Source organism: Haladaptatus sp. CMAA 1909, from assembly GCF_043952005.1.
Classification (GTDB): Archaea; Halobacteriota; Halobacteria; order Halobacteriales; family Haladaptataceae; genus Haladaptatus.
Genome location: NZ_JBIOAV010000001.1, coordinates 1,253,711 through 1,308,367, shown reverse-complemented (window position 1 = coordinate 1,308,367; position 54,657 = coordinate 1,253,711). Strand labels below are relative to the sequence as shown.

The following is a 54,657-nucleotide window of genomic DNA, read 5'->3' as shown; positions in this document are numbered from 1 at the left end:
CGTCCGGTTTCTCCTTGTCGGCGTTTTTGATCGTCCAGTCCGTGAAGACGCTCGGTTTGACTTCGAACGTCACCGGGTCCTGTTCGATACCGTAATCGTAGACCGGGGAGAGAGCAACCGCGGAGTACACGCTGCCGGACAGCATGATGTTCGGGCTGTCGGGCGCTTCCGCCATCCCGTATCGAAGCGTTCCACCGGGTTCGATGTCGTCGGGGTTCAGACTGTTCTTGCTTGGAGCTTGAGTTGTTTCAGTAGTGTCACCACCGTCGTCAGTACTCCCGTCATCGGTGGTCTCTTTGTCTCCATTGCTGGAACACCCTGCGAGGGAGAGGGCGACAGCACCGGCCCCGCTCGCTTTTAGAAAGTTCCTTCGGGTATCGTCAGCACCACTCGGGTTGCGTCGCCGTGGCATACCAAACACTTGTAGAAGATGTATTTAAAACTACTGGTTAGATGAAGCTTTTAGTTTTTCGGACGTTATAGAAGCCCGCTTCGGCGGAAAAGTAGTCCTCGTTATCGATACAAAGAGCCCTCAAGTCGCTCGACTCGGACCGGTTATTCGCCCGCCGCTTCTCGGGCCAACATCCCGTAATAGATCGTCCCGGCGAGTGCCGTCGAACCGAGGAGGATGTGTGAATCGAAGGACAGCATTCCCGAATTGTTCCGTGTCCAAGCGATACTCAGCCCGGACCAGATGGTGGCGATGAAAAACCCTGCGGTCAGCAACCAGAGTCCCGTCGACTTTCGGCCGGAGTGCAAGGCAACGATAGCGGTTATCATGACGCCACCGGCCATCACTGCCAGAACGCTACGCGTGCCTATCATCTACGTGTCAACTGGGAACGAATCGGGTATAAATCACGCGCTTTTTGTTCACCCGTTATTCGATACCGAGCGCGGAGAGGAGAGTCTTCGCTGCCGCGTGAGATGATCCCGGACCGCGAGCGGTCAACAGGTCACCGTCGGTTCGTACGCTCGTCTCGGCGTCGAGTTCCGCATCCCAAACGCCGCCCGCCGCTTTCACCTCGTCCTCGACCCAGTACGGGAGCTTCCGTCCGTCGGGCATGCGGTCGTTCTCGTCCACGATTCCCTCCTCCCAGTCGTTCGGGAAGCCGGTGACGTTTCGACCGTCCACGAGGAACTCACCGTCACTATCGCGGGTGAACGCCAGCAGTCCCACGGCGTGACAGACGACGAGCGCTTTCGTGTCTCCCGCTTCCACCGCATCGCGGAGCAGTGCCCGGGCGTGGCGGTCCTGATTCACGTCCCATTCCGTTCCGTGTCCACCGGGAAACACGACGGTATCGTACTCGTCGGCGCTCGTCGCCGCCAACGGAATCGGGTTTTGAAGTCGCGGATCCGATTCGTGCGCTTCGCGGACCCGCTCCGCGGTTTCCTCGCCGACGTTCTCCGGATCGACGGACCGTTCGTCGACGACCGGTCTCCCGCCGCTCGGGGTCGTGACCGTTACGTCGACCCCCGCCCCGTCCAGCGTCTGTAGCGGTTCGATACATTCCTCTCCCCAGTATCCTTCCTCGCTAACGACGAACAGTGCGGATGCCATGGGTGGGACTACCGGTTCGCGGGGAATAAGTGGGGCGGCACCGGCCGTATTTGAAGGAACGAGAAACGTCGTCGATGTCGAAACGAATCGTGTAAAAATAGCGGGAGGTAGATTTGAACTACCGATCTGCGGGTTATGAGCCCGCCGGAATCTCCTGGCTATCCCATCCCGCTATCAGTTTGTACTGCCGTCGGCTAGTTAAGGGTTATGATTCGACCGCCGTATGTGATTTTGCAAAACGAGAGACCGGGTGGATGTCGAGACGACTCGCGTGAAAATAGCGGGAGGTAGATTTGAACTACCGATCTGCGGGTTATGAGCCCGCCGGAATCTCCTGGCTATCCCATCCCGCTACCAGTTTGTACTGCCGTCGGCTAGTTATGGGTTGTGATTCGGTCGCCGTATGTCATTTTGTGTCGCGGCATCACCGCGTGTGATACATGTTCAATGATAGACAACACCGCAAGAAGTATATCACTGTAGTACCCGGACTGACTCAGAAATGGAGTTCTTGCTCGTTGGCTTCTGGCTAATCCTCTACTACCTCCTTGCAATCGCGGGATTACCGGTCGCAACGACGCTCTTTCGACGATTCCCGGACCGGGGAGCGACGTTCGCGCTTCCGGTGAGCCTCACGGTCGTTACCATCGTGACGTACTGGTTCGGCCAGTTCGTCTTCTCGAACATTACGGTTCTCGTCGCGGTCCTGTTTCTCGCTTCCCTGTCGATACTGCTGACTCGACGTGATATCGAAATCGACCTACAGGAATACGCGGAAGCCATGACTGTCTTCACGGTCGCGTTCTGTTTTCTCGTCATCGTCCGCGCGATAGACCCGGGCATCATCGCGACCGGCGGCGAGAAGTTTCTCGACTTCGGCCTGTTGCAGTCGCTCATGCGAGCACCCGCGCTCCCGCCCGAGGACATGTGGTTCGCGGGAGAACCGGTTCGGTACTACTACGGCGGCCATCTCATCGCAGCGATTCTGACAAAACTGTCGGGCACGCCACCACAGTACAGCTACAACCTCTCGCTCGCGGGATTCTACGGCATGCTCATCACCACCGCCTACGGATTGGCGGGTGCAATCGCCGACCGACACGGAGGTTCACGACGCCTCGCGGGCGTTTGCGCCGCCTTCCTCGTCGGTGTCGCCGGGAACCTGTTTACGCCGTTGCGCTTGCTCGCGGGGAGCTTTCCGGGATGGCTTCTCGACGCAATCGCGAAACCGCTGGAGATGAACCCGTCCGCGATTCCCCTCGTGCCGGCGGATTTTTTCTACTGGGACGCCAGTCGCGTGATGGTCGGAACGATAAACGAGTTCCCCTTCTTCGCGTATCTGAACGGCGACCTTCACGCCCACATGATGGGACAGCCGTTTCTGCTGTTCGTCGCGGCCCTCGGCTACGCCATCTATCGATCCGACGCCCGGCGGCAACGGCTTCTGGTCTTCGGAGTTCTTCCGCCCGTCGTCGCCTTCGTCAGCACCATCAGCTTCTGGAGTTTTCCGACCGCCCTCGGCGTCGTCTGGCTGTCGCTCGTGTTCGCGGAAACGCACCCGGCGAGGCTCGTTCCGGGCGGCAAACGCGTCGTTTCGATGACCGACGGGTCGCCGTTCGCCGACGAACTCGGACGAATCGTGGTTTCGCTGCTCCTCGTCGTTGCCGTCGGGGGCCTCGCCTTCGTCTGGGCGGCCCCGTTCGTGGTCAACGTGTTGTTCGGGGCAGCGGGCACCCGGGGACTCGGCTTCCTCCCCGACCACAGTAGCGCCGTCGAGTTGCTCATCGTCCACGGTGGATTCCTCGGCCTGTTCGCGCTGTATCTCGCGGCGAACACCCGTTGGCACACGGACGACCTCGCACGCACGGGAGTACTTGTACTCCTGCTAGCGGCGATCAGTTGGCAAACCGGAATCGCCGCCCTGTTGCTCGTCGCGCCCTTCCTCGTCGGCGGATGGCTGTTGCTCCGTCGTGACTCCGACTTCGGCTTCGAAACGGTGTTGCTGGTGGCCGGTGCGGGCCTCGTCCTCCTCGTCGAGTTCGCGTACGTACGGGACAACGCTATTTCCGGACGATTCAACACGGTGTTCAAGGTGTACATGCAGGTGTGGGTCCTCTGGGGAGTCGCCGGAGGCGTCGGGCTTTCCCGACTGCTCGCGGGTGCGGTACCGAGGCTTTCCAGCGGCCGTCACGAGCAACTCCCGCTGTCGATCCGGCGTGGAGTCGCACTCGTTGCGGCCGTCCTCGTGTTGTCCACGTCGGTGTACGGTGCCTTCGGGTTCGCTGAACACGTCGGCTCCGAAAACCCGATACATCGTGCCGACGACCCGACTCTCGATGGACTCGCCTTCGTCTCGACGGTCCACTCCGACGAAGCCGGCGCGATCGAATGGCTCGGTTCGAGGGAGGGACGCCCGCACATCGTTTCCGCACCCGGGGACCCCTACGCTTGGGGGAGTCCGGCTTCCTCGCTTACGGGACTTCCGACCGTCGTCGGATGGTATCAGGAACGGATTTACCGCGGCGACTCGGCCTACTTGGAACGAAAACACGACGTCGAGCTGATATTCAGTCCGAATACGGCGTGGGAGACCCGTGCCAGCCGGCTCGACAAGTACGACGTTCGGTACATCTACTACGGTCCGCGGGAACGAGATAGATACGGTCGGACGGGATTCGAACGGTTTCCCGGAATCCACCGCGTCCACCACTCGGGTTCGGTTTCGATTTACCGCGTCAATCAGACCGTCATCGGGTCGGAGGCGGCGGCAAATTAATCGAGCGAGAGACCCGGATGCCAGCGGTCGACGTCGGCTTCCGCTTTTACGGCATCCATTCGAGCCAGTAGTTTCACCGCGAGGCTCGCCGTCTCCGCCGCGCGGTGTTCACCCTCCGTCCTGAACTCGCCCGTCTCGCGGTTCGCGTACACCGAACAGACCGCCCCCGCACGAAGGTCGTAGACGTTCGCTATCGTCAGAATCGCGCTCGCTTCCATCTCGATGTTCTTGACGTTCGCGTCCTTCAGATGGGAAACCAACTCCTCGCCGCCTTCCGCGAGGAACCCCTCGAATCCGGGACGGCCCTGTCCCGCGTAGAAACTGTCCGCGCTCATCGTGATTCCCGTGTGATAGTCGTACTCCAGTCGCTCGGCGGCGGCGACCAACGCCGCGACGACTTCGTAGTCCGCGACCGCCGGATAATCCTCGCGCACGTACTCGCCGCTCGTCCCCTCCTGTCTGACGCCGCCGGTCGTGATGACGAGGTCGCCGACGTCCATCTCGGGTTGAATCGCACCGCACGACCCCACTCGGATGAACGTGTCCACGCCGATTCGCGCCAACTCTTCCACCGCGATGGCCGCCGATGGACTGCCGATACCGGTCGACGTGACGCTGATGGGCGTGCCGTCGTAGTCCCCCGTTACGGTTCGGTATTCGCGGTGGAACGCCTTTTCGTCCGCGGAATCCCAGAACTGCGTGATCTTCTCGACTCGCTCCGGGTTCCCCGGCAGGAGAACGGCGTTCGCGACGTCCTCTTCCCTCACTTCGATGTGGTATTGCACGTCCGCGTTCGGGTCTTCGCTGTCTTCCATACCACTCACGATTGCCGCCGCAAAAATAGGTGCTTCGCGTTCGGGACGGTGAATTTCGTCTCCCGCCGTTCAGTCCAGCATCTCCTCGGTTATCGTGTCCGGAAGCAACTCGCCGAGCGTATACCCGGTCACGCCGTCGCCGTGGTCGCACACGACCACCAAATCGTCGTCACAGAACTCCGCGAGCGTCTGCCTGCACATCCCGCACGGCGTGACGCCGTCGCGCCGCTGGGAACTGACCGCGAGACGGTCGAACTCCCGATGCCCCGACTTTATCGCCTCCGCGATGGCGACTTCCTCCGCGTGAAGCGAGTTGCTGAAGTTCGCGTTCTCGATGTTACAACCGACGTACACGGTTCCGTCCGCCGTCCGGAGCGCCGCACCGACCGGATAGTCGGAGTACGGAACGTGCGCGCGGTCCTGTATCTGGCGTGCCTGCTCGACGAGTTCGTCCATAGCGAAGGTGCGATTTCGCGGGTCAAATAACAACCGACACCCACCGGGGAGCGAATCTTTTTATAGCGAAACGAAACCAACCCCGTCGTGTTTCGCCGCTTCGTCGGATCCGCGGTTTGCATTTTCCTCGGCGAGTTACTCGAACTCGTCCCATCACGGGAACACGCGGCCACGACCGGCGGAAAACCAGAATCGAAACACGTCGGAAGCGAACAGTGCCAAAAGTCGGTCGTGCCGAACGACCGGCCGCCCCCGTTACTCCTCGCCGGACTCGTAGGGTTCGCCCGCGGCGTCCGGGGTTCGAGTGTGCCCGACGAACACCAGTACGATGATGACCGTCACGTACGGGATGATGCCGATGAGTTCGTTGGGAACGCTGAAGCCGACCTGCTGGAGTCGCAACTGAAGCGCATCGAGGCTGGCGAAGAGGAACGACGCGCCGAACGCCCCGAGCGGGTTGTAGTTCCCGAACAGGTAGGCGGTGATACCGATCCATCCGCGTCCGTCGACCATCGTGGTGCCGCTGCCGTTGAACAGGCCCGCCTGTCCCAGCGACAGTCCAGCGCCGCCGATTCCGGCGAGAATCCCGGAGAGAAGGACGCTCGCATAGCGAACGCGCTGGACATCGACGCCGACCGTATCGAGCGCCATCGGGTTCTCCCCGCTGGCTTTCACCCAGCGGCCGAACGCCGTCTCGTTCAGCACGAACCACGTCAACGGCACGGCGACGAGAAGCATGTACACGGTCGGATTCGCGTCGAACAGGATCGGACCGACGACGGGTATCTTCGCGAGGAGCGGAATCCGCCAGTTCGAGAGCGTTCCGACGCTCGGACTGTTGATGCCGCCCCAGAGGATCTTGCTGGCGAACGGCGCGAGTCCCAGCGCGATGAGCCAAACGGCGAGTCCGGCGATGATCTGGTCGGCCTTGAACTCGATACAGACGATGGCGAACACGAGCGCGAAGAGCGCGCTTGCGAGCACCGCCGCGAGGAATCCGAGCCAAAGCGTCGTCTGTGTCGTGCCTCCGGACCCGGCCAGCGCGTCCGCAACCGCGACGCCGGTGAACGCCGAAATGATGAGGTGGCCTTCGAGTCCGATGTTGATGACGCCGCTCTTCTCAGCGAAGATTCCGCCGAGCGCGGCGAAGCCGATCGGAACCGTAAATCGGAGTGCGGCACTCACGTAGCTCGTGTTGATGGTCCCGACGATCTTCCCGAGCGCGCTGTTCGGGAACACGAGGCCGAGAACGGCAAGCACCCCCGTGATAGCGACGGAGATGCCGGCGATTCGAAGGCGCTTATTCATCCTCCTCACCTCCCTCGATTCGGGAGCCACCGTCCGCGGCGACGGCACCCCTCGATTCCGGTGTCGTCACCCGTTTTCCGATCATCCGGAAGAACTCCGGCATGGCGACGAAGAGGATGATGAGCCCGCGGAGGACGCCGACGAGTTGCTTCGGAACCCCGAGCGCGAAGTCGATGGCCAGACTTCCGCTCTTGAGCATGCCGAACAACAACGCGGCCAACGGAACGCCGAGCGGGTTGTTGCCCGCGAGAATCGTCACCGTGATGCCGTCGAACCCGTAGGACGGGACGCCCTGTTGCCAGCGGCCGAGGATCATGAGGACGTAGACTGTCCCGCCGATACCGGCGATGGCACCGGAGAGCGCCATGCTCGACACCATCGTTCGCTTCGCATCCACGCCGCCGTATTCGGCGGCTTCCGGTTGAATCCCGCTCGTCCTGAGGTCGTATCCGAACGAGGTTCGATGCAGGAGGAGATAGATTCCGGCAGCGAGGGCGAGCGCGCCGATGAGGACGAGTATCGAGAACGACGCCTGACTCGGGAACACGATGGGAGAAAGCACCGCGGCCCCCGGGACCGGTCGCGTCTCGACGGTCTGGCTCGCGGGATTCTTGAAGTACTCGGAGACGAGGACGAACGCGACGCCCGTCGCGATGAAGTTGAGCATGATGGTCGTGATGACCTCGTTCGCGTCCGCGTACGCCTTCATTGCCCCCGGAATCGCGCCGTACGCACCGCCGACGAGCGCCCCGACGACCAAGCCGAACGGAATGAGGACGAGACTGCCGACGAGTCCGCCGGGAACGTACGGGGCGACCCACAGCACCGAAAGCGCCGAACCGAGCGCGCCGAGCACGAGTTGCCCTTGCGTCCCGATGTTGAACATCCCCGCGCGGAACGCGACCGCGGCGGCCAGTCCCGCGAAGAGGAGCATGCTCGTCTGCCGAAGCGTCACCGCGAGGCTGAACTTGTCGAGGACGAAGTCCGGCGGCAGCAGGGTGGACGTCTGCGGATTGGCGAACGACCCGACGAAGAGATACTTGTACACCTGAATCGGGTTGTAGCAGAACGACCCCGGAATCGGGAACTGGACGCCCCAGCCACCGGTTCCCGGAATCGTGATGAGCACTTGTCGTGCGAGGAAGGGGTCGGAACACGTCGCGACCCACCCGGAGATGAGGATGACGAACCCGCCGACGAAGATCGACATGACGAGCGCCGCGATGCTGATGAGTACCCGTTCGACCGCCGACGCTTCGACGAGCCGGGCCAAACCTCGTTCCGCTTGATCTCGCCACGAACTCACTGCGCCTCACCTCTGGGACTCTCCGTTTCCTCCGGATACTCGCCCGCCATCAGCAGGCCGAGTTCCTCTTCTGTTACACGGTCCGGGTCGACGACGTCCATGATTTCACCTTCGTACATGACTGCGAGTCGGTCCGAGAGCTGCTGCACTTCGTCGAGTTTCGAGGAGACGAGGACGATCGCCTTCCCCTCGGCCCGCAGTTCGAGCAGTCGGTCGTGAATGAACTCGATGCTGCCGACGTCCACACCGCGGGTCGGGTGGGCGGCGACGACGAGGGACGGGTCGCGCGCGAACTCCCGACCGACGATGAACTTCTGTTGGTTGCCGCCGGAGAGCGACTCCGCCGATGCGTCCGCGTCCGGTGGGCGAACGTCGTACTCCTCGATTATCTCCTCGGCGTGGATTCGCGTGCCGCCCCAGTCGATTCTCCCGTCCTTCGCGTACGGCTCCGAATGTTGGCTTCCGAGGAGGCCGTTCTCGACGAGGTCGAACTCCATGACCAATCCTCGAACTTGGCGGTCTTCGGGGATATAGGCCATCCCGGCCTCGATGCGCTCGCGGCGGGAGAGCTTCGTCACGTCCGTCCCGCCGAACGAAATCGACCCCTCGTCGGGCGAGGTGAGACCGGTGATGGATTCGATGAGTTCGGACTGACCGTTTCCGTCGACGCCCGCGATGCCGAACACCTCTCCCTCTCGGGCAACGACGTCGACGCCTGACACCTGGTCGACACCGCGTTCGTCCGTGACGCGAAGCCCGGAGACGTTGAGCATCACGTCGCCCGGGTCCGCCGGTTCCGTTTCGGTTTCGAGCAACACTTCGCGGCCGACCATGAGTTCCGCGAGTTCCTCGCGGGTCGTCCCGTCGGTATCGACCGACCCGACGTTTTTCCCGTCCCGAAGGACCGTGATCTGGTCCGCGGCCTCCATGGCCTCGCCGAGTTTGTGCGTGATGAAGATGATGCTCTTTCCCTGCGCCGTGAGTTCGTCGAGGACCGAGAGGAGGTCCCCGATTTCCTGTGGCGTCAGCACCGCGGTCGGTTCGTCCAAGATGAGGACGTCCGCGCCGCGATACAGGGCTTTCAGGATTTCGACGCGCTGTTGAACTCCGACGCTCACGTCCTCGACGAGCGCGTTCGGGTCCACGTCGAACCCGTACCTGTCGCTTAGTTCTCGCACCTCGCGTACGGCGCGGTCGCTGTCCATCGACAATCCACCCCACTTTCTGGGTTCGTTTCCGAGAACGATGTTTTCCGCGATCGAGAGGGTATCGACCAGCATGAAGTGTTGGTGAATCATGCCGATTCCGTTCTCGATGGCGTCGCGTGGCGAGTCGAACTCACACGGTTGGCCGTCGACGACGACGCGGCCCTCCGTCGGTTCGTACAAACCGTAGAGGACGTTCATCAGCGTCGTCTTTCCGGCCCCGTTCTCCCCTAAAAGTGCGTGAATCGATCCCGGTTCTATCGTTAGATCGACGTTGTCGTTTGCGACGACACCCGGGAATCGTTTCGTAATGCCGTCGAGATGTACCGCCCGGCTCATTCTAAATCTGGATTTCCGCCCTACTTGTTTAAGCGCGCGGGTTTGCGCTCACTGCTGGGGTTTGGTCGGCACTTCGATGTCGCCGTCGATGATCGCCTGCTTCGATTCCTTGACCTTCGACTTCACGTCGTCCGGAATCTCCGAACCGAGGTCGGCACCGTAGACCGCTTCGATGCCGCCCTGTTCCAAGCCGAGGGTGTTGACCGAGCCACCCTTGAAGTTGCCGTCGATGACGTTCTTCGTGGAGCGGTACACCGCCTTGTTCACCTTCTTCACCATGCTGGCGAGGATGACGTTGCTGAACTTCGCCGTCCCCTTCGCCTTGGACTGGTCGCTGTCCACGCCGATGGCGAACCGACCCTTCTGATTCGCGGCCTTGAACACACCGGTACCGGTGCCACCCGCCGCGTGATACACGATGTCCGCGCCTTGATCGTACATCGAAATCGCCGCTTCCTTCCCCTTGACGGGGTCGCTGTACGTTCCGGCGTACGCGGTTTTGACCTCGATATCCTCGCTCGCGTGTGCGACACCGGCTTTAAAACCCGCCTCGAACTTCTTGATGAGCGGCACTTCCATGCCACCGACGAAGCCGACGGTCTTCTCGTCCGGGTTCGTCGAACCCTTGCCGGCGCTGAAGTCCATCTGGGTCAGTTGTCCCGCGAGATGGCCGACGAGGAACGAACCCTGTTGCTCCTTGAACGTGTAATTCGCGACGTTCTTCACGAGGTCGCCGCTTTCCTTCTCCGCCACGCTGTCCACGAGCATGAAGTTCTGATCCGGGAACTGACCGGCGTTCTTGACGAGGGAGTTCGTCTGGACGTAGCCGATACAGCAGATCAGGTCGTAGCTCGGACTGCTGGACTGGGCGAACTGCCGCTGGAGGCTCTCCACGTCCGTCGCGGAGTCGGGTTCCGCATTCTGGTACTGGACGTTGAACTCCTTTTTCGCCTGTTCGATGCCCATGTGGGCCATGTCGTTGAACGAGTTGTCACCGAGGCCACCGGTCGCATACACCATTCCGACGTTCGTCGTCTCCTCGCCGGAGCTGCCGTCGTCCGTCCCCTCGGATGACCTGTTCTCGGTTTCGTCACCGGAGCCGTCTCCACTGCCGTCCCCGCCGTCGTTTCCGCTGTCACTTGGGCTGCTGATACACCCCGCAAGACCGGCGATACCGACCGCACCGCCGGTTTTCATCAATGTTCGACGCCGTTTGTCAATGTTCGTCATCTATGAGTAATCAGACGGGTAATTTGTGATAAACGCGTCGCTTCACGCTCGAAACCCAGAAAGATAGTCCACAGAAGTGCGTTGTTGGTTATTTTTCAGCGGCTGAAACGGCGTCCGTTACGACGGTTTTCGTCTCGGCCACGAGTTCGTCCACGGTTTCGCTCTCGGCGTAGATTCGGACGTAGGGCTCGGTGCCGCTCGGTCGAACGAGGACCCACGAACCGTCGGGTCGCTCCGCACGGACTCCGTGCTCCGTTTCGACCGTGGCGTCCGGGAACCGCTCCGGAATCGACGTCTCGACGCGTTCCATCGTCTCGGTTTTCGCCGCGTCGGGACAGTCGACGCTCACCTTTCGGTACGGTCGCTCGGTCACCTCCGCCCGGAGCGTCTCCACGCCGCCGGCGTCGGCGATGAGTCTGGAGAGGACCGCCGCGCTCACCACGCCGTCTATCCAGCCGCCGAACTGGGTGTGAATGTGTTTCCACGGTTCGGCGGCGAACACGACTTTGGTGCCGTCGTCGCCGTCTTCGAGCGCCGCTGCGATGCCCTCGTGAAGCGCACCGAGGCGCACGCGCTCGACGCGGCCGCCTGCGGCCCGGACGCGCTCGTCGATTCGGGCCGAAGCGTTCGGCGTCGTCACCACGACGGGGTCTTCGGCGTCGCTCGAACTCGTGTAGTGTTCCGCGAGGATGGCGACGACGGTGTCCTCGTGGACAACGTCGCCGTCCCCGTTGACCACGACGATTCGGTCGGCATCGCCGTCGTGGGCGAGGCCGAACTCGAAGTCGCCGTCGGCGACGAACGAGCGCAGGTCGGTCAAGGTTTCCGGCGTCGGCTTGCTCGGCCGACCGGGGAAGTGTCCGTCGACGTTCGCGTTGAGCGCGATGACCCCCGCACCGAGCGCCCGGAGTACCTGCGGCGTCGCCACGCTTCCCATCCCGTTTCCACAATCGACGGCGACGCGGACGCCGTTCAACGGTGCACCGTACTCGCGTGCGTACTCCATGACGGCTTTGCGATACGCGTCGAGAACGCCCTCGTCGGTGCTCTTGCCCCACTCGTCCCACGCCAACGGCGGGAGTTCGTCTTCGACGCCGGTTTCCACGCTTCGTTCCGCCGTTCGGTCGTACTCCTGCCCGTCGTCGAACAGTTTGATGCCGTTGTCGGTCGACGGGTTGTGACTCGCGGTGAGCATGACGCCACGGCGACCCCGTGATGCGAACGCGAGCGCCGGGGTCGGAAGTTTTCCCGCCCGGCGAACCGTCGCACCCGAACTTTCGAGTCCGGCCTCCATCGCGGCGGCGAGCGCCGCCCCCGTTTCGCGTCCGTCGCGGGCGACGACGAACTCCTCTGCCTGCCGCCCCGCGGCCCGTCCGACGGCGAGAGCGAGTTCGGGCGTCACTCGCTCGACGACGTCACCACGGATACCCGCAGTTCCGAACAAGTTCATACGGGGTGGGTTCGCACGCTGGTACTTAGGTACCCGCGATTCCGTATGGCTCCCCAATAACGATATGCCGACCAAGGTCGTAGTGGTTGACATGAACGCGCCAAAGTTCACGACACCGAACGGGTTGTTCGACTACCTCATCGGGCTCATCATCCTGCTCGCAGCGATTGCGGGAATTTACATCGTGGCGGTGACGACCGGCGTCATGGCTCCGTGGTTCTGAAGGCGCGAAAAGAGGCGGTGGGACTACAGTTCGACGCCGCTCGGGATGAGACTGTGTTGGCGCAACAGGTTGCCCTCGCTGTTGTAGACGAGAAACGTACTCTTGTCGTACTCGACCACGTGGTCGCCGTTGATGGCGATGTCGACGTGATAGCGACCGTTCGATTCGTCCGTTTCGTCGCCGTAGGCACGCGCCGCCCGGATGAACCGAAGCACGTCGTCCGCGTCCTCGTTGAGTTCGAGGATGAAATCGCCCGTCGTTCGGTTCGTCACGCTCACGACGCCCGTTGCGCTCGGGTCGTCCAGGTTGGCCTGTAACCGAAAGGTAACGTCCGTTTCGCTCGCATCGAGGAGTTCGTCGGATGGACCGGTAAGTCGCTCACGGAGCGTTCCCGACGGTCCCTCGAAATCGATGATTACCGTCGGCTTGCTGGGTGTCCCGTCCGCTTCGACCCAATCGATGTTTTCGACGTTCAGTGTGAAATAATCGCGCCTCATTCCGTACGCGGACCTACGTTCTCGCGTCTCATGAACGTAACGCCATATCCCGAAACCTGACGGGCCGTTCGGAAGTCATCGTCTCTCCTCACTGATACCTATCCCCGATGAAAATATCCAGCCATTGATTTAAGTATCCGCACTCCAATGAGCGGGACGAACACGCTCTCGCGTGAAGGTTCGGGTCGAACGAGGTCCGGTATCGGAACGCTTACACGAGGGGCAGAGAACAAACATGTCGGAGTTACAGTTTGACGACTTGACAATTCGGGTGCGGGAGTGGGGACGGACGATTCGGCGCACCGCAGAGATGCTTGGGGGTTCGACGATCTCCGTCGGAGAGTACGATCCGACGAGCCACGGGTCGCTCATCGCGTTCACCGGGATACCGGAATACGAGGAAGTGGACCGGTACTGGGTGAACGCGCCGTTCGCGTTCGTCTCGATCAACTACGACGCGGAGGCGAACGAGCACCTGTATCACGTCGTCGAACCCGAACTGGACGAGTTCGAGGTCGAACTGCTGGAACGGCTGTTTTCGGACCTCCGCGAGTCGCTCATCTACCGCCGCGAGATGGGGAACGAGACGGCGGAAACGGTTCTCCGGGACGAACTGCGCGAACTCCTCGAAGTGTACGGCGTCGAGGTGGACGCCGCGACCTTCTACCGCCTGTTTTACTACCTCTTTCGGTCGTTTCGGGGCTTCGGCAAACTCGACCCGCTCATCAACGACCCCCGCATCGAGGACATCTCCTGTGACGGTTACGACCTTCCCATCTTCGTCTACCACGACGAATTCAACGACATCGAGACGAGCGTCGTCTACGCCCAAGCGGAACTCGACAGCCTCGTGGTTCGCCTCGCCCAACAGTCCGGTCAGCACGTCAGCGTCGGCGAACCGGTCGTCGAGGCGACCCTGCCGGACGGCAGTCGTGCTGAACTCGCCCTCGGCGAGGAAGTGACGCCTCGCGGGTCGGCGTTTACCATTCGAAAATACGCCGAAGAACCGTTCACTCCCGTCGATTTGGTGAACTACGGGACCTTCTCGCTCGACCAGATGGCCTACCTCTGGCTCGCCATCGAGAACAACAAGTCGCTCATCTTCGCGGGCGGGACGGCCTCCGGGAAGACGACCTCGATGAACGCTATTTCGATGTTCATCCCCCCGCGCTCGAAAGTACTTACGATCGAGGACACGCGGGAGCTGACGCTCTATCACGACAACTGGCTGTCGTCCGTAACCCGCGACCGATTGGACGAGGGGACCGACATCACGATGTACGACCTCCTCCGGTCCGCTCTCCGCCATCGGCCCGAATACATCGTCGTCGGCGAGGTCCGTGGCGAGGAGGCCATGACGCTCTTTCAGGCGATGAACACGGGGCACACGACCTACTCCACGATGCACGCCGATTCGGTACAGACGGTAATCAACCGCCTCGAAAACGAACCCATCAACGTGCCGCGTGCCATGATACAGTCGCTCGACATCCTCTCGATTCAGTCGCTGACGTACGTCGGCGAGGAGCGCCTGCGCCGCAATCGGACGGTCGCTGAAATAAACGGTATCGACCAGCGAACCGGTGACCTGGACTACACGACCGCATTCTCGTGGGACGCTGGCGACGACTCGTTCCGACGGCGCGACAGCGACGTACTGGACGAGATTCGGCGCGATCACGGCTGGTCGCAGTCCGAACTCCTCACCGAACTCCGAGACCGGAAGCTCGTGCTGCAGTACCTCCGCGAGAACGGCATCTCGGACTATCGCCGGTTCACCGCGATGATAAACGAGTACTACGCCGACTCGGAGGCCGTCGTTGCGAACGTCCGACGAACCATCGAATCGACCGTCGCGGAGTTCGACTGATGGGGGTGTCGAACTTCCTTCCCCTCGTCATCGCGCTCGTTCTCCTCGTGCCCGTCGCCCTCTCGCCGCTCAGCACGACGGCCTACCGAACCGTCACTCGGGTTTCCCTGCAGACGTTCGGATCGTACGTTAGCGAGAGCGGGCGGCGACGGAAACGCCGCGAGGAGACCCTACGGGCGGCACACGTCGGCGAGACGTACCGCCTGTACGCGTCGAAGACGTGGGTGTACGCCACGCTCGCTGCGGTTTCCGGCAGCATCATTGGCGTCTACGTCGCGGGATTGGCCTTGGCCGTCCTCTCCGTCTCGCCCGAGACGCTCCGTGCGACCCTTCCGGCGCAGGTGGACTTCCTCGCCAACCTCGTCGCCGTCCCCTCGCTCACCCTCGGCCAACTGTTCTTCCTCCTGATGTTCAGCAGCGGGACGGTCGGCCTCCTCGGCGGACTGATGACGTACTGGCTTCGATGGGAGCTACCCTCCTACCGCGGGAACGAACGCGCCCGGAGGATAGACAACAATCTCTCGCGAACGGTCGCGTTCATCTACGCGCTCTCCCGAAGCGGCATGGGAATGCCGGCCATACTGCGAACGCTGGCGCGAAACCGCGACGTGTACGGCGAGGCGGCCGAGGAAATCGCGGTCGGCGTCAAAGCCATGGACCTGTTCGGTCTCGACGTGCTGACCGCCATCGAACAGATGTCGCGGCAGTCGCCGAGTGAGAAGTTCGAGGATTTCGGCGAGAACTTGGCGAGCGTCCTCCAGAGCGGTCGGAGCCTTCCGGCGTATCTGAGCGAGCAGTACGAACGCTACCGGCGGGACGCGAAGGCCGAACAGGAGGCGTTCCTCGAACTCCTCTCCGTTCTCGCCGAGGGGTACGTCTCGCTGTTCGTCGTCGGTCCCCTCCTGCTCATCACGGTTCTCGTCATCACGGGGCTGATGGGCGTCGCAGACACGCTCTCGTTCCTCTACCTGCTCACCTATCTCCTCATCCCGCTCGGAAACGTCGGCTTCGTCGTGTATCTCGACAGCATCACGGAGTCGCTTCGCATCAGCCGTGAGTCGAGGGTCGTCCCCGAAATCACCCCTCCGGCGGTTCGCCGGGTTGGCGACCCGGACGCCGGACGAACGGTGAGTGACGGTGGCACCACGTTCACGAACACGGATCGACTGGACGCCTACGACCGGTTTCGGGGCGTTCGAACCGTACTCACGGAACCGTTCCGAACCGTGCGAGAGAATCCGGATACGCTACTCCTCGTGACGGTTCCGCTCGCGCTCCTCTCCGTCGTGATTCGCCTCTTCCCGAACCTCGCGGCGGGAACGCCGGCGCTCACGTCCGCGGACGACGTGGTCGTCCAGGCCACGCTGTTCGTGCTGGGGACGTACGCCGTCGTCCGAGAGGTTCGCCGCCGTCGCCTCGAAGCGATAGAGAGGGCCATTCCGGACATGCTCGACCGCCTCGCCAGCGTCAACGAGGCGGGGATGACGGTCATCGAAAGCTTCCGACGGGTGACGACCGGCGACCTCGGCGCGTTGAACCCCGAATTGGAGCGGCTGTCGCGCGACATCGAGTGGGGGACCGACACGGCGACCGCGCTCCGGCGCTTCGAGGACAGAATCGACACGCCGACCGTCACGCGGGTCGTCTCGCTCGTGACGAACGCGATGCACGCGAGCGGCGACATCGGGCGCGTCCTTCGAATCGCGGCCGACGATGCACAGGAGTCGCGACGCCTCCAACGCCAACGCGAGGACGAGATGATGACCTACCTCGTCATCATCTACCTCTCGTTTTTCATCTTCCTCGTCATCATCGGGACGCTCGCTTCCATCCTCGTTCCCGCGCTTCGAGACCTTCCCACCGGGAACGGAGCGGGTGGGCCGGTCGGCGTCGGCGGCCTCGGAAACATCGCCGCGGTGGATATTCACGCGTACACCGTCGTCTTCTTCCACACCGCGCTCGTCCAAGCCGTCGTCTCCGGATTCGTCGCGGGGAAGATGGGCGAGGGGAAGCTACGCGACGGCGCGAAACACGCGACGGTCATGCTCGCCATCGCCTACGTCGTCTTCCTGTTCATCGAGTACACGATTCATCCGTAGGAGATTTACCCTCCGGAGCGAGAGTTCGAGTGTGAAACCGACGAGCCACGACGTCCGGGCGACCTACGACCGCATCGCGGGTCACTTCGCCAAGACGCGGGAGTACGCGTGGCCCGAGGTCGAATCGTTTCTCGACGGCCGGTCTGGCACCACAGCCCTCGACCTCGGCTGTGCCAACGGCAGACACGCCGAACTGCTGACCGGTCACGCCGACCGAGTCGTCGGTGCGGACGTGAGCGCGGGCCTCCTCGCCGAGGCTCGCGAACGAGCGACGGAACGCGGCTTCGACCTCGAACTGGTGCAGTGTGACGCGGCCCGGATTCCGCTCGCCGACGCGACCATCGACCTCGGGGTGTACGTCGCCACGCTTCACCACCTTCCCTCGCGGCAGGCCCGCATCGCCAGCCTGGACGAACTCGCCCGCGTGCTCTCTCCCGACGGAACCGCGCTGGTCAGCGCGTGGAGTACGACCCACGACAAGTTCGACCGCGAGGAGGCCTTCGATACGACCGTCGATTGGACGCTTCCGGGCGGGGAAACGGTCCCGCGATTCTACCACATCTACTCGCCCGAGGAGTTCCGTTCGGACCTCGACGAGAGCATGCTCGTTCCAGACGACGTATCGGTTTCGAGCGGGAACTGTTACGCCGTCGTCCGCGGACGAAAACAGTAACACCCTTAAGCCGGGATGCACAATTCGGAGATGCGCACCGGTGGTCTAGTGGCAGGACCTGAGCCTTCCAAGCTCATGGCACGGGTTCAAATCCCGTCCGGTGCATTTTCCGAGCGCTACTTCCCGAGCGACCGGTTTTCCGTGTCGCTCGGCTTTGGAGCGAGGAAAGGAACGAGGGATTTGAATTAGACCGGACACAGCCCGCACAGGGTGTGTGCGAGTGGCGAAGTTGCCGAGTAACGCTCGGCAGTCAGCCGGACTTCGTCCGGCGAAGCTACGAGCAGGACTGTCCAGACGTTGTTCAAATCCCGTCCGGTGCATTCTACGACGATCGATCTCCGAGTCGCAACTATCGTGTCAGATGATTCAGCCCGTTTAGCAGTGACAATTAAACCGGTACACTCCGTCGTTCGAACTGAACGATGACGGACCCGGACACGATTTCGACCTACCAGTCCGCGGTCGAGGAGTATCGGGAACTGCACGCCGATCGAACGGGCGTCGAGCCGTTGGTTGAGCGATTTCTGGCGGCAGTGGAGGAAACGGCGGGAGCGAACGCCCGCATCGCGGACGTCGGCTGTGGGCCGGGGTGGGAGTCCGCGACGTTCGGGGAGCACGGTCACGACGTGGTCGGTATCGACCTCACGCCGAACTTCCTCCGTGCGGCCCGGGACGTCGCCCCTGAAGCGATGTTTGCACGGATGGACATGCGCCGCCTCGCTTTCGAATCGCGGTCGTTCGACGGACTGTGGGCCTGTGCGTCGTTTCTCCACGTCCCGCGGGAGGATGCCCCCGAAACGCTGGCGGCGTTTCGCCGGATACTCGAACTTGGAGGGGTGTGTCTGCTCTCGGTCAAGCACGGCGACGGCGAAACGAGCGGCGACGTGTACGATGCGGACGAACGGCGGTTCACGCTCTATCGGCCCGACGAGTTGCGAACGATGGTGGACGGTGCCGATTTCACGGTCGAATCGGTCGATTTGGACCCAAGCGGGTCGTGGGTCCAACTGCTGGCTCGGGCCTGAGAATGGGTTTCTACACCAGCGTTCGCGCCAGTCCGCCGACGGTTCCGAAGACCAACGGAATCGCCACCGCGAGGGCGGTTATCCGTCCCATGCCGAGGGTGGGGGAGAGCGACCCATGGAGCGCGAGGAGGCCCGAAAAGACGAGCAGGGAGAGGACACCGAACCCGAATCCGGTGAGGACGCCGCGTTTCGGGGTCAGTGCGGGGAGGCTGACCAGCGCGCCACCGACCAACAGGCCGAGCCAGTGGGTCCACGCGAGGCCGAGGCCGATGGCACCCCCGGCAACAACGGCTGGTATGCGGTAGGTCGGATTTGCCCGAAGTTCGTCGAGTCGTCTCATTCGTCCCCTCCGAATTCGACGGCGACGTCGCCGCGAATCTCGTGTGACATCGGCTTGTACTCCGTGTTCGCCCACCGTCGCAGTTGGTCGTGGTAGTGGTCCGAGAAGTAATCACCCGAGTTGCCGCCGGGGAGGATGGCCCGTGAGTCGCCCGCTATCGGACAGATCATCCGCCAACTGCTGCCCACCGCCGAGTTCTTTCTGTAGTTGTTCACGGTGTGGCTCGACCCGTCCGTGACGAGGACGGGATAGTTCAGAAACGACTGGTCGAAGGGGTGCGTGATGGCTTCCGTCGTGTTGTAGTCGCCGTAGGTCTCGTTTTCTCCTTCTTCGACTCGTTTCCGTGCCGTTCGGAGGGCTTGGACCATCGTCTCCTCGCGTCCCCCGCTTCCGAACCAGCGCTCCCCGTCGAGGTGTGCGAGCACCCAATCGCGGGGATGGTACCCCTCGCCCAACCCGGCCTCATCGAACGTGTCGGCGAGAACCGCCTCGCGGTAGGCGTCGAACCAGCGGACGAACAGCAAAGCGGCCTTCGAATCGCGTTCCATCCTGTAATCCCAGCCCGAGAGCGTTTCGACCGCCGATTCGAGGCCGTCCTTCCCTCGTGCCGCATCGAGGAGGGTCGGAACGAGCGCTTCCGCCCGCTTGTCGAGCGTGTCGTCCTGTATCCGCTCCATCGTATTCACGTCCACGTCGCCGTCGTTCGTCGCCTCGTCCAGCAGTTCGTAGATTCGCTGGCCGCGATAGGGACTGGCGTACCCTTCGGAGAGAAACGGGTCGTCCGTGATTCGCTGGTTCGCGGTCGCGATCACGGCCGGGTCGGTGACGTGCGGTTTCTCGTCGAACGGAACGAACCCCTCCCACGTCGAGACGCCGAAGGGTTCGAATCCCTTCCACTCTCCCTCGCCCGCGGAACCGTCGAAAATACGGCCGCCGCGGACCTCCTCGCCGTCGACCGTCCGCCGAGGGATCCGCCCGGTGACGTAGTAGAGCGTGTTGCCGTCCCGGTCGGCGTAGACGAGGTTCTGCGTCGGTTCGTCGAAGCGCTCGGTCGCGGCGCGGAAGTCCTCCATCCCGTCGCTCGTCGCGTACTCGCGGATCGCTATCGTGGACTCCGTCGCCGTGTGCCCCGTCCACGCGACGCCGACCCGATAGCCTTCGCGTTCGAGGACCGGCCCGTGGACCGTCTTCCGCACCGTCGTCGTCCTGTTCTCGCCGTCGGCGACCTCGATTTCCCGTTCCTCGACCCCGAACTCGCGCCAGTCACCCCCGTAGCGATACCGATTGCCGTCGGTTTCGTACCGGTAGAAGTCGATGACGTCCGCACCGGCGTTCGTGAACCCCCACGCTCCGGCGTGGTTCTCGCCGATGATGACGAACGGGACGCCCGGAAACGTCACCCCGCGGACGCGCATGTCCCCTCGCTTCAGGTTCATCTCGTACCAAACCGGTGGGGCCATCAGGGACAGGTGCGGGTCGTTCGACACGATGGGCTTCCCGCTTTTCGTGTGTTTCCCCGAGACGAGCCAACTGTTCGACCCGATACCGCGGACGCGTTCGAACCCGCCGAGCCAATCGAGCAACGGCGCGCCGACGACTTCTGACTCGGTCGCGCCGCGTTCTCGACGCACGTCGTTCGCCGTCGTTCCCTCGCTCGATTTTCCCTCGTCCTTTCCTCGGATGACCGGAGAGTCGTGGCCGAGTCGCTCGGGATAGAGGTCCGTCGCGGCTTCCGGGCCGAGTACGGAGGCGACCTTCGCGCGACGGAGGGTGAGAAAGCTTCCCGTCAGCGTCCACGAGATCTGTTTTTCCATCAGCATCGTATCCTCGGGCGTCCACCTCTCGGGGTCGTACTCCAAGAGGCCGAACTCCAGCGGGAGCGGTTCGTTCTCGATAAAAGCGTTCACGCCTGCCGAAAACGCCCGGACGAGTTCCGCGGCGTCCGGGTCCGCATCGACGACGTGGCTCCACGTCGTCTCGGCCGCCCCGGCGAAATCCATCTGCACGTGGAACTCGTCGGAGTCGGCCGCTAATTCGCCGACGACGGCCGCCACCCGTCCGCGCATCAATCGACGCTGCAAATCGAGTTGGAACAACCGGTCCCGCGCTTGTGCATAGCCGACCGCAAAGTAGAGCGCCGCCTCGTTCTCGGCCGTGATGTCCGGCACGCCATCCCCGTCGTAGCGGAGTTTCGCGGACCCGTAGTCGCTCTCGACGGACCCGTTGACGTCGTTCGTCGCGCTCGCCCACGCCGACCCGCTCAGGGGAGCGAACCGCCGGAGGTAGCTCCGGACGGGCGAGAGGGACGCGCCGACGGCGGTCCCCCCGATTATCGCGCCGACGAGGGTACGGCGCGTGATGTCGTCGTCCATACCATGAAATGTGACTTCGCCGAGATAAATATCACCGCCCCCTGCCCTCAATTATAAACGAATAACGCGTTTTATCCCGTTGTAATCGCCGTAAGCGGACGCCGAACGTTCCGTTTTCCTCACGACCGAATCCGAAATCGCCAAAAAATTCCCCCGAATCCGCTATCCAGCTAGCAGACGTAGCCGGTGCGCCAGCGTTCGACCGAAACGCTGTGCATGGGGATGCCGTGTTTCTCGAACAGGTCGTGGATCTCGACCAATAATTCCTCGCTCACATCCTCGGGGGAAACCGCGCCGAGGCGGAGGAGCGTCTGTTCGGTGGCGATACGTTTTTCCGGAGAAGGTTCGTTGTCGGACATGCTTCAGGCCTCTGAAGCAAACGGGGTCAGTGCTACTACACTGGCCTTTCGGCGGATACCCCGGTTTGCTTCGTCCGATATATCAGATTCCGGTGAGTTAATTCTATTGGTTCGGAGGGTCGCGGAAGACAGCGCGAACACACCGTCTCAATAATCGAACGCGGTGCGAGTACCCATCTCCGGTCCCGACACAGCCACCCGCTACAGCTCCGCCACGGCCCCGCCACACCCTACTTCCACGGGTTCGACGTGAGGTCGGTCTGCACCGCGGTTCCCACTTCGATTCGGCAGTCGGTTCGCGGGTAGGCGATACAGAGCAGGACGTAGCCGTCCGCCAACGAATCCGGTTTCAGCGCCCGTGGTTCGCGTTCGTGTTCGACTTCGCCGGACAGCAGGCGACCGGTGCAGGTCGCACACGCTCCCGTCCGACAGCCGAAGGGAAGGCCGACGTTCTCTCGTTCGGCCGCCTCCAGCACCGATTCGGCGTCGGTCGCGCGAATCGTTTCCGTCCCGCCGTTGCGCCAGTGGAGTTCGACGCGATGTGCGTTCTCCCGTTTCACTGCCACACGTCGCTCGTGGTGTCGCCGTCGGGCCACCGGATTTCGTGCGCCCGAGCGGGACCGTTCGGCATCTCTCCGAAGTCCACGAGGAAGTCCTCGTCCAGCGTCATCGTCCCCTTTCGTGGGTCCACGTCGGCTTTGAGCATCACGGACCCCTTTTCGGCCTCCTCCGGGTAGAACTGGTTGTCCCACGTGGAGAACAGCGAGGTGGTCCAGTACAGCCGTTCGCCGTCGATGCTGAGTTGGAGCATCTGCGGTCCCGCGACGACGGGCCTATCGTCCTCGCCGGTGGGGTGGCGCGGGCCGTACAACCCGCCCGCCCAGAGTTGGTCGGCGAGGCGCGGGTTCGACGGGTCGCTCACGTCGTACATCCGAACGTCGCCGTGGAGCCAGTTCGAGAAGAACAGGTAGCGATCGTCCATCGAGACGAGAAGGTCGGTGATGAGACCCGGCACGGGCATGTCCCAGTCATCGTGTTCGCGCGGTTCGATGTCGATGACCTTCTCCGCGAACCACTCCTTCTCGCGCTCGTAGAAGTGGAAGATGTTGGACGAGAGCGCCGCGCCGACGTAGCCGTGGGCCGACTCGGGGCTGTGCAGGAATCGGACTTCCAGCGGGATCATTCCCTCCTCGCCGAGGTCGATGGTCTGTTGAAGCTGTCGTTCCTGCCAGTCCCAGAAGTGGAGTTTGTGGCCGTACTTGCCCGCCTCCACGTCCTCCAAGTCGAAACCCGGATAGTAGGTCTTCGGCGCGGCCCACTCCGAGGAGACCATCACGTTGTGGCGTGGCTGATACCAGAAGTCGTAGTTCATCCCGATTTCGCCCGGCGGATCCCACCGTCCCTCGATTTCGAAGTCGTCGTTCAGTTCGAGGAAGCCGCCCGGCAGGTCGCCGTCCTTGTCGCCCAGCATCGAGATGAGGATCTCCCCGTCGGGAATACAGTGGACGGTGTGCGGTGCCGAGAGGTCGTACTCGTACACATCCTCCGGTTCGATGACCTTGACGATTTCCGGGTTCTCGCGGTCCTTCGTGTCGATGATGTGCAACCGCGAGGAGCGCTGGCCCGGAACCACGAGGTGGCGTCGTTCCAACCCCTCGACGTGGCAGGACGACGAACAGGCGTTCCACCCGAAGTGGTGTAGTTCGTCGCCCTTGTTCGGCATCTCCACCCGGTCTATGACCTCCGTGTACGTGTCGGAGTCGGGATTCACGTCCACGACCGACAGGAAGTCGGGCGCGTCCACGTCGGTTCCGACGTACAGCGACGGGACGTAGGCTATCTCCTCGCGTTCGCTCTCCTCGATGGCGGCCTGCGGCGTGGCGTATCCGGGCCCCTCCACGTCGTGGTGGTGTTCGTGGTGCTCGTGTGCTCCGCTTTCGGATGATTCGGTATCGCTCATTGTTCCCCAATGTCCTTCGGTAGCAGTCGTCGTGACGAGGGGCTTTGCGGCAAAAATTGCCCATTTGTCGGCACACACCGTTTTCGTCACACCGGAAACCACACCATCTTTCCAACATTCGCAGACGATCGTATCGATTAATATCTATCCCGTGTTATTTCCCACGACTTCGAGAAGGACCGTCGTACGCGATACACAGATCATACATCGTCATTTCTGTCCCTAAATATATATTTTATGACTATTTGGGCACCGGTGAAATATTTTCGAAAGGCCAGAACCACTAACGGTTTCGGTTGAGAACGACACGACGTGCTGTTCCCTACATCGGTCATCGTCGGCGTGCTGGCTTCCAGCGCGTTGGTGATAGGGAGTTCCCTCGGCGCATTTTGGACACCGCCGGACGACATCGTCGCGGCCGCGCTGGCGTTTTCGAGCGGGGCACTCATCACGGCGTTGACCTTCGACTTGTTTCAAGAGGCGTTCGAGATGGGCGGCCCGTGGTGGGCCGGGGGCGGACTGATGGCCGGTGCGGCGGTTTTCGTCGGCACGGATGAGCTCATAGACCGTTTCGCTTCGAGCCAGTCGGGATTCGCGCTGTTGGCCGGCGTCACCCTCGACGGCGTCCCCGAGAACACCGCCCTCGGCGTCACGATAGCAGGCGGTGGGAACGTCCACTATCTCACCCTGCTGGTCGCCATCTTTGCCTCGAACCTCCCCGAGTCGCTCAACGGCGCGACCGACATGCGCGGACAGGACTACTCGAAGTACGAAATCATCGGCCTCTGGGCGCTCGTGGCCGGACTGTTGACCGCCGCGGTCGTTATCGGCAGCATCGTCTCGGCCGGATTCGAGGACAGACTCCTCGCCGCGGTTCGCGCCTTCGCCGGCGGTGCAGTGCTCGCGTCGCTGGCCGCGACCGTCATGCCGGAAGCGTTCGACGAGGGCGGACCGCTCGTGGCGCTGGCGACGGCCGCCGGGTTCCTCCTCACGTTCGTTTTGACGGCCTAAAAGCCGGTCGCACCGCTCATCGTCGTCGTTCTCCGAAAAATACCGTACCGCGTCAGTGGCTTATTCGTACAGCCACTCGGCGTCGACCGCTTCGTAGTCGACCAGTTCGTCCTCGTCGAAGAACAGGTCGATTTCGCGTTCGTTCGCTCCCTCGTCCTCGTGGTCCGAACCGTGAATCACGTTTCGGCCGAGGTCGAGACCGAAGTCGCCGCGGATGGTTCCCGGGGCGGATTCGGCTGGGTCGGTTTCGCCCATCATGCGGCGAACCTGTCGTGTCGCGTCCTGCCCTTCCCAGACCATCGCAAAGACCGGTCCGGAGGTGATGAACTCGACGAGGCCGTCGAAGAACGGCTTGCCCTCGTGTTCACCGTAGTGGTCGTGGGCGAGTTCCTCGCTGATCTGCATGAACTTGCCGCTGACCATTTTCAGACCGCGGTCCTCGAATCGGGAGACTATCTCGCCGATGAGGCCGCGCTGAACGCCGTCGGGCTTGACCATCACGAAGGTCCGTTCGCTCATTCGTTACCACTCTCTGCTTGGCCTTGCTCGGTCCATTCGAGGTCGCGCGGTTCGCGACCGAGGTCGGCGTTCTTCTCACACTTCGCCGAGCAGTAGTGGATGGTCGTTCCGTCTACGCGGACGAACATCGTTCCCGTTCCGGGTTCGATGTCGCTTCCGCAGTAATCACACTCTCGCGTCTGTGGCATTATTGTCCTCCGATGGAGTCTGCCTCGCGTGCGGTCTCTCGCAACTGGAGCACGTCGCCCTCTCGGACTGGTCCGAGACAGTTGCGAGTGATGATGCGCCCTTGGTTACCGCCTTCGCGGATGCGGCATTTGACCTGCATGGCCTCGCCGTGCATCCCCGTCTTACCGACGATTTCGATGACTTCGGCGGAGGTGGAGTCCTCGTTTCCGGTCTCTTCAGCACTCATCGTCTACCACCTCACCGAAGTTCCTCGACCTTCGAGGCGATGTCGTCCACGTCGTCGCTGGCTTCGCCAGCGTCAACGATGGCGGCGGCAGCGCTGCCGACTTCGAGTCCGGCCGCGTGACCGACATCGTCCTGCGTCTCGACGAAGATGAAGGAGATTCCCTTCTCGTCGGCGAGTTCGGGCAGGTGCATGACGATTTCCTCGGGCTGGACGTCTTCTGCAACGTAGATGAGGTCGGCGTTGCCACGCTCGACAGCCTTGGTCGTCTCGTTCGTTCCTTTCTTTACACTTCCTGTGTCCCGTGCGACTTCGAGCGCGTCGAGCGCTCGGTCCTGCAAGTCGGCTGGGACGTCGTAGTTGACGTATACTGGCATAGGTTGTTCACCTCCCTACGCGCTGGCTCAGGCTCCCCTGCCGGATGAGTCCTGTGCGGCTAGGAGCATCATCAACCCCGCGTAGGTTGTACCCTCCAGTAGAGTATGCCCCCATAAAAACGCTTTCAAATCATCGACGGGGTGGCACGGTTGCGCACACGCTTCTGTCCCCCGATTTCGACCGATTATTGATGCGAGTCGAACTCGGGTTTCCATTCGTCGCGGAGGAGTCCGTCAAACAGCGTGTCGTGGTACGTCCCCCGAAAAAACACGTGTTCGCGTAGTCGGCCCTCGCGTTCGAACCCGAGGCGCTCCGCGAGCGTTCGTGATCCGTCGTTGAAATTACCGATTTCAAGGCAGAGGATGACAAAAGGTTTCAATTTATCGGAAGAGGGGACAAAATCCCGTCCGAAACGTTTCCGACGAATCCGAACACCCGTTTTGTGGCTTCGGCACGTACGTTCGTCCATGAATGGGGGGCGGACATGAGTACCGAAACCGCGACGGAGGAACAGGACCATCATCTTCCGGCACCCGACGATTGGCCGAAGGGGTTCGGTGAAGCGTCGTGGTGGCCCTTCGTCTCCGCGGTGGGCATCGTCGGACTGTACGTCGGCGCGGGACTGTACGTGTTGAGCCACGGCGGAAACTCCTACGTCCCGCAAATCTCCAGCCCGATTCTCTTCGTCCTCGGGACGGCGGTGTTCCTCGTCGGCATCTACGGCTGGCTGTACCACGGCTTCGTGGACCACTACTGGCACGAGGAGGGACACGGACAGACGAAGCTTCGATGGGCGATGACGCTATTTCTCGGGACCGAAGTGGCGACGTTCGGCGCGGGGTTCGTCTACTACTTCTTCATCCGCGTGGGGACGTGGCCGCCGGCAGGACAGGCGCTCCCGGACGTGCTGACTTCACTCGTCCTCGTCAACACGCTCATCCTGATTTCGAGCAGTTTTACGCTCCACTATTCGCACATGTCTCTCCTTCGTGGAAACCGGGAACGGTTCATCGTCTTCCTCGGCCTGACGATTTTGCTGGCGCTCGTCTTCCTCGGCGGCCAGATTTACGAATACAACCTGTTCATCATACACGAGGGGTTCACCATCACGTCTGGCGTCTTCGGGAGCGCCTTCTTCGGCTTGACCGGACTCCACGGACTTCACGTGACGCTGGGTATCGTCCTCATGAGCGTTCTGTTCATTCGGGCGGCGTACGGACAGTTCTCGTCGGAACGCGATACCTCCGTCACCACCGTCACGATGTACTGGCACTTCGTGGACGCCGTCTGGATCTTCCTCGTCGTGGCGCTGTACGTCGGGTCCACGCTTTCCGGGTGACTAACGACCATGACACTCTTTGTCATGGCCAAAAAACATATACGGAACGCGCGCATCCGTTTAGATGGCGAGGTCCCCGCATTAAATGCGAGTGGGTTGACGCCATCACGTAACCCCACCTCGCCCGACTCCTGGCTTTTGTCCGACCGAAGAGAAACATCCATGCGACGGACCGACCAAGGTCCGCTGTGAACGTCTCGTCACTGGTGACATCGCTTCTCGAAGAGGCCCGACGGTCGAACGAGCGACGGCTACTCGTCCTCGCGGGAAACCGCGAAAAGGGGTACGAAACCGCTCGGAGCGCGCTCGCCGGTGCGGGAATCGCCGACGAAACGACCACGCAGGTCGGCCCGCGACGGGTCCTCGACTGTGAGCAAGTGAGCCAGCGTCGCGCCGGAACCCTCCTCGGAACGACTCACGAGGCCATCGTCTTCGACGCCCACGACGAACTCCAACCGAACGCGCTGGGCCGAGTCGTCGGCGCGGTCGACGGCGGCGGCCTGTTCGTTCTCCTTACGCCTCCCCTCGATTCGTGGCCGACCCGCAGGGACGACTTCGACGCGACGCTCGCGGTGCCGCCGTTCGAAGTCGAGGACGTAACCGGACATTTCCGACGACGATTCGTCTCCCTCCTCCGCGCACACCGCGGTATCGCCATCGCGGACGTGGATTCGGAAACCGTCGAGGACGACGGTCTGACGCACCCCGCGCCCCGACTCGACGACCGGGAAAGGGGGGAGGCACCCCCGACGGCGACTGTCGCGTTTCCGCAGGCCGCCGTCGAGGCCTGTCTGACCGACGACCAAGCCTCGGTGGTCGGCGCCTTCGAGGCGCTCCGCGACCCGAACACCGCCGTCGTCGTCGAGGCCGACAGGGGTCGGGGAAAGTCGAGCGCCGCCGGAATCGCCGCCGGGAGTCTCGCCGCCCAGGGCCAGAACGTGCTAGTGACGGCGCGAACCTACCGGAGCGCCCGCGAGGTGTTCGTCCGCGCTGCCGCGCTGCTCGATTCGATGGACGAACTGGCGGACACGGACCACGAGCCACCGACGCGAATCGCGGCGAAATCGGGCGGTACGGTCCGATTCGAGAAGCCGACCGACGCAATCGACCGCGTTGGGTCTTCGAGCCAACGGAATGACCGCGTTGGGTCGGGAGATGAACGAGACGAAACCCCCGACGTCGTGTTCGTGGACGAGGCTGCCGCCTTCTCGGTGCGTCTGCTGGAGCGGTTTTTGAACTTCTCCCGTGTCGCGTTCACCACGACGATTCACGGCTACGAGGGTGCCGGACGGGGATTTTCAGTGCGATTCCGAGACCGACTCGACGGGAGCGACCACGACGTGACCGACGTGACGCTGGACGAACCGATACGGTACGCGGCGGGCGACCCGATAGAGGTCTGGGCGTTTCGCGCGCTCGCCCTCGACGCCCGCCCCGCGGTGGACCCGCTCGTGGCCGACGCGACGCCCGAGGAATCGGAGTACCGGATGCTCGACGCGGACGATTTGCTCGCCGACGAGAACCTGCTCCGGGAGGCGTTCGGTCTGCTCGTCCTCGCACACTACCGGACCGAACCGGCGGACCTCGCCCGACTGCTCGACGCCCCGAACGTTTCGGTGCGGGCACTCCGCTGGAACGGTCATGTCGTCAGCGTCGCCCTGCTGGCACGTGAAGGAGGCCTCCCCGAAAACGTCCGCGAACACATGTACGACGGCGGGCGCGTGAAGGGCAACATGCTTCCCGACGTGCTGACGACGCAACTCCGTGACTTCGAGGCGGGAATCCCCGTCGGGATGCGAATCATGCGTATCGCCACCCACCACGCCGTGCGCTCGTCGGGGTTGGGGTCAAAACTCCTCGCGTCCATTCGCCGGGAGTTCTCCGGCCTCGATTGGCTCGGAACGGGGTTCGGTGCGACCCCCGAACTGCTTCGCTTCTGGCGGGACAACGGCTATCGAACGGTACAACTCTCGACCACGCGCAACGACGCCAGCGGGGAGTACTCCGCGCTCATGTTCGACCCGATTTCCGACGCCGGATACGACCTGTACGACCGTCACGCGCGTCGGTTCGTGGGACGGATTCCCTCGGTGCTTTCGGACGTGCTCGCCGACATGGATCCGGACGTCGTTCGCGAAGCCCTCCGGGCGACGGACGCCGAGGTTTCCCCGTCGCTCACCGACTGGGAGTGGCGACTCGTCGCCGCCAGCGCCTACGGACCGGGGCAGTTCGACCACGGTCCCGCCCCGTTCCGAACGCTGGTCGTGAAACACCTCGTCGACCCCGACGACACCGGCGACCTCGACGACACCGAGGCGCTTTCGCCGCGACAGGAGCGGTTGCTGGTGCGGAAAGTCCTCCAAGCCCATCGCTGGCCCGCGGTGGCCGACGAACTCGGCTTCCACTCGGCCGGCGAAGCGATGCGAGCGTTGGGTGCGGCGTTTCGGCCGCTCGTCGACCTGTACGGAAAGGAGGCGGCGGTGGAAGAGAAACGACGCTATTCGGACTAATCGAGTCGGTTGTCGCCGACGATTTCGTCGGGTCCGGTCGTGAGGATGTGACGGCTCACCGTTCTGTGGGCGCGTCGAAGTCGCTTGGACAACGCTTGCTGGCTGATATCGAGTTGTTCCGCGAGTTCGCTCAGATTCGTCTTTCGGGGTACTTCGAAGTAGCCCGCGTCGAGTGCGGCGTTCAACGACGCACGCTGTTTCGCCGTGAGGAGGAACTGCCCGTCGACGGTCGGCGTTTCGGGCGTGTGCAACCGCTTCAGTTCGATCGTCACGTCGTGGTGGGTCAGGTCGGCTTGGAGTTTCGAGATGTGGTCCCGGTGTTCGAACCGCATTTGGAAGTCCCAGCCCTGCTTTGCGGCGGTTCCCGTGAGGATGACCGGGTCGCTTTCCAGCACGTCCTCGACGGTCGATTTCGTCTCATCGGCCCACTCGATTCGATACAACGAACCGTACGGAATCTCCGTGAGTTTCGTCACCGACACCGTCGTCGGATCGGCACGGAGTTCCTTCTCGACGGCGGCCGCCGCTCCCCCACACACCCAGATGTACGGAAGGACACGACTGGCGGGATGGGCGACCATCCGCTCGATTTCGACGGCCAAGTTCGGAATCGCGTCGAAGGTCGCGGAGAGCGCGAACTCCTCCGTTGGGATCGTGAACTCTGCAATGACGCTCATTCCTTTGATTCCCTCCAATGCCTGAGACGAGCGGCCATATCAAGGATTTGCCTCGATAAGGATGCGACCGTCGCTGAGAACGACCACTTCACACTCACAGTAGGTAAAGGTAACTCGCCCGGTATCTCTCATGCGACCACCCCAACTGTTCGCGAACAGTTCGTCGAGTGCGTCGGCGTTGACGGTCTCGAAAAGCGGCGGCATCTCGTTCGTTTTCGTGTTCGTCACCGCCGCCGTCGCGGTGACGACACCTTCCGTGACTGTCTCGTTGGGATCGATGTCGTACACAAAATCGGCATCGTTCTCCAACTCGGCAACGTCCATAGCAAATGCAATCGCGCGGCGTCCCTGAAACGCGGGGTTATTCTTGAAACCCATTTATAACGCACGTTTCAATCCGTCCAAAAAACCGGCGGTACCGCCATGTGGCTTCAATCCGTGATTCCACTCGATGGAGTGTACAGAAGACGGTTGTGAAAACGAAGCAGCAGTTAGACTCCACGTTCCGTGGAACGAAAACCGCGTCGTCTGTACGGGCCACGCGAGAGTGCTGGCACGACAGGACGGCGTGGTCGCCGAACCGTTGGACGGCGTCGACTGGGAGTGACGAAGGGACGGGACGAATGCGTGCCGACGGTATCTTCGATTCCTCCGGCGGATGACGCAGACTTCGTGTTTCCCACCCGTAGTTGACGACGGTGACGACGGAAACGATACCGTCGGAATCAGCAGGGAATACGAAGCCCTCCTTCGGCGACGCCTCAGTCGCCCTTCATCCGCCAGGCCCGCACCTGCCCTTCCCCGCCGAGGACGTCGCTCGCCGAACTGGCTCGCTTCGTCCTCGTGGCTGTATGGACGGTGAAAATGCGAGAAACAGGGACGGGAAATCCCTTATTCGTGGGCGAAGTAGGTCAGCGTCTCGCCGTCGTCTTCGTTGTCTCGCGCCACGCTATCGACTCGCGCGAATCCGACGCGTTCGAACTGCACGATGTCGTCCACGTCCGCCTCCGCGAAGTCGGGTTCCGCCTTGCCCTCCACGTCGCCGTCCATGGTTGGCATCCGGACCGGGACGTTCGCCCCGGCGGGCACCCAGTGAATCACGTCCACGCCCTCCTCGCGGACGGCGCTGATGTCGTCGCCCGTGTACTGGAGCGCATCGCGGGTGTGCTGGAAACAGCCCAATCCCTTCAGCCAGACGCGCTCGCCGTGGTCCGGGATGTCGTCGGTTTCGATGAGCACGGCCTCGCCCGCCGGGATGTGACGCGTGCCCCTGTCCTCGTGGTCCGGGTGAACCGGCGGTTCCGCCGCCTCGGGGTAGTCGCCGATGAGCGGGTATTCCACTCCCCCGCGGACGAAGAAGAAACGCGGCGCGTCGTCGTCCACCAACTCTCGGTTGTTGGCGTAGATGGTGCTCATCGCCAAATCGACGTTGCTGGTGGAGGTGCCGAGGCCGACCATCGCCTCGCGGATGGCTTCGCCGCGAATCCCGCGCCTGCGAACGCTCTGGAGCGTCGGCGCGTGCGGGTCGTCCCACCCGTCGAGTTCGCCCTTCTCGATGAGTTCCTTGATGGTCGAGGTGGACATCTTCACGTCGTACTCGTCCACCTGCACGTGCCCCCAGTGGATGGTCTCGGGATACTCCCAGTCGAAGTAGTCGTAGACGAACCGCTGGCGTTTCGCCGAGTCCTGCAGGTCGATGCCGCGGATGATGTGGGTCACGCCCGTCAGGTGGTCGTCCACGCCGGACTGGAAGTCGAGCATGGGCCAGCAGCGGTAGTCGGCAGCCTCCGGACGCGGGTGGGGCGTGTCGATGATTCGGAACGCCACCCAGTCGCGCAGGGCGGGGTTCTTGTGTTCGATGTCCGTCTTGACGCGGAGCACCATCTCCCCGGACGAATACTCACCGTCGATCATGTCCTCGAACTCGGAAAGCGTCGTTTCGGGGTCCTTGTCGCGGTGTGGACACGGCTTCGCGTCGTTTTTGAGGTTCGAGAACTCCTCGCCGGAACAGGAGCAGGTGTACGCACCGCCCTTCTCGATGAGGTCGCGCGCGTGGTCGTAATAGATTTCGAGGCGGTCGCTGGCCTTTATCACCTCGTCCGGCTCGAAGCCGAGGTAGTCGATATCCTCCAGAATCGCGTCGTAGGCGTCCATGTCCGGGCGCTTCGTTTCCGGGTCGGTGTCGTCGAAGCGCACCAACATCTCCCCGTCGTAGAGGTCCTTGTAGGTGCCAATGACGGCGGGCATCCGACCGTGGCCGATGTGCCACGGTCCGTTGGGGTTCGGCGCACAACGCATCCGAACCTCGTCGTACTCCTCCGCGTTCGGCAGGTCGGGAAGCACCTGGTCGTCCTCCTCGTCCTCGGCCTCCAACTCCGCCACGAGTTCGGCGTCGAGTTCTTCGAGTCGATCGCGGCGACCCTCGGCGTCCAACTGGTTCACCTGCGCGACGACCTTCCCCGCGATTCCCGGCACTTCGCCCCCGTGTTCGCGGAAATCGGGATTCTCGCCCATCAGCGACCCCATGATGGCACCGACGTCCGCGTCGCTGTCGTGTTTCAACGCGTTGAACAACGCGTGTTTCTCCGCCTCCGTCTCGATTCGCGTCCGCAACTCGTCGTCCATTACGGGGTTCTATTCCCGCCCGTCTCAAAACTCCCGCGAATCGCACGTGGTCGGAAACGACACTGCTGGCGCTCATCGACCTTCGTCTCGGAAAAACCGACGGTACCTCAGTAGCCGCGTTCGATGAGGTAGTCGGCTATCTGTTCGAGCAGGAAGCGGGACTCGTTGTCCGGCAGGACGCTCAAATGGTCCTTGCCGCGTTGGACGAGTTCCTGTGCCTTTTCGGTGGCGTAGTCGATGCTTCCGGCCGCTTCGAGGCGCTGTACCGCCGCATCGATTTCGGCTTCCGTCACGTCGCCGACATCGTCGGTTTCGACCAGCGAATCCACGTCCACACCCTGACTGCGGGCGTGAAGCGTGATGATGGTCTGTTTGTTCTCCACAAGGTCGCTTCCCCGCTGTTTGCCGAGTTTGTCGCTCGGAACGGTCAGGTCGAGCACGTCGTCCTGAATCTGGAACGCCCGTCCGACGTCGATACCGTATCGATACAGCGCTTCCGTCGTTTCCTCGTCTGCACCGAGGAGGACCGCCGGAACCTTCGCCGCAGCACCGTAGAGCACCGCCGTCTTGTTCTCGATCATTTCGAGATACTCGTCCGGGAGGACGTCGGGACGCTCCTCGAAGGCGACGTCGAGCGCCTGTCCCTCACAGATTTTCGTACAGGTTGATGCGAGTACGTCGAGCGCGGTGACACAGCGGTCCGGCGTGGCGTCCGTCTCCAGCATGATTTCGAACGCCTTGGAGTAGAGCGTGTCACCGGCCAGAATCGCCGTCTCGGTGTCGTAGGCGCGGTGAACGGACGGAACGCCGCGGCGCAGGTCGTCGTCGTCCATGATGTCGTCGTGGATGAGCGTGAAGGATTGTATGACCTCGATGCTCACCGCGGCGGCCATCACGTTCAGTTCGGTTCCGTCGAGCGCCGGGAACTTCCGGTACGCCTCCGACATCGGTTCGACGTCGGCGAGCGCGTCCGCGACGAGCAGGAGAACCGTCGGACGAAGCCGCTTTCCGCCCGCGTCGAGCAGATAGCGGGACGCCTCGTAGAGACGCTCCGGTTCGACGATCGGAAGTTCCTCCTCGATGGCCGCGTTGACCAGTTCGCGGCGCTGTTCGACCGTCTCCATGACGAGTTCTTCGCGTGACTCCGTACTCGCGTCAGTCATTTCACTCCACCAGCTGGATGAGGTTGCCGTTTCGCGTCGCGTGAAGGTCCCGACCGAGGCGGTAGCCCTGGGATTCACAGAGGTCCACGTACGGCGCGTAGCCCTTCATGTCTTGGTGAGCTGGGATGACGTTTTGCGGTTGGAGCGCGTCGAGCATCTCGTAGTGGCCTTCCTCGCGGAGGTGGCCCGAAACGTGCACGTCGTCATAAATCCGTGCGCCCTGCATCTTCAGGAGGCGCTCGGACTGGTAGCGCTGTCCTTCGTTCGTCGGTTCCGGGATGACGCGGGCCGAGAAGACGACCTTGTCGCCGTTGTCCAACTGGTACGGCGTCTCGCCGCGACCCATCCGCGTCAGCATCGCGCGCGGCTCACCTTGGTGGCCGGTCACGATGGGGAGGTAGTTCTCCTTGCCCTCCTTCATGATGCGTTTGAACGTCCGGTCGACGGATTTTCGGTGGCCGAACATGCCGAGTTCCTCCGGGAAGTCGACGAAGTTCAGGCGTTCTGCGGTGCCCGAGTACTTCTCCATCGAGCGTCCGAGGAGGACGGGCGTCCGTCCGATGTCCTGTGCGAACTCGACGAGGCTCGTCACGCGGGCGATGTGGCTGGAGAACGTCGTCGCCACGATACCGCCGTGGTAGTCCTGCATGCTGTACAGTACGTCTTTGAGGTGACGACGAGCCACGGATTCGCTCGGCGTGCGACCCTTGCGGCCCGCGTTCGTACAGTCCTCGATGTAGGCGAGGACGCCGGGGCCTTCGCGTCCGATTTCGCGGAAGCGCTTCATGTCGATGGGGTCGCCGAGGACCGGCGTGTGGTCCATGCGCTTGTCGAGGCCGTAGACGATGGCACCCTCGGGGGTGTGAACCACCGGGTTGATGGCGTCGATGATGGAGTGAGTGACGTTGACGAACTCGAGTTCGACATCGTCGCCCAGCTGCATCGTCTCGCCCGCTTCCATCTTGATGAGGTCGTTTTCGACCCCGAACTTCTCCTCGCCCTGAATCTGCTGTTTCACCAGTTCGATGGTGAACGGGGACGCGACGACGGGCGCGTTGTACCGGTGGGCCAGTTTGCTTATGGCCCCGATGTGGTCCAAGTGACCGTGTGTCGGAACGATGGCCTTCACGTCGCCCTCCAGATCGGACATGACGCGGTCGTCCGGGATCGCGCCCATGTCGATGAGGTCGAGGCTGTGGAGTTTCTCTGTCTCGACGTTATCGTGGAGAAGCACCTTCGACAGGTTCAGTCCCATGTCGAAGATGACCACTTCGTCGCCCGCGCGCACGGCAGTCATCTGCCGTCCGACTTCTTCGTAGCCGCCAATTGTTGCGATTTCGATTTCCATAGTTTGCTTTCCTCAAGCATTGAAACGCCACGCGGCGTGGCGATTGCGTTGCTCACTGAAATCCTCGCGGGGGCCGCGAGCGTCAGACCCCGGCGTCTTACAGCACGTCGGTCTGGCACTCGCGCGCGGCGGGGTGCCGCACACCCGCGAGTTGCCCAGTCTGCTAGCGCCTACGCCCCGGGGTAATAAAAACTGCCGGGATTGTGTTCGTCGGGAGCCAATACCACGGGACACCACCGTCGCTTTCGGCGTCTATACGCGGTGCGAGGTTTGGTAACCGAAGAAAATGAGTGGAACGATTCATTTCGTTCGGCGGACTGACTAGCCGGAACGCGAGGATACGACGGCACTGTTTCGGCTCGCTGGTGGACTCCGAACGAAGTTCTACTTCGGTATACGTTCGATAACTATAGTAATATATTAGATTAAATAATTCAGTTAAGTGTGGCAATAATTATGTAGATAGAGTTAACATAAAATATCGGATGAAATTAAAAGCGGTGCTGTTGAGTTTAGTAGTCGTACTGTCCACGTCGGCCGTCTGGGTCGGCGGCGCTGTCGCAACGCAACCGAGCACGAGCGATAGCCTTCAACCGACCGTCTTCGAACCGAAGACGAACGTAAACAACTCCACGAACGGCGACGGTCCTCAGCGGGCCGAACCGTCACAGGAGTCGCTCGACAAACCCGTCGATTTCGACTCGGCACCCGAGTCGTTCACGACGACCGACGAAGGGAGCGGGGCGTCCGGTGGGTTCTCCATCCTCGCGCAGGACTCCTCGTCCATCGTCATGGACCCGTCCGACGACGAGACGGACCCTGACCTCATCGGGACGACGAAACAGTACCTCGGTTCCGACAACGACAGCTACTACTTCAAGAACTTCACGCTGCTGTCCCTCGGCGACCACGTCGAGATATGGGTCGCCCGCGACCTGACGTGGCCCGAGAACGACTCGCGGACCGACCCGACCATCTCGGAACAGCAGGCCGAAGCGCTCCGCACGCAGTTCGAGGAGAACATGTACGAGACCGAATCGGACGTGTTCGGCACGCCCGACGCCCGCAACGGAACGGAGGGTCTGTTGGAGGAGATCGGTGCCGTTCCCGACGACTACTACCACACCGAGAACGGGACCGGGAAGACCGTCCTCCTGGTGGACAACGTTCGCGACGAGAACTACTACAACGCGTCGTATCCCATCTACACGGCCGGGTTCTACTCGCCGACCATCCAGCAGTACACCGACCGCAACGTCGTCACCCTCGACGCTAAGGGATGGAACGAGGTCAACGAGACGAACGACGAGGTCGGCTACGAGGGAACGCTCGCACACGAGTACCAACACCTCATCCACAACGACCTCGACGGCGACGAGACCACGTGGGTGAACGAAGGCATGTCCGACTACGCCGAGGTCGTCACCGGCTACGGCGTCTCGGAGGGACACGTCCAGGCCTACGAGGAGATGCCTTCGAACTCCCTGACCAACTGGGAGGACCAAGGGGCCATCAACGTCCTCTCGGACTACGGCATCGCGTTCAGCTTCCAGATGTACTTGAGAGACAGGTACGGCACCGACTTCATCAGTAACCTCGCACACGAGGAGGCGAACGGCATCGAGGGCGTCGAGAAGACCCTCGACGAGACCGGCGCGAACACGGACTTCTACGACCTGTATCAGGACTTCTCGACCGCGGCGGTGCTCGATTCGTCCGAGCGCCACGTGCGGGACGAGTACGACATCGACGGCCTCGACCTCAACCTCAACACGTCGAACGACGTCGGCACCGCGGGTGCGTGGGGGACCAACTACAAGGAGGTCGACACGTCCGACAAGGGGCCGATAACGGACGTGACGCTCTCGGGAACCGACTACATCGGCACCCAGTGGCAGAACGCGACCGACCCGGTCACCGGCGAGGGGCAGGTGCTGTACTCCGGGTCAGGCACCCTCCTCGACCGGTTCGCCATCACGAAAGCCAACCCCTCGAACGGCGATTCGACGCTGTCGTTCGAGACCTACTACGACATCGAGGAGAACTGGGATTACGGCTTCGTGCAGGTCTCGACCGACGGCGGCGAGACGTGGGAGAGCCTCGAATCGAACCGAACCGACGACTCGCCGAACCCGGACGCGCATCCGACGATCAAGGAGAACGCGCCGGGATACACCGGCAACACCAGCGGCAAGTGGGTCGAACAGTCGTTCGACCTCTCCGAGTACGAAGGGGAGGGCGAGGTCCTCATCGCGTTCCGCTACGCGACGGACTGGGCGACCACCCACCCGGGAATGTACGTCCGTAACGTCGAGGTCGGCGGCGAGAGCGTCCCGACCGACACGACGGACTCGTTCATGAGCCTTCGCGAGGCGACCGCCGACGAAATCGAGTACCAGTTCACCTTCATCGGTATCAAGGAGAACGGCAGGGCCAAAGTCAAACAACTCGACATGCGGACCTTCTCCGACGACGAGGAACAGGAACTCCACCATTTCCTCCGCAACGGCAACTTCGAGAAGGTCATCGCCGCGTCGACCTGGGCGGCCCACCCCGGCGAAGGGGGCCGCGTCCCGGTTAGCGTCGAGTTCGAATACGCCCGTGACGGCCACGGCGGACACGGACACCACGGCGGCCATGGTCATCACGGCGGTCACGGTCATGGTCATCACGGTGGGCACCACGGCGGCCACGGCCATCACGGAGGACACGGTCACGGCCATCACGGCGACGACGACCACCACGGACACGACGGACGCCACGGGGGTCACGGACACCGCGGCGGCCACCACGGCCACGGCTGGTAGAATCGCGAACGTATCGTTCGGCACTTTTTTCGAGGAGGCAGAACGGAAACGCGAGTAAAATCGAACCGCGGATCGGCTTCGAAACGGGTGTTCGGTCGTCAGTCGTCGGCCGAGACGGGCGACGCGGAGACGTCGATTTCGCCGGAGTCGAGTTCGGCTTCGACTTCGCGCGCCGCCTGCACCATGTTCGCCATCTTGCCGTACGCGACCTCGCGCGGGAGGAGTTTCAGGCCGCAGTCGGGGCTGACGGTCAGTTGTTCCGGCGGGACGATTTCCAGCCCTTTCTGGATGTTCTCCTTTATCTCCTCGACGCTCTCGACTTCGGCGGTGTGGGCGTCGGTGACGCCGAGCGCGAGGTTCGCGGTGAACTCGGGGTCGCGGAACACGTCGAGTTGGTCGTAGTCGCCGTTGGCGAGTTCGAGGTCGAACTCGTCCACCGGGTAGTCGAGCATCTCGGGGTAGATGCGCGAGTAGTCGCCGTAACAGACGTGCAAACCGAGGTAGACGTCCTCCGGGATGCCGTCCGCGATGCGTTCCAGACACTCGCCGACGATGGCGTGGTCGTCCGGGGTCGTCGCCAGCGCCGGTTCGTCGATTTGGATGTAGCGCGCGCCCGAATCGACCAGTTTCTCTATCTCCTCGTTCACGAGGTCCGCGAGGTCGTAGGCCAACGACTCCTCGTCGTCGTAGGCCTCGTTGAAGCTCCAACTCGCCAGCGTGTAGGGGCCGGTGATGGGAACCTTGACCGGGCGTTCGGCCACCTCGCTCGTGAACTCGTACTCGTCGACGAGCCACGTGTCGTCGTACTCGACTTCCGTGACGACGCTTGGTTTGTCGAAGTAGTTGTGTCCCCACACCTTCACCGGACCGTTGAACTCGTAGCCCGAGATTCGGTGGGCGAAGTACTCGACCATCTCGTTGCGCCGCATCTCGCCGTCCACGACGACGTCTAATCCGGCGCGTTCGTGCTCCTCGGTGATGAGACGCGACGCGTCGATCTGTGCCTCCTCCCACGCGTCTTCGTCGAAGTCGGCGTCCGAGTCCTCGTAGAGTTCTCGCGAGCGGTCCACCCACTTCGGCTTGGGATAGCTTCCGACGATGGTCGTCAGGATGAAGTGGTCGTTGTCGTGGTCGTCGGGCTTGAATTGGTTTCGAGCATCGTTCCGCGACTCGCGGGTCGTTCCTCCCCGCTCGTTTTTCGAGTCGCGTGGCGACTCGCCACTCATATTTGCACCTCCTCCAACCGCGCGGCCTCGCCGAGGACGGCAATTTTCTCCTCGAACTTGTTGTACGGCAGGTAGAACGGTTCCGTGTTCGTCGTCAGATACTCCTTCTCGAACCCGTTGACCGGCGTGTTCTCCTCGAACCAGTCGACCCGCTCGGCGACGGTTTCCGGCGATTCAACCAGCGTGTTCTGTCCGTCGACCAGTCCGAGCGACACCGAATCAGTCGTCCCGAACTCGTTGATGTTGGAGAGACAGCCCTCGTGGTCCGTCACGAGGTCGTACCCGAGCGCGTCGATGTCGGCGTCGAGGACGTGTGCGTGAACCTTCTCGGTGAGCGACCCGAAGTAGGGCTGAACCACCACGTCGGCGTCCGTCGCGTTCGCAACCGCGTCGATGGCCTCGCTGGCGCGGGCGTCCTCGCCGTCCTCCGGCGGGTTCACCACGAGCGAGGGTTCGAGGAGGAACAGGGTTTCGACGCTCGGGAACGCGTCGACTTCCCCCGCGAGGAACTCCGCGACGGCGGCGAGGAACTCCTCGTCGTCGCCGTAGTACTCGTCGGTGGCGAGGTCGGCGAGCGAGTACGGGCCGGGGAGGACGGCCTGTACGTCGGTGGCGAGTTCGGCGGCGGATTCCAGTTCACCGGCTACGTCGCCGTCGAAACCGAGTTCGTCCACGACGACCGGGTCACGGTAGAAGTTGTTGTTGTCGTAGTACCGCACGATACCGCCCGTTTCGACGGCGTCGTGGACCGTCAGCGGATGGGCGAGCATGTCGTCCCAGCGCAGTTGTCCTTCGACGATTCGGTCGAGTCCGGCGTCCTGCTGGACCGCGATGACTTCCGAACGAGCGTCGTCGTACACCGCGGTCAACTCGGGTCCTTCGTCGCCCGAGATGAGGTCGTGTTTCTGGTGGCCTTTCAGGTCCGAGAGGTCGTCCTTCGCCCAATCGGGGAGCGGGAACAACCCCGTCGTCGTGGCGATTCGCTCAGTCATGTACCCAGGGCTAAGATATGCCGGCGTTTAATATTTTCCGTTCGGGAAAATAACCGCGGATAATCATCGGAGGAGTTTCAGTATCGTCAGCGTCTCGAACGGGAACGACTCGTCGCGGAGCGCGACGGCGCTGAACCCGTTCTCGCCCGCCCGCGAGACGACCTCTTCGACGCCGGAGAGACTGCTGACGAGGAGGAAAACCCGACCGTCCGGCGCGAGGACCCGACCGACCGCATCGAGGAACGGGTTGATGACTTCACGCCCCGATTCGCCACCGGACAGGGCACGCTCCATCCAATCGTCCCGCTCTTCATCGGGGTCGGTCGGCAGATACGGCGGATTGAACACCACCGCGTCGAACGCCCCGTCGCGGAACGGGGACACCAAATCCGCTCGCACCGCCTCGACGCCGCGCTCGCGTGCGCGCTCGCAGGCGTATGGATTTACGTCCGCCCCCACGACACGGGCACCGGTTTCCCCGGCCACGTACTCCGAGACGTACCCCGACCCCGTTCCGACTTCGAGAACCAACTCGTCCCGCGCTATCTCTGCCGCCGCCGTTTCGGCGAGGAGGTGTGAGTCCTCAGCCGGTTGGTACACCTTCGTTTCCGTGCCACGTCGTTCCGCGAGGTCCGTCATTCGTTCTCTCCTCCGTCGGTCGGTTCCGTACCGCCATCGGTCGCGCCGTCGTCGGTCGTTTCCCCGCCGTCGGCCGTCGGGTTGCGCTCACGCACTCGCTCGCGTTGCCCGGCGACCTGAAAGCCGTTCGTCTCCGCGCGACCGGAGAGTTCGCGCTGCGGGTACGGAATCTTGATTCCCTCGCTGTCGAAGGCTTCCTTTACCTCGTTGATGACCGCCGTCTTCGCCCGCCACTTCCGGCGCGCGCTCGGCTTGTCTATCCAGAAGCGAAGGCCGAGGACGATGGCCGAATCGCCGAACTCCTTCGAGACAACCTGGGGCGACGGCACGGCCAACACGTCGTCCTGTTCGCTCATCACCTCCTTCGCCAGGTCGGCGGCCCGTTCGACGTCCGCGTCGTAATCGACGCCGACGTCCACTTCCAACCGCAACCGGCCCTTCCGACTGCGGTTGATGATGGTGCTCCCGCCGACCATATCGTTCGGAATCATCACGTACTCGCCGTCAAACGTCTGGATTCGCGTGTTGACGATGGAGATGTCCGTCACGATTCCTTCCTCCTCCTCGATTATCACCCAGTCGCCGATTTCGAACGGACGGGCGAACATCAGCATGAATCCCGCCAATAGCGACCCGAGCGTCTGTCGGGCGGCCATACCGACCACGATTCCCAGGAACCCCGCACCGACGAGGAGGCCGGTGATATCGACCTCCCAAACTCCGAGGACGGCGGTGAACGCGACCACGTACACGCAGACCTGCGCGACGCGGACCATCACCTGCGTCTGGTGTTTCGAAAGCGCCTCGCGTCCCCGGACCAGCCGCTGGATTCCTTGCCGGATGAATCCAGCGACGACGTACGCAGTTGCGAGCAACGCAGCTGACGACCCGACTTGGAGGGCCGTCGCCATTTCGACGCCAAAGTCCGCCGTAGTGATGACTGCGGCGTTGATCAGTTTCCACGTGAACGCGAGCGTCGTGGCCGCGAGCAACAGGAAGAAGCAGGCGAAGGCGACGGTGATGACGTTCGCCAGCGCGTTCGGCACCCGCTCTTGCAACCGCGGACGGGCGTACCATGCGACTGCGAGAAAAGCGAAGACCGCGAGAACGACGAACGCGGTGGTGAACAGTCGCATGTCGAACCAACTGAGTCGGCCGATTTGCCTGAACCATCCCTCCGTTTGGGCGAGCGGCAGTCCTCCCATCAACCACCACCCCGTCCGTACTCGTCGGCGACCCGTGCCATCGCGGCGAACTCCACGGGAGACACCTTCCCGGCGCGCTTCCGGAGGATGTCCTCGTCCAACACGTCGTCATCGGGCGATTCGAGTGCATCGACGACGGCGTCCGGGTCGTCCAGTCCCGAGATGTGGGCCGTGTTCCGAATCCCGTTTCGAATCGTCTTCCGACGCTGGGTGAACACCGCTTTCACGAAGTCGAGGAAGAATTCCTCGTCGTCCACCTCGTACTCCGGTTCCCGGGGAATCGTCCTCACGATTGCGCTCTCGACCTCGGGTTGCGGCGCGAACGCCTCCCGTGGCACCGTCTCCACAACGCTCACGTCGGCGTAGTGTTGTGCCGTCACGGAGAGTCGGCCGTAGTCGTCGCTCCCGGCCTCCGCGGCCATGCGTTCGGCGAACTCCTTTTGGAACATGAGGAGCATCGGTTTTCCGAGCGGGAGGAGTCGAAACGCGATTTCGCTCGAAATCCCATATGGAAGGTTGGCGATACAGGCCGACAAGTCGGGGAGTTCGACCGACAACGCGTCGCCCTCCACGACCGTCAGGCGACCCGCGTCGCGCTCCGCCCGAAACTCCCGCTGGATGAACTCCGCGAACGTCGGGTCGCGTTCGATGACCGTCACGCGGTCCGCGACCGCGAGCAAGCGGTCGGTCAGAACGCCCGGTCCGCCGCCGATTTCGAGGACGTGTTCGAGGTTCCAGCCGTCGGCGTACGTCGGTATTCTATCCACGACGCGGTCGTCCACGAGGAAGTGCTGGTCGCGATTCGGGTCGGCCCGTGCGCCTGCACGGCGAATCAGCGCGTCGGGGTCCCGCGTACCGGGTTCCTCGGGTGGCGAGCGTTCCATCGTTGCCCCCCTCTATCGGTGCGAGCGGCGTAAACCCACCGAGTTCCGACCGACGTTAGTCGGCACTCTTCGGGTGGAAACGGAAAGCAAGCGAAAACGACCGAGCGCACGCGTCAGTCGTAGCGAACGAACGTCCGATACTTCAAATCGTCCTCGCGTATCTCTTCGAGGATTCGATCCACGAGCACGTCCTTCGGGTTGTGAAGCCCCGAAACGCGGTCTTCGAGGTCGTCGAAGCTCTCGAACGGCTTTCGCTTTCGCGTTTCGAGGACGTGATTGCGCAGTTTCTTCCCGATACCGGGAAGGAGGTTCAACTGGTGGAGTCGGAGGGTTATCGGTTGGGCGTCGTTGTAGAAGTCGACGAATCGGCGCTCGTGACGGTTCACGACGTCCGTGACGGCGTGTTCGAGTTCCGATTGCGCCGCGGACGTGAGGTCGCCGTATGCGACCTCTCGAACGTTGGTCACGTTCTCGCGGGCGGCGGGCGGTTCGATGGGAATGCTGTCGCCGATACCGACGCTCGCTTCCTGTTCGAGCGTGAGTTCGAGCAGATGGAAATCGGATTCCGTCAAGACGTACGCGAGCGGTTCCTTCTGGTACTGGGGACGGTCGTCCTCCGCACGACCGTTCGGCAGGAAGTCGAGTACAACAGCCGACGCTTCGCTGTCAGTCTCGGATTCACTCATTGCAACCAAATACGGCGACGAGCAACTTAAAGAATCGGTGAAGTTACTCGTACTTCGCCACGACGTTCAGTATCTCGTCTAGCTCGTCGCCCGAGAGGGTAAACCGCTCCTGAGCGTAAATCGCCCGCAGTTCGTCGCGGTCCTGGGGCAGGAGGTCGGCAATTTTGTACGCCGTCGCGCCGTTCACTTTTTCGAGTTCGAGCAGTTCCTCGACCAGTTCGCGCGACTCCTCGGCATCGAGGACGGCGAATCGGTTGACATGCTCGATGGCACGGGAGAGGTTGTAGGGCATCTCGCGGTCCTCGTCGAGCGCGCGTTCGCGTTCGATGTCCGCGAGGAGTTCCTTCGCCTCCGGCGTCGTGAGATACTCCTCGTCGAGCTTTTCCTTGAAGATGGTCATGACTTACTTCTGTGCGCGGAGGTGTGCGGGCTGGGTGATGAGCGTCTTTTCCTTGCCGCCGTCGTTGATGATGACTTTGTACGCTTTGCCCTGCTGACCGACGACCTCACCCGTTCGGCCGTTGAATCGCGGGTGGAAGCGACCTTTGCGGACGCTCGGGTCGATTTTGAGGTGGACTTTCTGTCCGTTCTCGTACTGCTGGACTGCACGCTGTGGTGGCGAGGTGCCACGGTCGCGGGGATTGTTCGACAGTTTCTCTCGGGTGGTGTTGTACGGTCCGTTCGAGCTCGGCATAGTCGTATGACGCTCTTGTTCAGTGACGGTTATAAAAGATACGTTCCTCATCGCCGAGCGTTCACCGCCGCGGGTCGGTTTCGCACGGATCCGGCCGAAACGTCACGTCGCGGGGAGGCAAATCGCGCCACCACCGCTGGTGGACCGCGTCCGCCACGTGCTCCTCGTGGATTTCCTCGACGCGCTCTATCCTCGCGTCCGTTCGCGGCGGGAGCGAGGCCGCAATGGCCCGCTCGCTTCGTCCGTCGCCGTACACGTCGGCCGATACGAGGAACGTGATTCCCGCGTCGATGGCAGCGCGAACCGCCTCGTGAGCCTCTCCGTCCGACACGTCGCCCGGTACGTGCCTCTTCGTTCCGACCGCGAGACGAAAGGATAACCCTTCTCGGGTTCGTCCCCTCGCGCATGACCGACAGCGACGATTTCGAGTTCGAAACGCGTTCCATCCACGCCGGACAGGAACCCGACGAGGAGACGGGCGCGCTGATGACGCCGATTTACGCCAACTCGACGTACGTGCAGGACGGGCCGGGCGACCACCGCGGCTACGAGTACTCCCGCACGGGCAACCCGACGCGAACCGACCTCGAAGCGAACCTCGCCAGCCTCGAAGGGGGCGAGTACGGCCGCGCCTTCTCCAGCGGAATGGGGTCCATCAACACCGTGCTCAACCTCCTCTCTTCGGGCGACCACGTCATCGCCAGCGAGGACGTGTACGGCGGCACCCACCGAATCTTCACGCAGGTGTACGCCGACTACGATATCGAGTTCTCCTTCGTGGACATGACCGACCCGAGCGAGGTGTCCGACGCGGTGCGCGAGAACACCGAACTGCTCTGGGTCGAGACGCCGACGAACCCGCTCCTCAACATCGTGGACATCGCCGCGATGGTCGATATCGCGGCGGAAGCGGATGCGCTGTGTGCGGTGGACAACACCTTCGCAACGCCGTATCTCCAGCGTCCGCTCGAAATCGGCGCGGACATCGTGTCCCACTCCCTGACGAAGTACCTCGGCGGTCACTCGGACGTGGTCGGCGGCGCGCTGGTCACGGACGACGCCGACTTGGACGAGCGAATCGGCTTCTACCAGAACAGCGTCGGCGCGACCCCCGGCCCGCACGACAGTTTCCTCGTCCTGCGCGGGACGAAAACGCTCGGCGTGCGGATGGACCGCCACTGCGACAACGCCCGCGACATCGCGGAATGGTTGGACGAACACGAAGCCGTGGACACCGTGTACTATCCCGGTTTGGAATCACACCCGAACCACGAACTCGCGGCCGAGCAGATGACCGACTTCGGCGGCATGGTCAGTTTCGAACTCGACGCCTCGCTCGAAGAGGCCGCCGACGTGGTGAGCGAGACGGAGGTGTTCACCCTCGCTGAAAGCCTCGGCGGCGTCGAATCGCTCATCGAGCAACCCGCGACGATGACCCACGCCGCCATTCCGAAAGAAGAGCGACTGGCCGCCGGACTCACCGACGGCCTCATCCGCGCCAGCATCGGCATCGAACACGTCGATGACCTGAAAGCGGACCTTCAGCAGGCGTTCGACGCCGCGCTGCACTGAACCGAGACGGGGTTCAACTCCCGGAACCGAATTCCGGAGCCGAATAGTACACCCCGTTGAAACCCGTAGCGTTCCCCATGGAACTAAGCGACCACGTGTACGCGTTTCCACTGACCTTCGAGCGCGGCGACCACGAAGCTGTCATCAACCCCGCGGGCGTCGAAACCGAGGACGGACTGATTCTCCTCGACGCGGGCTTTCCCGGCCAAATAGACGACTTGGCCGACGCGCTCGCCGAACACGACTTCACGTTGGACGACGTGGAAACGCTGCTTCTGACCCATCAGGACGGCGACCACGCGGGCGGGGCCGAGGACCTCCTCTCCCGAACCGACGCCACCGTCGTCGCTTCGACGGGGGACACGCCCGCCATCGAGGGCGACGAGGAACTCGTCAAGTCGAACCGCTACCCGCCCGTTTCGGTCGACGTACAGGTGGTCGACGGCGTCACCTTCCGAACCGAGGCCGGACCGATGCGTATCGTCGAAACGCCGGGTCACACGCCGGGCCACCTCTCGGTCGTGTTGCCCGAAGCGGACCTCCTTATCGCCGCCGACGCCACCGTCGCCGACGAGGACGGACTCGTCGGCCCGAACGAGGAGTTCACGCCCGAGATGGAGCGAGCGGTCGATTCCGTCGGCAAACTCGCCGCCTTCGACGCGAATCACGTCCTCTGCTATCACGGCGGATTCGTCGAAGACGCCGACGTCGGGGCGACGTACCAGTCGCTCACGGAGTAAGCGCGGACCGAAAACGAAACCGCGGAGTTATATCCGACCGACGTTCTGCACTTCGACGCTCTCGACGCCGTCGACGTTCGAGAACGACTCCTCGACGGCTTCCGTGCCACCGGCATCGTCGGGGACGATGACCGTCGGCAGGAGCGCAACGAGACCGAACGCGACGTCGTCGCGTTCGAAGCCGTTGATTTTCGCACCCTCGGGGAGCGAATCTTCGAGTTTCTCTTGGAGGTCGTCCAAGTCGATTTCCGGGCTCTGCGGCATCACTTTGACTTTGGCTGCTACTTTTCCCATGATTACGGTCCGAGGAACCCACAGTCGGGGCACTCGTAGAGGTTGCTCTGTTTTCGGCACTTCGCACAGCGGTAGATGGTCTGCCCACAGTCGGGGCACTTGAACGACGCGGCGTTCGTGCCGGAGATATTGATCCCGCACGAGACGCATTTTCGCGCTTGTTTTTGGGTCTGACTCATACACCCACGTTCCGCCGCGCGACTTTTAACGCTTCCCTTTCGGGGTTCGAGGAGGGCGTTAGAACGCGCCCGTCTCGACGGTCGTGTCGGCGTGCAGGTCCGCCTTCACCGCGTCGTGAACCTTGCAGAGTTCGAAGGCGCGGTCGATGACGTCCTGTGCCGTCTCGTCGTCCGTCTCGGTTTCCCACTTGATGTCGAACGCGACGGCTTCGAGTTTGTCGTCGTCGTTCAGGTCGCCGGTCACGTCGATTTCGATTTTGCCGAGGTCGCCAGCACCGCGCTGTTCGCCACCCACGCGGAGGGCGGGAACGTAGCACGAACCGTACGCGGCCAGCAGTGTTTCGAGCGTGTCCGGGGCGTCCTCGCCCGTCGCGTCGATGGTGACGGAGAAGTCGCGAATGTCGTTCTCTGCGCTGTATCCCTCTTCCGACGTGGTAGTGACTTCTGGCATTGCAGTTGTCACCTTATCCGCGACACTCCTAAGGTTTGTTCTTCCGGTCGGGATTGTCGGAGTGAACGTGTAGAACCGTGGAAGATAGTTGCGACGAGTCGGCCGGGATCGGCTCGATACGGTTGGGAATGTAACAGCCGAGAAGGAAACCTCGAAAGGCCTGCTTACTCGTTCGCGACCCGTGGTTGGTATTGCCGTGACCCCAAATACAGACGTCAATGAAACCGCCACGCCACCGCACCGCACAGACCACACGCCTCCCCAGCCGACTCCTTCGCATGCGCTCAGTCGTCCCTCGCGCTTGCCAGCAGCCCTCGGATGTGAAATCCTCGGACCTGCTGACGCACGCGCCATGGCGATTGGTCGGTACCGCGCACCACTGGTTTTCAGAGTGGCGCGCGCTGGTGGGGCGGTTCGGCCAGCGAGGTTTCGAAGAAACCTCTGGGTGAGCGGTGTAACCGAGAGCACGCGGTGCAGTGGCGGGACGGTTGCCGTGTCTGGGTGGATTTTTGAAAGACTCCGTCTTTCAGCTCCCCGCTCGTTCCTCGCGGGGGCTTTCTGGGCCTTCTTCGTAGTTCCTGAAATCGTAAAACTGGTAATCGCGTCTGTTCGCAGCCTATCACCGACTCGAACTCGCCGAAGAAAACGAAAAACTGTCCCGTCTGCGTTCGATTCCCGTTACCAGAGTTGGTCGGAAAGGTCGAACGTCTCGCCGCCCTCCAAGACGTGGACCTCGGCGTCGTTGCCGGTGGCGTCGACTTCGCGCACGAAGTCCTCGGGGTCCTGCTCGATGGCCGGGAACGTGTCGTAGTGCATCGGGAACGCGTAGTCGGCGTCCAGCCAATCCACCGCGATGGCGGCCTGCCACGGTCCCATGGTGTAATGGTCGCCGATGGGAATCGCGACGGCGTCGGGTTCGAGGAACGGGCCGATGACGTCGCGCATCTCGGTCATCAACGAGGTGTCTCCCGCGTGGTAGAACGTCTCGCTGTCCTCGTCGGAGACTTGGGTGGGCTTCGTGTCGCTGATGACGAAGCCGGCGGGCATGCCGCCGGACGCGCCGTAGCCCGTGTCGAGGCCGTTGGTGTGGTCCGCGCGGACCATCGTGACGTAGGCGTCCTCGGCTTCGAAGGTCCCACCCATGTTCATCCCGGTGCCGTCCTCGATGCCGTACTCGTCCGTCACGTAGCCGATGACCTCCGGCGTGGCGACGAAGTGTGCGTCGCGGAAACGGTCCGAGTCCGCGATATGATCGGCGTGTCCGTGCGTGAGCAGGACGTAATCCGGATCCAACTCCTCCGGGTCCGTGTCCGTCTTCGGGTTGTCGAAGAAGGGGTCGATGAGGAGTTCAGTGTCGCCGACGGCGACGTGCCATGTCGAGTGTCCGTACCAAGTAAGCTCCATGGTGTGGGTTCCGATAGGGCGCAAACGGCCTTAAAGGATGTTGACGACGAGTGGGGTGTTACCGGAGTCCGAACGGTTTAGGCGCGGGAATACGACACCCAGCGTATGCATCGAGTTAGATTCCGTGATCCGGCAGGGTCGGTCCGAACCGGCGAATGGCACGACGGCGAACTTCTATTTGCGGACGACAGCTACGACCCTGAGGAGGTCGATATTCTCGCGCCGACGGAGCCGACGAAAATCGTCTGCGTGGGCCGAAACTACGCGGAACACGCGGCCGAGCGAAACGAGGACGTTCCCGAGCGCCCGCTCCTGTTCCTCAAACCGCCGAACGCCGTCGCGTCCCACGGCGATACGATCACGCTTCCCGCCGGAAAGGAGCGAATCGACCACGAGGCCGAGCTCGGGGTCGTCATCGGCGAACAGTGTCGCCACGTCGCCGAGGAAGACGCGATGGACGTCGTCGCAGGCTTCACGTGTGCCGACGACATCTCGAACCGCGACGATCAGGATTTGGAGCAGAACTGGGTCCGCGGCAAGGCGTTCGACAACTCCTGCCCGCTGGGACCGGTCGTGGCGACACCCGACGAAGTGCCGGACGACGCCAGCGTCCGACTCCGCGTCAACGGCGAGGTTCGACAGGAGTCCTCGCGCGACCTGTTCATCTTCTCCATCCCGGAACTCATCGCGGAAATCACGACCTACCTCACGCTGGAACCGGGCGACGTCGTCATCACCGGCACGCCGTCGGGGGTCGGACCGCTCGAAGACGGCGATTCGGTCGAAGTCGAGATAGAGGGAATCGGAACGCTCGCACACGATGTTCGGATCCCGTAGAAGCGGGGGACTCGTAGGAGCAGGAAACCAATAGAAGCGGGAACGGTAGATAGGAGACGAATTTTCGGAACGACGGTCGCGCTTAGAGGACGCTCCACGCCTTGACGGCGCGGTTGTACGACGAAATGTCGGCGATCCAGCGCGCCGCGATCATCTTCTTCAGCGTCTCCGCCGCACGGGAGTTGAAGGTGCTGATGGGGAAGTCCATGCCGGCGACTTTGACGCCGTGAGCGACGGCCTCGTCGCCGATGGAGATGACGGTCCCCTTGTCGTCGAAGGTCCACGTTTTGAGCGGTTGGCCGTAGATGGAGCGGGCGACGTTCTCGCCGACGACTTCGGCGGCCTGCCACGCGGCCTGTGCGGTGGGCGGTGCCGGGTTCTCGCCCTGGTCGATGATGGCACAGTCGCCGATGGCGAACACGCGGTCGTCGCTGGTCTGGAAGTCGGACTCGGCGGTGACGCGGTTGTGCTGGTTGTCGAGTCCGCAGTCGTCCATGGCGTCGCGGCCCGTCACGCCGCCGGTCCAGACGAACACATCGTAGTCGAGGGGTTCGCCCTCGTCGAACTGGATTTCGTTCTCGGTCGCTTCCGTGATCGGGTCCCCGGTCAGGATGTTGATGTCCTTTTCGAGGACGTACTTCTTGACCGTCCCCTGCAGTTCGGGGTCCATGCCGGGCATGATCTCGTCGAGTGCCTCGACGAGGTAGATGTCGATGGGTGCGCGGTGCTTGTCGCGGTACTCCGCGATTTCACCGGCGCTCTGGATGCCGGACAGTCCGGCACCGCCGATGACGACCTTCGCGGGGTCGTTCCGGGAGGCGGTCTTGGCGGCCTCCTTGACCTGCTCGTGGATTTCGAGCGCGTCGTCCAGACTCTTCAGCGTGAGGGCGTTCTCCGCCATGCCGGGGATACCGTAGTAGGCCGTCTTGCTGCCGAGTCCGACGACGAGGTAGTCGTAGTCGAGGTCGGAGCCGTCTTCGAGTTCAACCGTTCGGTCGTCGGTGTCGATGCCCGTCACGGTGTCCTGGACGAACCGCGTGCTCGGGGCTTTGATCTCGTGAATCGGAATCGTGACCTTGTCCTGCGCTCGCGGGTCGCGGATGACGCGGTGGGACTCGTGCAGGACCAGATGGTAGTCCTTGTCCGACACCCACGTGATGTCGGCGTCGTCGAGTTCATCTTCGAGTTGCTGTATCGCGCCAGCACCAGCGTAGCCAGCACCGAGCACGACGACCTTCGTAGTCATACCCGACCATCTGGATTCATTCGATACAAAGGTGTTGAAACCCGCAAGCGGGTGTGAGATATTGTCTCCCTCGATGAAACCGTACGAGTTGGTTGCAAGCTTTAAAGGTAATAGGGCCAAACTATCCCCTACTTATGAGTAATCAAGAGTTGCGAAAGGAGGCACACGACCTGGACGTAACCGTGTGGGTCGGCAAAAGCGGCATCGGTGCCGTCACCGAGGAGTTGAAGAATCAACTGCAAAACGAGAAACTCGTCAAGGTGAAGTTCCTGCGGGCGGCCCGCGGCGGCACCTCCACCGACGAACTCGCGGAGGAACTCGCTGACGAGGTGAACGCACAGTTGGTCGAGACACGCGGAAATACGGCGGTGTACCACTGATGGTAAATCCGTTGCCGGGTCTTGAGAATGCTGTCGGTACGGATTACGCGATGTTCTTAACACAGGCGATTTACTTCGTCGTCTCGTTCGTCGTTCTCTACCTGCTCGGCCGCATCTTCGTCATCCCATTGGCCAAGCGACTGCTTAATAGGAAAGAGTACGACGAGAGCCTCACAATTCCGCTCACGAAGGTGACCCAACTGGTCGTCCTGTTTGCGGCGGTGGCGCTAGCGTTCGCCTTCGCGGGATACGGAAACATCCTGACCGCGTTTGCAACCGTCGGTGCTGCGGCGACGTTGGCGGTCGGTTTCGCGTTGCAGGACCTTCTCGCCAACTTCGTCGCCGGGGTGTTCATCTTCACCGACAAGCCGTTCAAAATCGGCGACTGGATAGAGTGGGACGGCGGCAGTTACTCCGGCATCGTGGAAGACATCGACCTCCGCGTGACCCGCGTTCGTACCTTCGACAACGAGATGCTGACGGTGCCGAACTCGGTGCTGACCGACGACGTCATCAAGAACCCCGTCGCCAAGGACAAACTCCGCATCCAGTTCCTCTTCGGCATCGGCTACGACGACGACATTCAGCGGGCGACCGAAATCATCATCGAGGAGGCCGAGAGGCACGCTGACATCCTCGATAACCCCGAACCGTCGGTTCGACTCACCGAACTCGGCGACTCCTCGGTCGGTCTCAAATCCCGTTTCTGGATAGCCGACCCGGCGCGTGGGGACTTCGTGAAGACGCGCGGCGAGTACGTCACCGCGGTCAAAGAACGCTTCGACGAGGAAGGAATCGACATTCCGTACCCCTACCGAAACCTCGCGGGTGGCATCGAGATTTCGAACCCGTCCGAAATGGCGGTCCTGACGGACGACTAACACCTGAATTACGGGTATTCGTTTCAACAATTCTGAAACAGCATTGAAGTAGGGGTACCGCTACGGTTTTACCATGGATGGGAGTCGAAGAGCGTTCCTTTCGACCGTCGGGTCGGTTTTGACCGGTAGTGCTGTTTTCCTCGCGGGCTGCGCCGGAAGCGGTTCGGATGCGGCGGCAAACGCCGAAACCACGGAGGAATCGGGGGGAGAAGCGCCCGAAGCGACTTCGACGGACGGAGTGGAGACGACCACATCGAACGGAAAAGGGGGCGTCTCGACCACGACGATACGGGACGGGATGGAACAGGAAACGACCATCTACGAGATTCGTTCCAGGAAACCCGGCCCGACAGCGTTCGTGGAGGGCGGCATGCACGGTAACGAGGAGAGCGGATATTGGGCCGCCGATGCCATCAGGAAGTGGGACATCGACGCCGGAACGCTCGTCGTCCTCCCCGAGGCGAACAGTCAGGGGATCGAACACCAGCGGCGGAAGTGGCCGCCCGGAATGGATTTGAACAGGCAATTTCCCATCGGCGAACCGCCGAAAAACGCGCTCGCGACCGCCATCTGGAACGCCATCGGCGAGTACGACCCGGACGTGTTCATCGACCTCCACAGTTCGAAGGGAATTTTGCGACGGGAGGGAGACGAGGGCGTCGGACAGAACGTGTTTCGCTCGAAGCACGACGAAATCGTCCGGACCGTGGAGACGGCGGTCGAGCGACTGAACGACGGATACGTCACCGGCTACGACCCGATCTACGACTTCGTTCACACGCCGGTCAGCGAGACGAAGTACGCCGCCGAACCCATGCTCGTCAACAAGATGCGAGTGGACCGCGACGTGCCGTCGTGTCTCTTCGAGGTCACGCAGGACGACGTGAAACCCGAAAAACGCGCCCACTGGACGCGGGTGTTCGTCGATAGCATGCTCGACTCGTGGAACATCCGGTCGTCACGGCTGGACGGGTGAGGTTCGGTGTCGGGCCGATGCGGCCGCTCGATTCGAGACGGCGTTTCGACTCGACGATGAGAATGCGGTATGAATGTGGACGGCCGGGGTTGCCCGGCGTTCCGGGCCGGGGAATCCCGGTTGCCTCCTCCACCCCGCGATCCGACGAGCGACAGCTGTTCGGCGGTCCGCTGCTCACTTCCGTGCCTGACGGATTGCCACCGACTAACTGCGACGGCACACTCCTGCGAGTGTTCGCCACAGACCGCTGGCCCCGTCGGACGAGGCTTCTGCGTTGGCTTTCGGGGCCCGACCCGGTCTGACCGGACGTGCCCGGAGTTCGGTTCCCGCTCAAGACCATAGCGCGGGCGGAGAGCAGGGCCTAACTGCCCAACCTAGTCCACTTCCTTCTACTCCACTCCGACTTAAGGGCCTTTCGGGTTCGTAATCGCATCGCGGGTTCGATTTCCGTTCGACGTTCACCCGACGGTGGCGATGGCCATCACGTTCGACGCGACGACGAGCAGGCCGACGACAAGATAGACGATGCTCCCGAGCCGAAACGTCCGACGGGACCGCTGTGTCCACCCCGAGAGGACGACGAGGAGGACGACGGTGACCCCTTTGAGAAGAAGCAATCCCACGATACCCATCTCGGCGAGGAGGTGGGCCACGAACGGGTTCCCCTCGTTCAGTCCGAGTTCGAGACCGATGCCGGTCGTTATCACGTCGCCGA

57 protein-coding genes, 3 tRNA genes, 1 other RNA gene and 1 pseudogene (2 of these 62 only partly in view) are annotated in these 54,657 nt (G+C 62.5%); 18 read left to right on the top strand and 44 right to left on the bottom strand.

Annotated elements, in window-relative coordinates; all coding sequences use genetic code 11:
• The 5 genes from ACGYLY_RS07300 to ACGYLY_RS07280 form a co-directional block, all read right to left on the bottom strand.
• A protein-coding gene (locus ACGYLY_RS07300; RefSeq protein WP_395282297.1) for an ABC transporter substrate-binding protein crosses the window boundary here: on the bottom strand, positions 1-412 show its 5' end (the start). Its footprint begins 1,649 nt before the window's first position; 412 of the gene's 2,061 nt are visible here — the first part of the coding sequence; the start codon lies at positions 410-412; its stop codon lies beyond the left edge, outside the window.
• A 143-nt stretch (positions 413-555) separates the two neighbouring features.
• Positions 556-825 (bottom strand): hypothetical protein, encoded by a 270-nt coding sequence (locus ACGYLY_RS07295; RefSeq protein ID WP_395282298.1) that lies wholly within the window; start codon positions 823-825, stop codon positions 556-558.
• A gap of 55 nt (positions 826-880) precedes the next feature.
• The gene (locus ACGYLY_RS07290; protein WP_395282299.1) at positions 881-1,564 is read right to left on the bottom strand and encodes a type 1 glutamine amidotransferase domain-containing protein; all 684 of its coding nucleotides are present in this window, start codon (positions 1,562-1,564) and stop codon (positions 881-883) included.
• Positions 1,565-1,662: 98 nt separating this feature from the next.
• Positions 1,663-1,737 (bottom strand) — tRNA-Met (locus ACGYLY_RS07285).
• 105 nt (positions 1,738-1,842) lie between these two features.
• Positions 1,843-1,917 (bottom strand) — tRNA-Met (locus ACGYLY_RS07280).
• Positions 1,918-2,066: 149 nt separating this feature from the next.
• Between ACGYLY_RS07280 and ACGYLY_RS07275 the strand changes: the two genes are divergently transcribed.
• Positions 2,067-4,340 (top strand): DUF2298 domain-containing protein, encoded by a 2,274-nt coding sequence (locus tag ACGYLY_RS07275; protein ID WP_395282300.1) that lies wholly within the window; start codon positions 2,067-2,069, stop codon positions 4,338-4,340.
• On the opposite strand, the gene ACGYLY_RS07270 is transcribed toward ACGYLY_RS07275, so the two are convergent.
• From ACGYLY_RS07270 to ACGYLY_RS07240, 7 genes are all read right to left on the bottom strand, one after another.
• Positions 4,337-5,155, bottom strand: coding sequence for a nucleoside phosphorylase (locus tag ACGYLY_RS07270; RefSeq protein WP_395282301.1), 819 nt, complete (start codon positions 5,153-5,155; stop codon positions 4,337-4,339). The two genes, ACGYLY_RS07275 and ACGYLY_RS07270, sit on opposite strands and share 4 nt — an antisense overlap.
• Before the next feature lie 69 nt (positions 5,156-5,224).
• The gene (gene cdd, locus ACGYLY_RS07265; RefSeq protein WP_395282302.1) at positions 5,225-5,611 is read right to left on the bottom strand and encodes a cytidine deaminase; all 387 of its coding nucleotides are present in this window, start codon (positions 5,609-5,611) and stop codon (positions 5,225-5,227) included.
• Between the two features lie 255 nt (positions 5,612-5,866).
• Entirely contained in the window at positions 5,867-6,919 is a 1,053-nt protein-coding gene (locus ACGYLY_RS07260) for an ABC transporter permease (RefSeq protein WP_395282303.1), read from the bottom strand.
• Entirely contained in the window at positions 6,912-8,225 is a 1,314-nt protein-coding gene (locus tag ACGYLY_RS07255) for an ABC transporter permease (RefSeq protein ID WP_395282304.1), read from the bottom strand. The genes ACGYLY_RS07260 and ACGYLY_RS07255 overlap by 8 nt, the downstream gene beginning before the upstream one ends.
• Complete coding sequence (locus ACGYLY_RS07250) at positions 8,222-9,769, bottom strand: ABC transporter ATP-binding protein (protein ID WP_395282305.1); 1,548 nt, start codon at positions 9,767-9,769, stop codon at positions 8,222-8,224. Before ACGYLY_RS07250 ends, ACGYLY_RS07255 begins: the two co-directional genes overlap by 4 nt.
• Before the next feature lie 48 nt (positions 9,770-9,817).
• The gene (locus tag ACGYLY_RS07245) at positions 9,818-10,999 is read right to left on the bottom strand and encodes a BMP family protein (RefSeq protein ID WP_395282306.1); all 1,182 of its coding nucleotides are present in this window, start codon (positions 10,997-10,999) and stop codon (positions 9,818-9,820) included.
• Between the two features lie 88 nt (positions 11,000-11,087).
• Positions 11,088-12,449 (bottom strand): phosphomannomutase, encoded by a 1,362-nt coding sequence (locus ACGYLY_RS07240; RefSeq protein ID WP_395282307.1) that lies wholly within the window; start codon positions 12,447-12,449, stop codon positions 11,088-11,090.
• 91 nt (positions 12,450-12,540) lie between these two features.
• Between ACGYLY_RS07240 and ACGYLY_RS07235 the strand changes: the two genes are divergently transcribed.
• Complete coding sequence (locus ACGYLY_RS07235) at positions 12,541-12,672, top strand: hypothetical protein (RefSeq protein WP_395282308.1); 132 nt, start codon at positions 12,541-12,543, stop codon at positions 12,670-12,672.
• Between the two features lie 23 nt (positions 12,673-12,695).
• On the opposite strand, the gene ACGYLY_RS07230 is transcribed toward ACGYLY_RS07235, so the two are convergent.
• Positions 12,696-13,169, bottom strand: a complete 474-nt coding sequence (locus tag ACGYLY_RS07230; protein ID WP_231183721.1) for a DUF5793 family protein — start codon at positions 13,167-13,169, stop codon at positions 12,696-12,698.
• 235 nt (positions 13,170-13,404) lie between these two features.
• Here ACGYLY_RS07230 and ACGYLY_RS07225 point away from each other — a divergent pair, with 235 nt between their 5' ends.
• From ACGYLY_RS07225 to ACGYLY_RS07205, 5 genes are all read left to right on the top strand, one after another.
• Positions 13,405-15,039 carry a type II/IV secretion system ATPase subunit gene (locus ACGYLY_RS07225; protein WP_395282309.1) on the top strand — a complete coding sequence of 545 codons (1,635 nt, stop codon included), beginning with the start codon at positions 13,405-13,407 and terminating at the stop codon, positions 15,037-15,039.
• A complete protein-coding gene (locus tag ACGYLY_RS07220; protein WP_395282310.1) occupies positions 15,039-17,138 on the top strand; it encodes a type II secretion system F family protein in 2,100 nt (699 codons plus the stop codon). The genes ACGYLY_RS07225 and ACGYLY_RS07220 overlap by 1 nt, the downstream gene beginning before the upstream one ends.
• A 31-nt stretch (positions 17,139-17,169) precedes the next feature.
• Entirely contained in the window at positions 17,170-17,811 is a 642-nt protein-coding gene (locus ACGYLY_RS07215) for a class I SAM-dependent methyltransferase (RefSeq protein ID WP_395282311.1), read from the top strand.
• A gap of 34 nt (positions 17,812-17,845) precedes the next feature.
• Positions 17,846-17,916, top strand: a tRNA-Gly gene (locus ACGYLY_RS07210).
• Positions 17,917-18,233: 317 nt separating this feature from the next.
• Complete coding sequence (locus tag ACGYLY_RS07205) at positions 18,234-18,836, top strand: class I SAM-dependent methyltransferase (protein WP_395282312.1); 603 nt, start codon at positions 18,234-18,236, stop codon at positions 18,834-18,836.
• 10 nt (positions 18,837-18,846) lie between these two features.
• On the opposite strand, the gene ACGYLY_RS07200 is transcribed toward ACGYLY_RS07205, so the two are convergent.
• The 5 genes from ACGYLY_RS07200 to ACGYLY_RS07180 form a co-directional block, all read right to left on the bottom strand.
• A complete protein-coding gene (locus ACGYLY_RS07200) occupies positions 18,847-19,176 on the bottom strand; it encodes a hypothetical protein (protein ID WP_395282313.1) in 330 nt (109 codons plus the stop codon).
• Positions 19,173-21,548: a penicillin acylase family protein gene (locus tag ACGYLY_RS07195; protein WP_395282314.1), complete on the bottom strand. Its 2,376-nt coding sequence runs from the start codon at positions 21,546-21,548 to the stop codon at positions 19,173-19,175. Before ACGYLY_RS07195 ends, ACGYLY_RS07200 begins: the two co-directional genes overlap by 4 nt.
• Before the next feature lie 170 nt (positions 21,549-21,718).
• Positions 21,719-21,907: a hypothetical protein gene (locus ACGYLY_RS07190; RefSeq protein WP_395282315.1), complete on the bottom strand. Its 189-nt coding sequence runs from the start codon at positions 21,905-21,907 to the stop codon at positions 21,719-21,721.
• Between the two features lie 230 nt (positions 21,908-22,137).
• Positions 22,138-22,467 carry a 2Fe-2S iron-sulfur cluster-binding protein gene (locus ACGYLY_RS07185; protein ID WP_395282316.1) on the bottom strand — a complete coding sequence of 110 codons (330 nt, stop codon included), beginning with the start codon at positions 22,465-22,467 and terminating at the stop codon, positions 22,138-22,140.
• Entirely contained in the window at positions 22,464-23,867 is a 1,404-nt protein-coding gene (locus ACGYLY_RS07180; protein WP_395282317.1) for a selenium-binding family protein, read from the bottom strand. The genes ACGYLY_RS07185 and ACGYLY_RS07180 overlap by 4 nt, the downstream gene beginning before the upstream one ends.
• Positions 23,868-24,179: 312 nt before the next feature.
• Here ACGYLY_RS07180 and ACGYLY_RS07175 point away from each other — a divergent pair, with 312 nt between their 5' ends.
• A complete protein-coding gene (locus ACGYLY_RS07175) occupies positions 24,180-24,878 on the top strand; it encodes a ZIP family metal transporter (protein ID WP_395282318.1) in 699 nt (232 codons plus the stop codon).
• Positions 24,879-24,938: 60 nt separating this feature from the next.
• Here ACGYLY_RS07175 and ndk read toward each other — a convergent pair whose 3' ends face one another.
• The 5 genes from ndk to ACGYLY_RS07150 all read right to left on the bottom strand — a co-directional run bounded on the left by ndk (position 24,939) and on the right by ACGYLY_RS07150 (position 26,566).
• Positions 24,939-25,397: a nucleoside-diphosphate kinase gene (ndk, locus tag ACGYLY_RS07170; protein WP_395282319.1), complete on the bottom strand. Its 459-nt coding sequence runs from the start codon at positions 25,395-25,397 to the stop codon at positions 24,939-24,941.
• Entirely contained in the window at positions 25,394-25,585 is a 192-nt protein-coding gene (locus ACGYLY_RS07165; protein ID WP_395282320.1) for a 50S ribosomal protein L24e, read from the bottom strand. Before ACGYLY_RS07165 ends, ndk begins: the two co-directional genes overlap by 4 nt.
• Complete coding sequence (locus ACGYLY_RS07160; RefSeq protein WP_231183709.1) at positions 25,585-25,812, bottom strand: 30S ribosomal protein S28e; 228 nt, start codon at positions 25,810-25,812, stop codon at positions 25,585-25,587. Before ACGYLY_RS07160 ends, ACGYLY_RS07165 begins: the two co-directional genes overlap by 1 nt.
• A gap of 11 nt (positions 25,813-25,823) precedes the next feature.
• Positions 25,824-26,186 carry a 50S ribosomal protein L7Ae gene (rpl7ae, locus tag ACGYLY_RS07155; protein WP_231183708.1) on the bottom strand — a complete coding sequence of 121 codons (363 nt, stop codon included), beginning with the start codon at positions 26,184-26,186 and terminating at the stop codon, positions 25,824-25,826.
• A gap of 185 nt (positions 26,187-26,371) precedes the next feature.
• The gene (locus ACGYLY_RS07150; RefSeq protein WP_395282321.1) at positions 26,372-26,566 is read right to left on the bottom strand and encodes a GNAT family N-acetyltransferase; all 195 of its coding nucleotides are present in this window, start codon (positions 26,564-26,566) and stop codon (positions 26,372-26,374) included.
• 105 nt (positions 26,567-26,671) lie between these two features.
• Between ACGYLY_RS07150 and ACGYLY_RS07145 the strand changes: the two genes are divergently transcribed.
• Together ACGYLY_RS07145 and tmcA are read left to right on the top strand one after the other, a co-directional pair.
• Positions 26,672-27,526: a heme-copper oxidase subunit III gene (locus tag ACGYLY_RS07145; RefSeq protein WP_395282322.1), complete on the top strand. Its 855-nt coding sequence runs from the start codon at positions 26,672-26,674 to the stop codon at positions 27,524-27,526.
• Between the two features lie 188 nt (positions 27,527-27,714).
• Positions 27,715-30,036: a tRNA(Met) cytidine acetyltransferase TmcA gene (gene tmcA, locus ACGYLY_RS07140; RefSeq protein WP_395282323.1), complete on the top strand. Its 2,322-nt coding sequence runs from the start codon at positions 27,715-27,717 to the stop codon at positions 30,034-30,036.
• On the opposite strand, the gene ACGYLY_RS07135 is transcribed toward tmcA, so the two are convergent.
• A complete protein-coding gene (locus tag ACGYLY_RS07135) occupies positions 30,033-30,713 on the bottom strand; it encodes a helix-turn-helix domain-containing protein (protein ID WP_395282324.1) in 681 nt (226 codons plus the stop codon). The two genes, tmcA and ACGYLY_RS07135, sit on opposite strands and share 4 nt — an antisense overlap.
• A gap of 39 nt (positions 30,714-30,752) precedes the next feature.
• The gene (locus ACGYLY_RS07130; protein ID WP_395282325.1) at positions 30,753-31,091 is read right to left on the bottom strand and encodes a HalOD1 output domain-containing protein; all 339 of its coding nucleotides are present in this window, start codon (positions 31,089-31,091) and stop codon (positions 30,753-30,755) included.
• Between the two features lie 73 nt (positions 31,092-31,164).
• On the opposite strand from ACGYLY_RS07130, the gene ACGYLY_RS07125 reads away from it, so the two are divergent.
• A complete protein-coding gene (locus tag ACGYLY_RS07125; protein WP_395282326.1) occupies positions 31,165-31,320 on the top strand; it encodes a hypothetical protein in 156 nt (51 codons plus the stop codon).
• A 284-nt stretch (positions 31,321-31,604) separates the two neighbouring features.
• Here the strand turns inward: ACGYLY_RS07125 and ACGYLY_RS07120 are convergent, their stop codons facing one another.
• The 3 genes from ACGYLY_RS07120 to ACGYLY_RS07110 all read right to left on the bottom strand — a co-directional run bounded on the left by ACGYLY_RS07120 (position 31,605) and on the right by ACGYLY_RS07110 (position 35,849).
• On the bottom strand, positions 31,605-33,338 hold the full coding sequence (locus ACGYLY_RS07120; RefSeq protein WP_395282327.1) for a glutamate--tRNA ligase: 1,734 nt from the start codon (positions 33,336-33,338) through the stop codon (positions 31,605-31,607).
• 107 nt (positions 33,339-33,445) lie between these two features.
• Positions 33,446-34,501, bottom strand: a complete 1,056-nt coding sequence (gene idsA3 / locus ACGYLY_RS07115) for a geranylfarnesyl diphosphate synthase (protein WP_395282328.1) — start codon at positions 34,499-34,501, stop codon at positions 33,446-33,448.
• Between the two features lies 1 nt (position 34,502).
• Positions 34,503-35,849 (bottom strand): RNase J family beta-CASP ribonuclease, encoded by a 1,347-nt coding sequence (locus ACGYLY_RS07110; RefSeq protein WP_395282329.1) that lies wholly within the window; start codon positions 35,847-35,849, stop codon positions 34,503-34,505.
• Between the two features lie 485 nt (positions 35,850-36,334).
• On the opposite strand from ACGYLY_RS07110, the gene ACGYLY_RS07105 reads away from it, so the two are divergent.
• Positions 36,335-38,656, top strand: a complete 2,322-nt coding sequence (locus tag ACGYLY_RS07105) for a peptidase M6 (protein ID WP_395282330.1) — start codon at positions 36,335-36,337, stop codon at positions 38,654-38,656.
• 98 nt (positions 38,657-38,754) lie between these two features.
• Here ACGYLY_RS07105 and ACGYLY_RS07100 read toward each other — a convergent pair whose 3' ends face one another.
• The 9 genes and pseudogenes from ACGYLY_RS07100 to ACGYLY_RS07060 all read right to left on the bottom strand — a co-directional run.
• Positions 38,755-39,882: a methionine synthase gene (locus tag ACGYLY_RS07100; RefSeq protein WP_395282331.1), complete on the bottom strand. Its 1,128-nt coding sequence runs from the start codon at positions 39,880-39,882 to the stop codon at positions 38,755-38,757.
• The gene (locus tag ACGYLY_RS07095) at positions 39,879-40,874 is read right to left on the bottom strand and encodes a 5-methyltetrahydropteroyltriglutamate--homocysteine methyltransferase (RefSeq protein WP_395282332.1); all 996 of its coding nucleotides are present in this window, start codon (positions 40,872-40,874) and stop codon (positions 39,879-39,881) included. Before ACGYLY_RS07095 ends, ACGYLY_RS07100 begins: the two co-directional genes overlap by 4 nt.
• Before the next feature lie 63 nt (positions 40,875-40,937).
• Positions 40,938-41,513 carry a HemK2/MTQ2 family protein methyltransferase gene (locus ACGYLY_RS07090; protein WP_395282333.1) on the bottom strand — a complete coding sequence of 192 codons (576 nt, stop codon included), beginning with the start codon at positions 41,511-41,513 and terminating at the stop codon, positions 40,938-40,940.
• Complete coding sequence (locus ACGYLY_RS07085) at positions 41,510-42,718, bottom strand: mechanosensitive ion channel family protein (protein ID WP_395282334.1); 1,209 nt, start codon at positions 42,716-42,718, stop codon at positions 41,510-41,512. Before ACGYLY_RS07085 ends, ACGYLY_RS07090 begins: the two co-directional genes overlap by 4 nt.
• Entirely contained in the window at positions 42,718-43,602 is an 885-nt protein-coding gene (locus ACGYLY_RS07080) for a 16S ribosomal RNA methyltransferase A (protein ID WP_395282335.1), read from the bottom strand. Before ACGYLY_RS07080 ends, ACGYLY_RS07085 begins: the two co-directional genes overlap by 1 nt.
• A gap of 113 nt (positions 43,603-43,715) precedes the next feature.
• Entirely contained in the window at positions 43,716-44,288 is a 573-nt protein-coding gene (locus tag ACGYLY_RS07075; protein WP_395282336.1) for a DUF655 domain-containing protein, read from the bottom strand.
• A gap of 43 nt (positions 44,289-44,331) precedes the next feature.
• Positions 44,332-44,688 carry an RNA polymerase Rpb4 family protein gene (locus ACGYLY_RS07070; protein WP_231183686.1) on the bottom strand — a complete coding sequence of 119 codons (357 nt, stop codon included), beginning with the start codon at positions 44,686-44,688 and terminating at the stop codon, positions 44,332-44,334.
• A 3-nt stretch (positions 44,689-44,691) separates the two neighbouring features.
• Complete coding sequence (locus tag ACGYLY_RS07065; protein ID WP_231183685.1) at positions 44,692-44,982, bottom strand: 50S ribosomal protein L21e; 291 nt, start codon at positions 44,980-44,982, stop codon at positions 44,692-44,694.
• A gap of 61 nt (positions 44,983-45,043) precedes the next feature.
• Positions 45,044-45,334, bottom strand: a pseudogene (locus tag ACGYLY_RS07060) (aldo/keto reductase); the annotation flags it as partial.
• Positions 45,335-45,387: 53 nt separating this feature from the next.
• Here ACGYLY_RS07060 and ACGYLY_RS07055 point away from each other — a divergent pair.
• The gene (locus ACGYLY_RS07055; protein ID WP_395282337.1) at positions 45,388-46,554 is read left to right on the top strand and encodes a cystathionine gamma-synthase; all 1,167 of its coding nucleotides are present in this window, start codon (positions 45,388-45,390) and stop codon (positions 46,552-46,554) included.
• A 77-nt stretch (positions 46,555-46,631) separates the two neighbouring features.
• Positions 46,632-47,294, top strand: a complete 663-nt coding sequence (locus ACGYLY_RS07050) for an MBL fold metallo-hydrolase (RefSeq protein ID WP_395282338.1) — start codon at positions 46,632-46,634, stop codon at positions 47,292-47,294.
• A 27-nt stretch (positions 47,295-47,321) separates the two neighbouring features.
• Here ACGYLY_RS07050 and ACGYLY_RS07045 read toward each other — a convergent pair whose 3' ends face one another.
• The 4 genes from ACGYLY_RS07045 to ACGYLY_RS07030 form a co-directional block, all read right to left on the bottom strand.
• Positions 47,322-47,588, bottom strand: coding sequence for an elongation factor 1-beta (locus ACGYLY_RS07045; RefSeq protein ID WP_231183682.1), 267 nt, complete (start codon positions 47,586-47,588; stop codon positions 47,322-47,324).
• 2 nt (positions 47,589-47,590) lie between these two features.
• Positions 47,591-47,767, bottom strand: a complete 177-nt coding sequence (locus tag ACGYLY_RS07040) for an HVO_2753 family zinc finger protein (RefSeq protein ID WP_007978781.1) — start codon at positions 47,765-47,767, stop codon at positions 47,591-47,593.
• Between the two features lie 58 nt (positions 47,768-47,825).
• A complete protein-coding gene (locus ACGYLY_RS07035) occupies positions 47,826-48,218 on the bottom strand; it encodes an OsmC family protein (RefSeq protein ID WP_395282339.1) in 393 nt (130 codons plus the stop codon).
• Positions 48,219-48,896: 678 nt separating this feature from the next.
• Positions 48,897-49,622, bottom strand: a complete 726-nt coding sequence (locus tag ACGYLY_RS07030; RefSeq protein WP_395282340.1) for a metal-dependent hydrolase — start codon at positions 49,620-49,622, stop codon at positions 48,897-48,899.
• Positions 49,623-49,727: 105 nt separating this feature from the next.
• On the opposite strand from ACGYLY_RS07030, the gene ACGYLY_RS07025 reads away from it, so the two are divergent.
• Positions 49,728-50,459 (top strand): fumarylacetoacetate hydrolase family protein, encoded by a 732-nt coding sequence (locus ACGYLY_RS07025; protein WP_395282341.1) that lies wholly within the window; start codon positions 49,728-49,730, stop codon positions 50,457-50,459.
• Positions 50,460-50,541: 82 nt separating this feature from the next.
• On the opposite strand, the gene ACGYLY_RS07020 is transcribed toward ACGYLY_RS07025, so the two are convergent.
• Complete coding sequence (locus ACGYLY_RS07020) at positions 50,542-51,705, bottom strand: NAD(P)/FAD-dependent oxidoreductase (protein ID WP_395282342.1); 1,164 nt, start codon at positions 51,703-51,705, stop codon at positions 50,542-50,544.
• A gap of 134 nt (positions 51,706-51,839) precedes the next feature.
• On the opposite strand from ACGYLY_RS07020, the gene ACGYLY_RS07015 reads away from it, so the two are divergent.
• From ACGYLY_RS07015 to ACGYLY_RS07005, 3 genes are all read left to right on the top strand, one after another.
• A complete protein-coding gene (locus tag ACGYLY_RS07015; RefSeq protein WP_395282343.1) occupies positions 51,840-52,085 on the top strand; it encodes a YhbY family RNA-binding protein in 246 nt (81 codons plus the stop codon).
• Positions 52,085-52,966: a mechanosensitive ion channel family protein gene (locus ACGYLY_RS07010; protein ID WP_395282344.1), complete on the top strand. Its 882-nt coding sequence runs from the start codon at positions 52,085-52,087 to the stop codon at positions 52,964-52,966. Before ACGYLY_RS07015 ends, ACGYLY_RS07010 begins: the two co-directional genes overlap by 1 nt.
• 73 nt (positions 52,967-53,039) lie before the next feature.
• The gene (locus tag ACGYLY_RS07005; protein WP_395282345.1) at positions 53,040-53,942 is read left to right on the top strand and encodes a succinylglutamate desuccinylase/aspartoacylase family protein; all 903 of its coding nucleotides are present in this window, start codon (positions 53,040-53,042) and stop codon (positions 53,940-53,942) included.
• 73 nt (positions 53,943-54,015) lie between these two features.
• Here the strand turns inward: ACGYLY_RS07005 and ffs are convergent.
• Together ffs and ACGYLY_RS06995 are read right to left on the bottom strand one after the other, a co-directional pair.
• An RNA gene (ffs, locus tag ACGYLY_RS07000) (signal recognition particle sRNA) lies at positions 54,016-54,327 on the bottom strand.
• Positions 54,328-54,400: 73 nt separating this feature from the next.
• A protein-coding gene (locus ACGYLY_RS06995) for a DUF5658 family protein (protein WP_395282346.1) crosses the window boundary here: on the bottom strand, positions 54,401-54,657 show its 3' portion. 4 nt of this gene lie beyond the right edge of the window; 257 of the gene's 261 nt are visible here — the last part of the coding sequence; its start codon lies off the right edge, out of view; it ends in the stop codon at positions 54,401-54,403.

Excerpts from the sequence above, each read along its gene's own strand:
- ACGYLY_RS07295 (WP_395282298.1), bottom strand. The coding sequence starts at position 825 with ATGATAGGCACGCGTAGCGTTCTGGCAGTGATGGCCGGTGGCGTCATG.
- ACGYLY_RS07290 (WP_395282299.1), bottom strand. The coding sequence starts at position 1,564 with ATGGCATCCGCACTGTTCGTCGTTAGCGAGGAAGGATACTGGGGAGAG.
- ACGYLY_RS07275 (WP_395282300.1), top strand. The coding sequence starts at position 2,067 with ATGGAGTTCTTGCTCGTTGGCTTCTGGCTAATCCTCTACTACCTCCTT.
- ACGYLY_RS07270 (WP_395282301.1), bottom strand. The coding sequence starts at position 5,155 with ATGGAAGACAGCGAAGACCCGAACGCGGACGTGCAATACCACATCGAA.
- cdd (WP_395282302.1), bottom strand. The coding sequence starts at position 5,611 with ATGGACGAACTCGTCGAGCAGGCACGCCAGATACAGGACCGCGCGCAC.
- ACGYLY_RS07260 (WP_395282303.1), bottom strand. The coding sequence starts at position 6,919 with ATGAATAAGCGCCTTCGAATCGCCGGCATCTCCGTCGCTATCACGGGG.
- ACGYLY_RS07250 (WP_395282305.1), bottom strand. The coding sequence starts at position 9,769 with ATGAGCCGGGCGGTACATCTCGACGGCATTACGAAACGATTCCCGGGT.
- ACGYLY_RS07245 (WP_395282306.1), bottom strand. The coding sequence starts at position 10,999 with ATGACGAACATTGACAAACGGCGTCGAACATTGATGAAAACCGGCGGT.
- ACGYLY_RS07240 (WP_395282307.1), bottom strand. The coding sequence starts at position 12,449 with ATGAACTTGTTCGGAACTGCGGGTATCCGTGGTGACGTCGTCGAGCGA.
- ACGYLY_RS07235 (WP_395282308.1), top strand. The coding sequence starts at position 12,541 with ATGAACGCGCCAAAGTTCACGACACCGAACGGGTTGTTCGACTACCTC.
- ACGYLY_RS07230 (WP_231183721.1), bottom strand. The coding sequence starts at position 13,169 with ATGAGGCGCGATTATTTCACACTGAACGTCGAAAACATCGATTGGGTC.
- ACGYLY_RS07225 (WP_395282309.1), top strand. The coding sequence starts at position 13,405 with ATGTCGGAGTTACAGTTTGACGACTTGACAATTCGGGTGCGGGAGTGG.
- ACGYLY_RS07220 (WP_395282310.1), top strand. The coding sequence starts at position 15,039 with ATGGGGGTGTCGAACTTCCTTCCCCTCGTCATCGCGCTCGTTCTCCTC.
- ACGYLY_RS07205 (WP_395282312.1), top strand. The coding sequence starts at position 18,234 with ATGACGGACCCGGACACGATTTCGACCTACCAGTCCGCGGTCGAGGAG.
- ACGYLY_RS07200 (WP_395282313.1), bottom strand. The coding sequence starts at position 19,176 with ATGAGACGACTCGACGAACTTCGGGCAAATCCGACCTACCGCATACCA.
- ACGYLY_RS07195 (WP_395282314.1), bottom strand. The coding sequence starts at position 21,548 with ATGGACGACGACATCACGCGCCGTACCCTCGTCGGCGCGATAATCGGG.
- ACGYLY_RS07190 (WP_395282315.1), bottom strand. The coding sequence starts at position 21,907 with ATGTCCGACAACGAACCTTCTCCGGAAAAACGTATCGCCACCGAACAG.
- ACGYLY_RS07180 (WP_395282317.1), bottom strand. The coding sequence starts at position 23,867 with ATGAGCGATACCGAATCATCCGAAAGCGGAGCACACGAGCACCACGAA.
- ndk (WP_395282319.1), bottom strand. The coding sequence starts at position 25,397 with ATGAGCGAACGGACCTTCGTGATGGTCAAGCCCGACGGCGTTCAGCGC.
- ACGYLY_RS07165 (WP_395282320.1), bottom strand. The coding sequence starts at position 25,585 with ATGCCACAGACGCGAGAGTGTGATTACTGCGGAAGCGACATCGAACCC.
- ACGYLY_RS07160 (WP_231183709.1), bottom strand. The coding sequence starts at position 25,812 with ATGAGTGCTGAAGAGACCGGAAACGAGGACTCCACCTCCGCCGAAGTC.
- rpl7ae (WP_231183708.1), bottom strand. The coding sequence starts at position 26,186 with ATGCCAGTATACGTCAACTACGACGTCCCAGCCGACTTGCAGGACCGA.
- ACGYLY_RS07145 (WP_395282322.1), top strand. The coding sequence starts at position 26,672 with ATGAGTACCGAAACCGCGACGGAGGAACAGGACCATCATCTTCCGGCA.
- ACGYLY_RS07135 (WP_395282324.1), bottom strand. The coding sequence starts at position 30,713 with ATGAGCGTCATTGCAGAGTTCACGATCCCAACGGAGGAGTTCGCGCTC.
- ACGYLY_RS07130 (WP_395282325.1), bottom strand. The coding sequence starts at position 31,091 with ATGGGTTTCAAGAATAACCCCGCGTTTCAGGGACGCCGCGCGATTGCA.
- ACGYLY_RS07125 (WP_395282326.1), top strand. The coding sequence starts at position 31,165 with ATGGAGTGTACAGAAGACGGTTGTGAAAACGAAGCAGCAGTTAGACTC.
- ACGYLY_RS07120 (WP_395282327.1), bottom strand. The coding sequence starts at position 33,338 with ATGGACGACGAGTTGCGGACGCGAATCGAGACGGAGGCGGAGAAACAC.
- idsA3 (WP_395282328.1), bottom strand. The coding sequence starts at position 34,501 with ATGACTGACGCGAGTACGGAGTCACGCGAAGAACTCGTCATGGAGACG.
- ACGYLY_RS07110 (WP_395282329.1), bottom strand. The coding sequence starts at position 35,849 with ATGGAAATCGAAATCGCAACAATTGGCGGCTACGAAGAAGTCGGACGG.
- ACGYLY_RS07105 (WP_395282330.1), top strand. The coding sequence starts at position 36,335 with ATGAAATTAAAAGCGGTGCTGTTGAGTTTAGTAGTCGTACTGTCCACG.
- ACGYLY_RS07100 (WP_395282331.1), bottom strand. The coding sequence starts at position 39,882 with ATGAGTGGCGAGTCGCCACGCGACTCGAAAAACGAGCGGGGAGGAACG.
- ACGYLY_RS07095 (WP_395282332.1), bottom strand. The coding sequence starts at position 40,874 with ATGACTGAGCGAATCGCCACGACGACGGGGTTGTTCCCGCTCCCCGAT.
- ACGYLY_RS07090 (WP_395282333.1), bottom strand. The coding sequence starts at position 41,513 with ATGACGGACCTCGCGGAACGACGTGGCACGGAAACGAAGGTGTACCAA.
- ACGYLY_RS07085 (WP_395282334.1), bottom strand. The coding sequence starts at position 42,718 with ATGGGAGGACTGCCGCTCGCCCAAACGGAGGGATGGTTCAGGCAAATC.
- ACGYLY_RS07080 (WP_395282335.1), bottom strand. The coding sequence starts at position 43,602 with ATGGAACGCTCGCCACCCGAGGAACCCGGTACGCGGGACCCCGACGCG.
- ACGYLY_RS07075 (WP_395282336.1), bottom strand. The coding sequence starts at position 44,288 with ATGAGTGAATCCGAGACTGACAGCGAAGCGTCGGCTGTTGTACTCGAC.
- ACGYLY_RS07070 (WP_231183686.1), bottom strand. The coding sequence starts at position 44,688 with ATGACCATCTTCAAGGAAAAGCTCGACGAGGAGTATCTCACGACGCCG.
- ACGYLY_RS07065 (WP_231183685.1), bottom strand. The coding sequence starts at position 44,982 with ATGCCGAGCTCGAACGGACCGTACAACACCACCCGAGAGAAACTGTCG.
- ACGYLY_RS07055 (WP_395282337.1), top strand. The coding sequence starts at position 45,388 with ATGACCGACAGCGACGATTTCGAGTTCGAAACGCGTTCCATCCACGCC.
- ACGYLY_RS07050 (WP_395282338.1), top strand. The coding sequence starts at position 46,632 with ATGGAACTAAGCGACCACGTGTACGCGTTTCCACTGACCTTCGAGCGC.
- ACGYLY_RS07045 (WP_231183682.1), bottom strand. The coding sequence starts at position 47,588 with ATGGGAAAAGTAGCAGCCAAAGTCAAAGTGATGCCGCAGAGCCCGGAA.
- ACGYLY_RS07040 (WP_007978781.1), bottom strand. The coding sequence starts at position 47,767 with ATGAGTCAGACCCAAAAACAAGCGCGAAAATGCGTCTCGTGCGGGATC.
- ACGYLY_RS07035 (WP_395282339.1), bottom strand. The coding sequence starts at position 48,218 with ATGCCAGAAGTCACTACCACGTCGGAAGAGGGATACAGCGCAGAGAAC.
- ACGYLY_RS07030 (WP_395282340.1), bottom strand. The coding sequence starts at position 49,622 with ATGGAGCTTACTTGGTACGGACACTCGACATGGCACGTCGCCGTCGGC.
- ACGYLY_RS07025 (WP_395282341.1), top strand. The coding sequence starts at position 49,728 with ATGCATCGAGTTAGATTCCGTGATCCGGCAGGGTCGGTCCGAACCGGC.
- ACGYLY_RS07020 (WP_395282342.1), bottom strand. The coding sequence starts at position 51,705 with ATGACTACGAAGGTCGTCGTGCTCGGTGCTGGCTACGCTGGTGCTGGC.
- ACGYLY_RS07015 (WP_395282343.1), top strand. The coding sequence starts at position 51,840 with ATGAGTAATCAAGAGTTGCGAAAGGAGGCACACGACCTGGACGTAACC.
- ACGYLY_RS07010 (WP_395282344.1), top strand. The coding sequence starts at position 52,085 with ATGGTAAATCCGTTGCCGGGTCTTGAGAATGCTGTCGGTACGGATTAC.
- ACGYLY_RS07005 (WP_395282345.1), top strand. The coding sequence starts at position 53,040 with ATGGATGGGAGTCGAAGAGCGTTCCTTTCGACCGTCGGGTCGGTTTTG.